Origin of the sequence: Lentzea sp. NPDC059081, assembly GCF_042738015.1 — a bacterium.
Taxonomy (GTDB): Bacteria; Actinomycetota; Actinomycetes; order Mycobacteriales; family Pseudonocardiaceae; genus Lentzea.
The window spans coordinates 1-55954 of sequence record NZ_JBHYGW010000011.1 but is presented as its reverse complement, the minus strand read 5'-3'; the positions used below and the strand labels follow the sequence as shown (position 1 = coordinate 55954).

56 protein-coding genes and 1 pseudogene (1 of these 57 cut by a window edge) are annotated in these 55954 nt (G+C 69.7%); 32 read left to right on the top strand and 25 right to left on the bottom strand.

From position 1 onward, the window contains the following. A protein-coding gene (locus ACFWV3_RS24135) for a TAXI family TRAP transporter solute-binding subunit (RefSeq protein ID WP_382413878.1) crosses the window boundary here: on the bottom strand, positions 1-641 show its 5' portion. The gene continues 274 nt to the left of window position 1, outside the view; the window shows 641 of its 915 coding nt (coding positions 1-641); its start codon is at positions 639-641; the stop codon falls past the left edge of the window. 142 nt (positions 642-783) lie between these two features. On the opposite strand from ACFWV3_RS24135, the gene miaB reads away from it, so the two are divergent. The 3 genes from miaB to ACFWV3_RS24120 all read left to right on the top strand — a co-directional run bounded on the left by miaB (position 784) and on the right by ACFWV3_RS24120 (position 3638). Then, entirely contained in the window at positions 784-2265 is a 1482-nt protein-coding gene (gene miaB / locus ACFWV3_RS24130; protein ID WP_382413877.1) for a tRNA (N6-isopentenyl adenosine(37)-C2)-methylthiotransferase MiaB, read from the top strand. Next, complete coding sequence (locus tag ACFWV3_RS24125) at positions 2262-2732, top strand: hypothetical protein (protein WP_382413875.1); 471 nt, start codon at positions 2262-2264, stop codon at positions 2730-2732. The genes miaB and ACFWV3_RS24125 overlap by 4 nt, the downstream gene beginning before the upstream one ends. A 66-nt stretch (positions 2733-2798) precedes the next feature. Continuing rightward, positions 2799-3638, top strand: a complete 840-nt coding sequence (locus ACFWV3_RS24120; RefSeq protein ID WP_382413873.1) for an RICIN domain-containing protein — start codon at positions 2799-2801, stop codon at positions 3636-3638. A gap of 54 nt (positions 3639-3692) precedes the next feature. Here the strand turns inward: ACFWV3_RS24120 and ACFWV3_RS24115 are convergent, their stop codons facing one another. Then, positions 3693-5039, bottom strand: a complete 1347-nt coding sequence (locus ACFWV3_RS24115) for a DUF349 domain-containing protein (protein WP_382413871.1) — start codon at positions 5037-5039, stop codon at positions 3693-3695. Between the two features lie 171 nt (positions 5040-5210). Here ACFWV3_RS24115 and ACFWV3_RS24110 point away from each other — a divergent pair, with 171 nt between their 5' ends. The 3 genes from ACFWV3_RS24110 to dapF are packed head-to-tail and all read left to right on the top strand — an operon-like array spanning position 5211 to position 7578. After that, positions 5211-5891, top strand: coding sequence for a hypothetical protein (locus tag ACFWV3_RS24110; protein WP_382413869.1), 681 nt, complete (start codon positions 5211-5213; stop codon positions 5889-5891). Further along, positions 5888-6796, top strand: coding sequence for a tRNA (adenosine(37)-N6)-dimethylallyltransferase MiaA (gene miaA / locus ACFWV3_RS24105; RefSeq protein ID WP_382413867.1), 909 nt, complete (start codon positions 5888-5890; stop codon positions 6794-6796). The genes ACFWV3_RS24110 and miaA overlap by 4 nt, the downstream gene beginning before the upstream one ends. Then, positions 6784-7578, top strand: coding sequence for a diaminopimelate epimerase (gene dapF, locus ACFWV3_RS24100; RefSeq protein ID WP_382413865.1), 795 nt, complete (start codon positions 6784-6786; stop codon positions 7576-7578). The genes miaA and dapF overlap by 13 nt, the downstream gene beginning before the upstream one ends. A 162-nt stretch (positions 7579-7740) precedes the next feature. Here dapF and ACFWV3_RS24095 read toward each other — a convergent pair whose 3' ends face one another. Beyond that, the gene (locus tag ACFWV3_RS24095) at positions 7741-8622 is read right to left on the bottom strand and encodes an SMP-30/gluconolactonase/LRE family protein (RefSeq protein ID WP_382413864.1); all 882 of its coding nucleotides are present in this window, start codon (positions 8620-8622) and stop codon (positions 7741-7743) included. Next, complete coding sequence (locus tag ACFWV3_RS24090; protein WP_382413862.1) at positions 8615-9856, bottom strand: MFS transporter; 1242 nt, start codon at positions 9854-9856, stop codon at positions 8615-8617. The genes ACFWV3_RS24095 and ACFWV3_RS24090 overlap by 8 nt, the downstream gene beginning before the upstream one ends. Positions 9857-9910: 54 nt before the next feature. Between ACFWV3_RS24090 and ACFWV3_RS24085 the strand changes: the two genes are divergently transcribed. From ACFWV3_RS24085 to ACFWV3_RS24075, 3 genes are read left to right on the top strand one after another with little or no spacing between them, the layout of a single operon-like run. Next, complete coding sequence (locus tag ACFWV3_RS24085) at positions 9911-10411, top strand: ArsR/SmtB family transcription factor (protein WP_382413860.1); 501 nt, start codon at positions 9911-9913, stop codon at positions 10409-10411. 25 nt (positions 10412-10436) lie between these two features. Continuing rightward, entirely contained in the window at positions 10437-11900 is a 1464-nt protein-coding gene (hflX, locus tag ACFWV3_RS24080; RefSeq protein WP_382413858.1) for a GTPase HflX, read from the top strand. Positions 11901-11938: 38 nt separating this feature from the next. Then, positions 11939-12850, top strand: coding sequence for a hypothetical protein (locus tag ACFWV3_RS24075; protein WP_382413856.1), 912 nt, complete (start codon positions 11939-11941; stop codon positions 12848-12850). Between the two features lie 93 nt (positions 12851-12943). Here ACFWV3_RS24075 and lexA read toward each other — a convergent pair whose 3' ends face one another. Further along, a complete protein-coding gene (lexA, locus tag ACFWV3_RS24070; RefSeq protein ID WP_382414217.1) occupies positions 12944-13615 on the bottom strand; it encodes a transcriptional repressor LexA in 672 nt (223 codons plus the stop codon). A 222-nt stretch (positions 13616-13837) separates the two neighbouring features. On the opposite strand from lexA, the gene ACFWV3_RS24065 reads away from it, so the two are divergent. From ACFWV3_RS24065 to ACFWV3_RS24055, 3 genes are all read left to right on the top strand, one after another. Continuing rightward, positions 13838-14131: a hypothetical protein gene (locus ACFWV3_RS24065; RefSeq protein ID WP_382413855.1), complete on the top strand. Its 294-nt coding sequence runs from the start codon at positions 13838-13840 to the stop codon at positions 14129-14131. Between the two features lie 260 nt (positions 14132-14391). Then, the gene (gene nrdR, locus ACFWV3_RS24060; protein WP_089924179.1) at positions 14392-14862 is read left to right on the top strand and encodes a transcriptional regulator NrdR; all 471 of its coding nucleotides are present in this window, start codon (positions 14392-14394) and stop codon (positions 14860-14862) included. A gap of 66 nt (positions 14863-14928) precedes the next feature. Continuing rightward, the gene (locus ACFWV3_RS24055; protein WP_382413852.1) at positions 14929-17757 is read left to right on the top strand and encodes a vitamin B12-dependent ribonucleotide reductase; all 2829 of its coding nucleotides are present in this window, start codon (positions 14929-14931) and stop codon (positions 17755-17757) included. 58 nt (positions 17758-17815) lie between these two features. Here ACFWV3_RS24055 and ACFWV3_RS24050 read toward each other — a convergent pair whose 3' ends face one another. After that, positions 17816-18337 carry an HNH endonuclease gene (locus ACFWV3_RS24050; protein WP_382413851.1) on the bottom strand — a complete coding sequence of 174 codons (522 nt, stop codon included), beginning with the start codon at positions 18335-18337 and terminating at the stop codon, positions 17816-17818. A 97-nt stretch (positions 18338-18434) separates the two neighbouring features. Here ACFWV3_RS24050 and ACFWV3_RS24045 point away from each other — a divergent pair, with 97 nt between their 5' ends. Beyond that, the gene (locus ACFWV3_RS24045) at positions 18435-18986 is read left to right on the top strand and encodes a hypothetical protein (RefSeq protein WP_382413849.1); all 552 of its coding nucleotides are present in this window, start codon (positions 18435-18437) and stop codon (positions 18984-18986) included. 37 nt (positions 18987-19023) lie between these two features. On the opposite strand, the gene ACFWV3_RS24040 is transcribed toward ACFWV3_RS24045, so the two are convergent. After that, on the bottom strand, positions 19024-19482 hold the full coding sequence (locus ACFWV3_RS24040) for a CGNR zinc finger domain-containing protein (RefSeq protein ID WP_382413848.1): 459 nt from the start codon (positions 19480-19482) through the stop codon (positions 19024-19026). Between the two features lie 45 nt (positions 19483-19527). On the opposite strand from ACFWV3_RS24040, the gene ACFWV3_RS24035 reads away from it, so the two are divergent. From ACFWV3_RS24035 to ACFWV3_RS24025, 3 genes are all read left to right on the top strand, one after another. Continuing rightward, complete coding sequence (locus tag ACFWV3_RS24035; protein ID WP_382413847.1) at positions 19528-20364, top strand: alpha/beta fold hydrolase; 837 nt, start codon at positions 19528-19530, stop codon at positions 20362-20364. A gap of 74 nt (positions 20365-20438) precedes the next feature. Next, positions 20439-22955, top strand: coding sequence for a PEP/pyruvate-binding domain-containing protein (locus tag ACFWV3_RS24030; RefSeq protein ID WP_382413846.1), 2517 nt, complete (start codon positions 20439-20441; stop codon positions 22953-22955). 10 nt (positions 22956-22965) lie between these two features. Next, positions 22966-23646 carry an EcsC family protein gene (locus ACFWV3_RS24025; RefSeq protein WP_382413844.1) on the top strand — a complete coding sequence of 227 codons (681 nt, stop codon included), beginning with the start codon at positions 22966-22968 and terminating at the stop codon, positions 23644-23646. On the opposite strand, the gene ACFWV3_RS24020 is transcribed toward ACFWV3_RS24025, so the two are convergent. Next, complete coding sequence (locus tag ACFWV3_RS24020; RefSeq protein WP_382413843.1) at positions 23643-24401, bottom strand: DUF4239 domain-containing protein; 759 nt, start codon at positions 24399-24401, stop codon at positions 23643-23645. The genes ACFWV3_RS24025 and ACFWV3_RS24020 overlap by 4 nt on opposite strands. An 88-nt stretch (positions 24402-24489) precedes the next feature. Between ACFWV3_RS24020 and ACFWV3_RS24015 the strand changes: the two genes are divergently transcribed. The 4 genes from ACFWV3_RS24015 (at position 24490) to ACFWV3_RS24000 (ending at position 27595) form a co-directional block, all read left to right on the top strand. Next, on the top strand, positions 24490-25704 hold the full coding sequence (locus ACFWV3_RS24015) for a DUF6923 family protein (protein WP_382413841.1): 1215 nt from the start codon (positions 24490-24492) through the stop codon (positions 25702-25704). Between the two features lie 190 nt (positions 25705-25894). Continuing rightward, positions 25895-26053 (top strand): hypothetical protein, encoded by a 159-nt coding sequence (locus ACFWV3_RS24010; protein ID WP_382413839.1) that lies wholly within the window; start codon positions 25895-25897, stop codon positions 26051-26053. 147 nt (positions 26054-26200) lie between these two features. Continuing rightward, complete coding sequence (locus ACFWV3_RS24005; protein ID WP_382413837.1) at positions 26201-26629, top strand: CBS domain-containing protein; 429 nt, start codon at positions 26201-26203, stop codon at positions 26627-26629. Between the two features lie 24 nt (positions 26630-26653). Further along, positions 26654-27595, top strand: coding sequence for an MBL fold metallo-hydrolase (locus ACFWV3_RS24000; protein WP_382413836.1), 942 nt, complete (start codon positions 26654-26656; stop codon positions 27593-27595). A 106-nt stretch (positions 27596-27701) separates the two neighbouring features. Here ACFWV3_RS24000 and ACFWV3_RS23995 read toward each other — a convergent pair whose 3' ends face one another. Both ACFWV3_RS23995 and ACFWV3_RS23990 read right to left on the bottom strand, forming a co-directional pair. Continuing rightward, on the bottom strand, positions 27702-28247 hold the full coding sequence (locus tag ACFWV3_RS23995) for an SRPBCC domain-containing protein (RefSeq protein ID WP_382413834.1): 546 nt from the start codon (positions 28245-28247) through the stop codon (positions 27702-27704). Further along, positions 28231-28578, bottom strand: coding sequence for an ArsR/SmtB family transcription factor (locus ACFWV3_RS23990; protein ID WP_382413832.1), 348 nt, complete (start codon positions 28576-28578; stop codon positions 28231-28233). The genes ACFWV3_RS23995 and ACFWV3_RS23990 overlap by 17 nt, the downstream gene beginning before the upstream one ends. Before the next feature lie 92 nt (positions 28579-28670). On the opposite strand from ACFWV3_RS23990, the gene ACFWV3_RS23985 reads away from it, so the two are divergent. Together ACFWV3_RS23985 and ACFWV3_RS23980 are read left to right on the top strand one after the other, a co-directional pair. After that, positions 28671-29636, top strand: a complete 966-nt coding sequence (locus ACFWV3_RS23985) for a DUF3500 domain-containing protein (protein ID WP_382413831.1) — start codon at positions 28671-28673, stop codon at positions 29634-29636. Continuing rightward, entirely contained in the window at positions 29614-30267 is a 654-nt protein-coding gene (locus ACFWV3_RS23980) for an endonuclease V (protein ID WP_382413829.1), read from the top strand. Before ACFWV3_RS23985 ends, ACFWV3_RS23980 begins: the two co-directional genes overlap by 23 nt. Here ACFWV3_RS23980 and lspA read toward each other — a convergent pair. From lspA to ACFWV3_RS23965, 3 genes are read right to left on the bottom strand one after another with little or no spacing between them, the layout of a single operon-like run. Further along, complete coding sequence (gene lspA, locus ACFWV3_RS23975) at positions 30239-30724, bottom strand: signal peptidase II (protein ID WP_382413827.1); 486 nt, start codon at positions 30722-30724, stop codon at positions 30239-30241. The two genes, ACFWV3_RS23980 and lspA, sit on opposite strands and share 29 nt — an antisense overlap. A gap of 49 nt (positions 30725-30773) precedes the next feature. After that, positions 30774-31241, bottom strand: coding sequence for a YybH family protein (locus ACFWV3_RS23970; protein ID WP_382413825.1), 468 nt, complete (start codon positions 31239-31241; stop codon positions 30774-30776). Positions 31242-31289: 48 nt separating this feature from the next. Beyond that, a complete protein-coding gene (locus ACFWV3_RS23965) occupies positions 31290-32576 on the bottom strand; it encodes a 6-phospho-beta-glucosidase (protein ID WP_382413823.1) in 1287 nt (428 codons plus the stop codon). A 315-nt stretch (positions 32577-32891) separates the two neighbouring features. On the opposite strand from ACFWV3_RS23965, the gene ACFWV3_RS23960 reads away from it, so the two are divergent. Then, entirely contained in the window at positions 32892-34916 is a 2025-nt protein-coding gene (locus ACFWV3_RS23960; protein WP_382413821.1) for a UvrD-helicase domain-containing protein, read from the top strand. Here ACFWV3_RS23960 and cutA read toward each other — a convergent pair. Both cutA and add read right to left on the bottom strand, forming a co-directional pair. Continuing rightward, the gene (gene cutA, locus ACFWV3_RS23955; RefSeq protein WP_382414216.1) at positions 34899-35195 is read right to left on the bottom strand and encodes a divalent-cation tolerance protein CutA; all 297 of its coding nucleotides are present in this window, start codon (positions 35193-35195) and stop codon (positions 34899-34901) included. The two genes, ACFWV3_RS23960 and cutA, sit on opposite strands and share 18 nt — an antisense overlap. Positions 35196-35209: 14 nt before the next feature. Next, positions 35210-36211 (bottom strand): adenosine deaminase, encoded by a 1002-nt coding sequence (gene add / locus ACFWV3_RS23950; protein WP_382413820.1) that lies wholly within the window; start codon positions 36209-36211, stop codon positions 35210-35212. A 108-nt stretch (positions 36212-36319) separates the two neighbouring features. Between add and ACFWV3_RS23945 the strand changes: the two genes are divergently transcribed. Continuing rightward, positions 36320-38119: a Xaa-Pro dipeptidyl-peptidase gene (locus ACFWV3_RS23945; protein ID WP_382413819.1), complete on the top strand. Its 1800-nt coding sequence runs from the start codon at positions 36320-36322 to the stop codon at positions 38117-38119. Between the two features lie 184 nt (positions 38120-38303). Further along, positions 38304-39344, top strand: coding sequence for a DUF4192 domain-containing protein (locus ACFWV3_RS23940; RefSeq protein ID WP_382413818.1), 1041 nt, complete (start codon positions 38304-38306; stop codon positions 39342-39344). Here ACFWV3_RS23940 and ACFWV3_RS23935 read toward each other — a convergent pair. Genes ACFWV3_RS23935 through ACFWV3_RS23920 form a run of 4 tightly spaced genes read right to left on the bottom strand, consistent with a single transcriptional unit; the run spans position 39314 to position 44190 of the window. After that, the gene (locus ACFWV3_RS23935; protein WP_382413817.1) at positions 39314-41317 is read right to left on the bottom strand and encodes a S9 family peptidase; all 2004 of its coding nucleotides are present in this window, start codon (positions 41315-41317) and stop codon (positions 39314-39316) included. The two genes, ACFWV3_RS23940 and ACFWV3_RS23935, sit on opposite strands and share 31 nt — an antisense overlap. A gap of 6 nt (positions 41318-41323) precedes the next feature. Continuing rightward, positions 41324-42286: a UDP-glucose 4-epimerase GalE gene (gene galE / locus ACFWV3_RS23930; RefSeq protein WP_382413816.1), complete on the bottom strand. Its 963-nt coding sequence runs from the start codon at positions 42284-42286 to the stop codon at positions 41324-41326. 36 nt (positions 42287-42322) lie between these two features. Continuing rightward, positions 42323-43498, bottom strand: a complete 1176-nt coding sequence (gene galK, locus ACFWV3_RS23925; protein WP_382413815.1) for a galactokinase — start codon at positions 43496-43498, stop codon at positions 42323-42325. Further along, positions 43495-44190: an iron dependent repressor, metal binding and dimerization domain protein gene (locus tag ACFWV3_RS23920; RefSeq protein WP_382413813.1), complete on the bottom strand. Its 696-nt coding sequence runs from the start codon at positions 44188-44190 to the stop codon at positions 43495-43497. Before ACFWV3_RS23920 ends, galK begins: the two co-directional genes overlap by 4 nt. Before the next feature lie 78 nt (positions 44191-44268). On the opposite strand from ACFWV3_RS23920, the gene ACFWV3_RS23915 reads away from it, so the two are divergent. Further along, on the top strand, positions 44269-45120 hold the full coding sequence (locus tag ACFWV3_RS23915; RefSeq protein WP_382413812.1) for a sulfurtransferase: 852 nt from the start codon (positions 44269-44271) through the stop codon (positions 45118-45120). 198 nt (positions 45121-45318) lie between these two features. Here ACFWV3_RS23915 and ACFWV3_RS23910 read toward each other — a convergent pair whose 3' ends face one another. Further along, a complete protein-coding gene (locus ACFWV3_RS23910) occupies positions 45319-45924 on the bottom strand; it encodes a hypothetical protein (protein ID WP_382413811.1) in 606 nt (201 codons plus the stop codon). A gap of 178 nt (positions 45925-46102) precedes the next feature. On the opposite strand from ACFWV3_RS23910, the gene ACFWV3_RS23905 reads away from it, so the two are divergent. The 5 genes from ACFWV3_RS23905 (at position 46103) to ACFWV3_RS23885 (ending at position 52248) form a co-directional block, all read left to right on the top strand. Beyond that, positions 46103-47275, top strand: coding sequence for an acetoin utilization protein AcuC (locus tag ACFWV3_RS23905; RefSeq protein ID WP_382413810.1), 1173 nt, complete (start codon positions 46103-46105; stop codon positions 47273-47275). Positions 47276-47282: 7 nt separating this feature from the next. Next, positions 47283-49904: a GNAT family N-acetyltransferase gene (locus tag ACFWV3_RS23900; protein ID WP_382413808.1), complete on the top strand. Its 2622-nt coding sequence runs from the start codon at positions 47283-47285 to the stop codon at positions 49902-49904. A 248-nt stretch (positions 49905-50152) separates the two neighbouring features. After that, positions 50153-50896 (top strand): glutamate ABC transporter substrate-binding protein, encoded by a 744-nt coding sequence (locus ACFWV3_RS23895; RefSeq protein WP_382413806.1) that lies wholly within the window; start codon positions 50153-50155, stop codon positions 50894-50896. A 31-nt stretch (positions 50897-50927) separates the two neighbouring features. Continuing rightward, complete coding sequence (locus ACFWV3_RS23890) at positions 50928-51695, top strand: GntR family transcriptional regulator (protein WP_382413804.1); 768 nt, start codon at positions 50928-50930, stop codon at positions 51693-51695. A 211-nt stretch (positions 51696-51906) separates the two neighbouring features. Then, positions 51907-52248 carry a hypothetical protein gene (locus tag ACFWV3_RS23885; RefSeq protein ID WP_382413803.1) on the top strand — a complete coding sequence of 114 codons (342 nt, stop codon included), beginning with the start codon at positions 51907-51909 and terminating at the stop codon, positions 52246-52248. Between the two features lie 67 nt (positions 52249-52315). On the opposite strand, the gene ACFWV3_RS23880 is transcribed toward ACFWV3_RS23885, so the two are convergent. From ACFWV3_RS23880 to ACFWV3_RS23860, 5 genes and pseudogenes are all read right to left on the bottom strand, one after another. Next, positions 52316-52999 carry a hypothetical protein gene (locus ACFWV3_RS23880; protein ID WP_382413801.1) on the bottom strand — a complete coding sequence of 228 codons (684 nt, stop codon included), beginning with the start codon at positions 52997-52999 and terminating at the stop codon, positions 52316-52318. Next, positions 52992-53576: a hypothetical protein gene (locus ACFWV3_RS23875; RefSeq protein WP_382413800.1), complete on the bottom strand. Its 585-nt coding sequence runs from the start codon at positions 53574-53576 to the stop codon at positions 52992-52994. Before ACFWV3_RS23875 ends, ACFWV3_RS23880 begins: the two co-directional genes overlap by 8 nt. A 72-nt stretch (positions 53577-53648) precedes the next feature. After that, positions 53649-54041: pseudogene (locus tag ACFWV3_RS23870) on the bottom strand (RtcB family protein); the annotation flags it as partial. A gap of 124 nt (positions 54042-54165) precedes the next feature. After that, positions 54166-54348: a DUF397 domain-containing protein gene (locus ACFWV3_RS23865; protein WP_382413799.1), complete on the bottom strand. Its 183-nt coding sequence runs from the start codon at positions 54346-54348 to the stop codon at positions 54166-54168. 3 nt (positions 54349-54351) lie between these two features. Beyond that, a complete protein-coding gene (locus ACFWV3_RS23860; protein ID WP_382413797.1) occupies positions 54352-55188 on the bottom strand; it encodes a Scr1 family TA system antitoxin-like transcriptional regulator in 837 nt (278 codons plus the stop codon). Between the two features lie 124 nt (positions 55189-55312). On the opposite strand from ACFWV3_RS23860, the gene ACFWV3_RS23855 reads away from it, so the two are divergent. Continuing rightward, positions 55313-55507, top strand: coding sequence for a hypothetical protein (locus ACFWV3_RS23855; RefSeq protein ID WP_382413796.1), 195 nt, complete (start codon positions 55313-55315; stop codon positions 55505-55507). Positions 55508-55954: the final 447 nt, after the last annotated feature.

Here is a 55954-nt window from a genome sequence, read left to right as displayed (position 1 = left end):
TACTGCTGGCGGAACGCCACCAGGTCGTCGCGCAGGTCGAGCATCCGCACCCGGAGCTCCTTGGTGAGCTGCGTGATGCGTCCCGTCGGCAGGCCGCCCGACCAGAAGAACGCGTCGAGCTTGCCCTCCCGCATCGCCTGCGCCGAGTCGTCCAGACCGAGGTTGACCTCCTGCGGCGTGACGTTCGCGGACTTGAGCAGCCGGCGCGCGATGATCTCGACGCCCGACTCCCGCCCGCCGATCGACACGCGCAGGCCGGACAGCTGGCCGAGCTTCGTCACCGGCAGGTCGGCCCGCACGATCACCTGCAGGTAGTCGTCGTGCATCCGGGCCAGCGCGCGCAGCCTGTCCGCGCCCTCGACCCCGTCGACCGCGTCGGCCTGCGAGAAGCCGACCTGCGCCTGGTCGTTGACCAGCCGCACGACGTTGTCCTTGGACCCGGCGGTCGCGACGACCTGCGGCCGCGCGATGCCCAGGCGCCCGCTCCAGATGTCCGCGAGCCCGTTGCCGAGGGTGTAGTAGACGCCGCCCTCGCTGCCGGTCGCCATCGTGATCTTGACGTTCTCGAGCGTGCTGCCGCAGCCCGTCAGGACCGTTGCGGCGGTCAGCAGGCTCACGGCGACGTGCACTCGTCCCAGCACCTGCGCATCGTGCCACGGGGGCGGCGCGTGGTTGCACCCGACGAAAGGTCCGCATCGCGGGCTCACCCGGTCGTGCCTGGTCAAGGCACCCTTCGCCCACTCCGCCGGAAATGGGCCACTGAGCAGGGGTTATCGTGATGGCGTGAGTACCGCGCAGGTTCCGAAGACCTTCCAAGTCCGCACGTTCGGGTGTCAGATGAACGTGCACGACTCCGAGCGGCTCGCCGGTCTGCTGGAGGACGCCGGCTACGCGCGGGCCGCCGAGGACGAGCAGGCCGACGTCGTCGTCTTCAACACGTGCGCGGTCCGCGAGAACGCCGACAACAAGCTCTACGGCACGCTCGGCCACCTCGCGCCGCGCAAGGCCGAGAACCCCGCCATGCAGATCGCCGTCGGCGGCTGCCTCGCGCAGAAGGACCGCAGCGAGATCGTGCGGCGCGCGCCGTGGGTGGACGTCGTGTTCGGCACGCACAACATCGGCTCGCTGCCGGTGCTGCTCGAACGCGCCCGCCACAACTCCGAGGCGCAGGTCGAGATCCTCGACGCGCTGGAGACGTTCCCGTCGTCGCTGCCGGCCGCCCGCGACTCCGCCTACTCGGGCTGGGTGTCGATCTCGGTGGGCTGCAACAACACCTGCACGTTCTGCATCGTGCCGTCGCTGCGCGGCAAGGAGAAGGACCGCCGCCCCGGCGACGTGCTCGCCGAGGTCCAGACCCTCGTCGACGAGGGCGTGCTGGAGGTGACGCTGCTGGGGCAGAACGTCAACTCCTACGGCGTCGAGTTCGGCGACCGGCTCGCGTTCGGCAAGCTGCTGCGCGCCTGCGGGGAGATCGACGGGCTGGAGCGCGTCCGGTTCACCTCGCCGCACCCCAAGGACTTCACCGACGACGTCATCGCCGCCATGGCCGAGACGCCGAACGTGGCGCACAGCCTGCACATGCCGCTGCAGTCCGGTTCGGACCGGCTGCTCAGGGCGATGCGCCGCTCGTACCGGACCGAGAAGTACCTGGGCATCATCGACAAGGTCCGCGCCGCCATGCCGGACGCCGCGATCACCACCGACATCATCGTCGGCTTCCCCGGTGAGACCGAGGAGGACTTCCAGAGCACGCTCGACGTGGTGCGCCAGGCCCGGTTCTCGTCGGCGTTCACGTTCCAGTACTCGAAGCGCCCCGGCACGCCCGCGGCCGACCTGCCGGACCAGCTGCCCAAGGCCGTGGTCCAGGAGCGGTTCGACCGGCTCGTGGCGCTGCAGAACGAGATGACGCACTCGCTGAACGTCGAGCAGGTCGGCCGCACGGTCGAGGTGCTGGTGGCCACCGGCGAGGGCAAGCGCGACGCCGAGACACATCGGATGAGCGGTCGTGCGCGCGACGGTCGTCTCGTGCACTTCACGCCCGGCAGCACCGCGCCGCGTCCCGGTGACGTCGTCGAGACCGTCGTGACGTACGGCGCGCCGCACTACCTCGTCGCCGACGGCGAGCCGTTGACGTGGCGCCGCACCAAGGCGGGCGACCGGTCCGAGGCGGGCATCAAGCCCAAGACCGCGGGCATCGGCCTCGGCCTGCCGTCGTTCGGTGCCCCGGCTCCGCTGCCCGCCGTGTCCGGGTGCGCCGCGCAGTGAGCGATCACGACGAGTTCCTGCGCAAGGAGATCGACTCGGTGGAGCAGCAGGCCGCCAAGCGCATCGACCCGGGCACCGGCGCGTTGACGATGTCGATCGCGGTGCTGGCGATCCTGGTGTCGCTCGTGCTGCCGTGGGTGGGGGAGGAGACCGGTCTGAGCGTGGTGCTCGGCGAGTCGGCGAGCTTCCTGCCGCGGGTGTTCTCGTTCTTCGCGCTCGGCATCGGCGTGCTCGGGTCCGGACTCACGCTCGCGGTGCGGCGCTGGGGTCTCGCGTGGGTGTGCTCGCTCGGCCTGTTCGCGGGCTCGGTGACCGGTGTGCTGTCGATCTGGACGCAGCAGACGACCACGAGCAACAAGACCATCGGCCCCGGTCCGGGCATCGGGCTGATCATCGCGGTGCTCGCGGTGATCGTGCTGCTGGTGAAGTGGGTGAAGATCGCGGCTTCGCGGCCGCCCCAGCTGTAATGAATCCCGGCGCCTCCTCGATTCCTTTTGCGTCAAACGGTGAACGCGAGTCGAGGTGCGCTGGGCATGACGGACGCGGCGGACAGCAGCAACACCGCGCATGGTGACAACAGCGGCTACTTCGTCCAGGCCGGTCAGGTCCGCGACATCAACGTGGGCGGCGTCCCGCTCGTGGTCAGGGTGGCGGCGGTCGTCGCGGCGCTGGCGGTGCTCGCCGTGCTCGGTGTCATCGTGTTCCGCCAGGACGACCCGCAGCAGGCCGCGGTGACGACGTCGTCCTCGGCGACCACCGCGCCACCGTCGTCCTCGACCACGACGGCACCCGGATCGTCCTCCGCACCCGCCGACGTCGTCGTCCAGGGCACGGGCACGCTTCAGACCGCCGGTCCCCGGCCACCCACGCAGCGGCAGCAGACGACCCAGCCGACCGTCGCGCCTCCGGTTCCGGCACCGGCGACAGGGCCGGTGAAGCCCGCCACGGACGGCCCCGGCTACCTGGTGCCCCTGAGCACCGACCAGCGGGCCGCGGACTTCTACCAGAACGAGTGGAACGACGTCGTCATGTGGGAGCGGCACCAGCCGGGCGACCAGACCAGCTTCCAGCCGTTCTGGGCGCGCGAGTTCTCCGACGCGAACCCGGAGGTCTTCCGCCTGCGCAACCAGCGGGGCAACCTCTGCATGGAACCGGTGTTCCAGGACGGCTTCGGTGAGCACATCAAGGCGAACGCGTGCTCGTGGGGCAACAACGCCCAGCTGTGGCAGACGCTGAGCACGAACCAGTTCGCGCACGTGTCTTCGTCCAAGTGCCTGGGGACGGCGAGCGACGGCTCCTACGCCAACGGCACCTGGCTGATCGTGTCGCTGTGCTCCGGTAGCGCCGACCAGAAGTGGCGCATTGCCCGCTGAGAACGCCCGAGGGCCCCTCTCCGCGCGGGAGAGGGGCCCTCGGACCGTTCAGGACTAGCGGGTCGCCAGCGCCTGCTCAGCGGCGGCGAGCCACTCGCGCCACTGGGCGGCCTGCGCCTCGGCCTGCTCGGTGCGCCGCTTGTCGCCCGCGGCACGGGCCTTCGCGGCCTGCGCCTCGAACTGCTCCACGCGCTCGCGGAACTGCGCCACGCGGGCCTCGGCCTCGGGGTCGGAGCGACGCCACTGCGCGTCGACCGCGCCGCGGACCTTCTCCTCGATGGTGCGGAGCTTGCCCTCGAGCTCGCGGATGCGCTCGCGCGGCACCTTGCCGATCGCGTCCCAGCGCTCCTGGATCTTGTAGAGGGCCGCGCGCGCCGCCTCGAGGTCGGTCGACGGGTCGATGCCCTCGGCCTCGGCGAGCAGTTCCTCCTTCAGCTTCGCGTTGGCGCCGAACTCGGCGTCACGCTCGCTGAACGCCTCGGAGCGCTTCTGGAAGAACGCGTCCTGAGCGGCGCGGAAGCGCTGCCACAGGGCGTCGTCGGCCTCCTTGGGCGCACGCCCGGCGGCCTTCCACTCGACCATCAGCTCCTTGTAGCGACCGGCCGTGGGGCCCCAGTCGTCGGAGTCGACGAGCTTCTCGGCCTCCTCGACCAGCGCCTGCTTGGAGGACTTCGCCACCGAGCGCTGGCGGTCGAGGTCCGCGAAGTGCGAGCCACGACGGCGGTTGAACGCGTCACGGGCCTTCGAGAACCGGCGCCACAGCTGCTCGTCGGTCTTGCGGTCGACGCCGCGGATGGTCTTCCACTCGTCGAGGATCTGGCGCAGCCGGTCGCCCGCGACCTTCCACTGCGTCGACTCGTTCGCGATCGACTCCGCCTCGTCGACGAGCGCCTGCTTGCGCTGCACGGACTGGGCTCGGGCGGCCTCCTTGGCCTCCTTCGCCTTCTCCATGCCGGCCTCGGCCCGCTCCAGCACGTGCTCGACGCGGGCGGCCAGCGCCTTGAGGTCGCCGACGACGGCGGCCTCGGCGAGCTGCTCCTTGACGTGCTTCGCGCTGGTCAGGGCGTGCTTGGGGTCCCCGGCGCCGGTCTTGAGCCGCGACACGAGCAGCTCGACCTCGGTGCGCAGGTCGTCGAACCGGCGCGCGAAGTGCGCGAGGCCCTCGACCGGCTCGCCCGCCTGCCACGACCCGACGGCGCGCTCGCCGTCCTCGGTCTTGACGTAGACGGTGCCGTCGGCGTCCACGCGCCCCCAGCGGTCAGGGTGGTCCGACGCCACGGGGACGGCCGGAGGCGTCGCCTGCGCGGTCTCCTTCGGCGTTTCCTCGACCACACCCTCGGCTGCGACCTCCACCGGAGTGGTCTCGGCCACGGCCTCCGGTGTGCTGTCCTGCTCCGACATCGCCGGTTCCTCCCATCTGACGCCCGTGCCTGCCACGGGCGCCCCGCCAGCCGGCGGGGCCGATGCAATACGGGCGCTGGAGGGTCTCCCGTCCCCAGTTCCCCGCGCGCATTCAAACAGGTCAGAGCTCGACTCGGTACTGGGAGTCCACGATAGGTAGCCTGGTTCGTCGTGATCACCCGTGCCGCGGTGGTGCCGCACCCACCTCTTCTGGTGCCAGAACTGGTCGCGGGAGCCGCCGCCGAGACCGAGCCCGTGCGGGCCGCAACCCTTGCCGCAGCAGGAAAACTGCCCGGTCCGTGGGTGGTGGTCGCGACCGACGCGGCGGGCCCGGCGACGTTCGTGCCGCCGATGTCGGGAACTTTCCTCGGTTATGGGGTCGATGTGCCGGTGTCACTCGGCGGTGACCTGCCGCCGGACGCCCGGATTCCGTTGCCCGTGCTGGTCGCGGCGTGGCTGCGGGAACGCTGTGCGACCGAGGTGTCACGCGTCGAACTCGTCGCGCCCGACCTGCCCATGGCGGACTGTGTCTCGTTTGGACGACGACTGGCGGCGGAGGACTGCGGCCTGCTCGTCCTCGGTGACGGGTCGACCAGGCACGGACCCCGTTCGCCGGGGTCGGACGACGTGCGGTCCGGTCCTTTCGATTCATCGGTTCACACCTTGCTGTCCGCGGCCGACGCGGACGGCCTGCTCGACCTCGACGTCGGACTCGCCCGTGAGCTGGGCGCGCAGGGCAGGGCGGCGTGGCAGGTCCTCGCCGGCGTGCCCGGACCGTGGCGCTGCTCCGGCGCCGAGTTCTTCGCACCGTTCGGCGTGGGCTACCACGTCGCCGTCTGGGAGCGCCCTTGATCACGCCCATCGCCGTCGTCGGACCCACCGCGACCGGCAAGTCCGACCTGGCCCTGGCGCTCGCGGAGCGGTTCGGGGGAGAGGTCGTCAACGCCGACGCCATGCAGCTCTACCGCGGCATGGACATCGGCACGGCCAAGATGCCCGTGGACGAACGGCGGGGCGTGCCCCACCACCTGTTCGACGTCCTGTCCGTCACCGAGACCGCGTCCGTGGCCGCCTACCAGCGCGAGACGCGCGCCGTCGTCGAGGACCTGCTCGCCGCCGGCCGCACACCGGTCCTCGTCGGCGGCTCGGGGCTGTACGTGCAGGCCGTGCTCGACGACCTGAAGTTCCCCGGCACCGACGACGCCGTGCGGGAGCGCTACGAGGCCGAGCTGGCGTCGGTGGGCCCGGAGGCGTTGCACCGGCGCCTGCGGGAGCTCGACCCGGCCGCCGCGATCGCGATCCTGCCGTCCAACGGACGCCGCATCGTGCGCGCGCTGGAGGTCATCGAGCTGACCGGCGAGCCCTTCTCCGCGAACCTGCCCAAGCCCGGCCCCGCGCGGTACGGCACCGTCCAGATCGGCGTCGACCGCGAGGTGTCCGAACTGGACGAGCGCGTCGACCGGCGGGTGGACGTGATGTTCGAGTCCGGGCTGGAGGACGAGGTCCGCAGGCTGGTGCGGATCGGTCTGCGCGAGGGCAGGACCGCCTCGCGCGCGCTGGGCTACCAGCAGGTCCTGTCCGCTATGGACGGAGCGTGCACGATCGACTTCGCCGCCGAGGAGACCAAGCGGGCCACCCGCCGGTTCGTGCGCCGGCAGCGGTCCTGGTTCCGGCGTGACCAGCGCATCACCTGGCTCGACGGCGCACGGCCCGATCTCCTGGCGGCCGCCGGTAATCTTGTGCCGTGGAGTTCGTGAAGGGGCACGGCACGGAGAACGACTTCGTCATCCTGCCCGACCTCGATGACCAGCTGGACCTGACGGTGGCGCGCGTCCAGGCGCTGTGCGACCGGCAGCGCGGCCTCGGCGCCGACGGCGTGCTGCGCGTCGTGCGGTCCGGCGGCAGGTGGTTCATGGACTACCGCAACGCCGACGGCTCCATCGCCGAGATGTGCGGCAACGGCCTGCGCGTCTTCGCCCGCTACCTGGTCGACGCCGGCCACCAGCCGCAGGGCGAGTTCGTCGTCGGCACCCGCGCCGGCGACCGCACCGTGGTCACGCACCCCGACGGCTCCGTCACGAATGACATGGGCCCGGCGCGCGTCACCGGCACCTCCATCGCCGCGGTCGAGGGCCAGGGCATCGGCGGCTTCGCGGTCGACGTCGGCAACCCGCACCTGGCGTGCGTCACCGAGGACCCGGTCGAGGACTTCGACCTGACCGCGCCCCCCGGCTTCGACCCCGTGATGTTCCCGCACGGCGTGAACGTCGAGCTCGTCAACGTCATCGGCCAGGACGCCCTGCGCATGCGCGTCTACGAACGCGGCGTCGGCGAGACCCGCTCGTGCGGCACCGGCACCGTCGCGTCCGTCGCCTCGTGGCTCGCGGGCCAGGGCAGGACGACGGGCGCGGCGACCGTCGACGTCCTCGGCGGCCAGGTGCGCGTGACGATCGACCCGACGACGTCGACGCTCACCGGACCTGCCGTGCTCGTCGCGCGCGGCGAGCTCGACAAGTCCTGGTGGGATGCCCTCGCTTAACTGATATATCGGATATCGGCGCACGCGCGGTCCGGCTCGATCAAGCACACGAGCTTGGCGGGGTCGCGGTCGTCGAGCACGTCGCCGTCGTCGACAACCACGTCGCCGTCGTCGCGACCTCGCGGTCGTCTCGCCGACCTCGCGCATCCGATATATCGGATATCAGCCCAGGTCGTAGACCTCGATCTTCCCGAGCCGGCTCGGCTTGACCACCGACGGGTGCGAGTCCGGCGCGGTCAGACAGACGAGCTTGTCGTCGACGACGGCGACGGCGAAGCACGTCTGCGTCGTCTCGACCTTCTGCGTGACCTTGCCGCCCTCGGCGATCCGGAACACGGCGGGCTGCAACGCCGGCGCCACCCACACGCCGTCGCCGTCGCCCGCGATCCCGTCCGGCGCGATGCCGAGCTCCTTCACGTCGGCCCACACCCGGCGGTCGCTCAGCGACCCGTCGCGGCCGACCGAGAACGCGGAGAGCCGGAAGCCGGCGGTCTCGGCGACGACGAAGACGGTCCCGCTCTCGGACGCACCCGTCGGGTCCGGCAGCAGCGCCATGCCGTTCGGGAACTTGAGGTCCTCCGCGACGACGGCGACGGTGCCGTCGGGCTGCACGAGCGCCAGCTTCGCGCCCAGCGGGTCGAAGTCGGGTTCGAGCAGGTGCCCGATGCCCACCTCGTCGATCAGGCCGTGCAGGTCGAAGCCGAAGTTGCCGACGTACGCGCGGCCCTCGGCGTCGACGAGCATGTCGTTCGCGTGGAACGTCGCGATATCCGATATATCGGCGTGGACGACGAGGTCGTCGCCGACGAGCTTGCGGACCGTGCGGTCGAGCATCGACACGACCAGCAGGCTTCCGTCGGGCAGCCAGCCGAGACCGGAGGGCTGGCCGTCGAAGGCGACGACGAGCTCGTCGTCCCCCGTCGCGAGGTCGAGGGCGTGGACCTCGCCCGCGTAGAAGTCGGAGTAGTAGAGCCGCCCGTCGGGACCGCGCCGCGGCCCCTCGCCGAAGTGGAGACCGTCCCGCAGCACCGAGGTATCAGCCATGTGCCTGGACGCTAGACGTGGTCGGCAGGTCCCGCATAGACCGCAGTGGCGACAGCAGCACCCACACCACCCCGCCCACCGAACCGACGAGCGACACCCACAACGTCGGCACGATCCCGACCCACGAACCCAGCCCGCCGCCCAGCAGCGCGCCCAGCGGGGTCGAGCCCCACACGACCCAGCGGATCGAGGCGTTCATCCGCCCCAGCAGGTGGTCCGGGCAGATCGCCTGCCGGAAGCTCACCTGGCCGACGTTGTAGACGACGATCCCGAACGTCGCCACCGCCAGGCAGGCCATCGGCAGCACCAGCCCCCAGCCGTCCGACACGAACGGCAGCGCCAGGGTGAACGGCCAGGTCAGCACCGGGACGAGCCAGATCATCCTGGCCTGTCCGACGAGCAGCCCGATCCGGTGCGCGAACGCCGCGCCGAGCACCCCGCCGACGCCGCCCGCGCTGAGCACCAGACCGGCCGTGCCCTCGCTCAGGCCCACCGTCTGCAGCAGGAAGAGGACCATCACGGCGTTCTGGATGCCGTGGAAGAAGTTCGACGTGCCGGTGCAGGCGACGATCATCCGCAGGGTGGTGTTGCCGAAGACGAACCGCAGCCCCTCCATCACCTCGCGGCGCAGGTGCGGGTCGGGGTGGCGTTCCGGCGCCGGCTCCACCGCCTTGATCCTGACCAGGAAGAACGCCGAGCTCAGGTAGCCCAGCCCGGTCGCCAGGACGCTGGTGGCCGCGCCGAGGAACTGGGCCGCGTAGCCGCCGATCGCGGGTCCGGAGACCTCCGCGACCGACAGGCTGGCCTGCAGCTTCGAGTTGCCCTCGACGAGCTGGCCGCGCCCGACCAGCGACGGCAGGTACGACTGGTAGGCGACGTCGAAGAACACCGTGCACACGCCCACCGCGAGGCTGACGACGATCAGCTGCGGCAGGCCGAGCACGCCCAGCCACCACGCGACGGGCACGCTCAGCATCAGCGCCGCTCGGGTGACGTCCATCGCGATCATCAACGGCTTGCGGCGCGTCCGGTCGACCCACACGCCCGCGGGCAGGCCGATCACCAGGAACGCCATCGTGCTCGCCGCGGCGAGCAGTCCCATCTCGAACGGTGTCGCGCGCAGCACGCCCGCCGCGAGCAGCGGGACGACCGTCATGCCCACCGTCGCGCCGAACTGGCTGATGGTGTCGCCCATCCACAGCCGGCGGAAGTCCGGGTGCCCCCACAGTGCCATGCCGAGAAGTCTGCGCGCAGTGATTGGAAACTGTCAATCACTTACACTGGCGGGGTGCCCCCCACCCGCAAGCGCAGGCCCGCGACGAGCGACGAGGCCGCGGCTCTCAGCTCCGACCTGAGGCTGCGGATGATCCGCATGACGTTCGACCGCCCGCTCACCAACAAGGAGCTGGCCGAACGCCTGGGCAAGGACCCGGCCACGACGCTGCACCACGTGCGGAAACTCGTGGCCGCGGGATTTCTCGAAGCCATGCCGCCGCGTGCGGGCAACCGGGGTGCGAAAGAGATTCCTTATCGGTCGACAGGGCTGTCGTGGCAGCTCGACAACAGCGAAAATGCGGTCGCCGTCGGTGAGGCGATGTTGCACGCTTTCCTCGGCGAGGTTGCCGACATCGGGCTCAGTGACGTGGATCAGAGCCGTCTGGTCGTCACAGTCGACCCCGAGGAACTAAAGCAGCGGCTCGCGTCGTTGATGGATGAGCTGGCCGCGCAACCGGTCAAGCCGGATGTTCCCCGTGTGGCGATCTACCTCGCGGTGTATCCGGGGGACTGAAGGTCCGTGGGACGATGAAGGGCAAATGACGGAAAACATCCAGAGCACAGAGTTCGACCCGGAGTTCGACGCCACCTGGGACGAGGAGGACGACTTCTCGACCGGTGACTACGAACGCGTCGAGCGCGCGGCACTGCGCCGCGTCGCCGGGCTGTCCACCGAGCTCGAGGACATCACCGAGGTCGAGTACCGCCAGCTTCGCCTGGAGCGGGTCGTGCTCGTCGGGGTGTGGACCGAGGGCATCGCGGCCGACTCCGACGCCTCGATGGCCGAGCTCGCGCGCCTCGCCGAGACCGCGGGGTCCGAGGTCCTCGAAGGCGTCGTGCAGCGGCGCGACAAGCCGGACGCCGCGACGTACATCGGCTCCGGCAAGGTCTCCGAGCTGCGCGACGTCGTGCAGTCGACGGGCGCCGACACGGTGATCTGCGACGGTGAGCTCTCTCCCGGCCAGCTGCGTCAGCTGGAGGAGAAGCTCAAGGTCAAGGTCATCGACCGCACCGCGCTCATCCTGGACATCTTCGCGCAGCACGCGCGGTCCAAGGAGGGCAAGGCGCAGGTCGAGCTGGCCCAGCTGCAGTACCTGATGCCGCGCCTGCGCGGCTGGGGTGAGACGTTGTCGCGGCAGGCCGGTGGTCGTGCCGGTGGCGGCAACGGCGGTGTGGGTCTGCGCGGTCCCGGTGAGACGAAGATCGAGACCGACCGGCGCCGGATCCGCGCGCGCATCGCCAAGCTGCGCCGCGAGATCGCCGCGATCGGCGTCATCCGCGAGACGAAGCGGGGCCGCCGCACGGCGAACGAGATCCCGAGCGTCGCCATCGCGGGCTACACCAACGCGGGCAAGTCGTCGCTGCTCAACGCGCTGACGGGCGCCGGTGTCCTGGTGGAGGACGCGCTGTTCGCCACCCTCGACCCGACGACGCGCCGCGCGCTGACGCCGGAAGGCCTGCCGTACACGCTGACGGACACGGTCGGCTTCGTCCGGCACCTGCCGCACCAGCTGGTCGAGGCGTTCCGCTCCACCCTCGAGGAGGTCGGCCAGTCCGACCTGCTCGTGCACGTGGTCGACGGGTCCGACGCCATGCCGGAGATGCAGGTCAAGGCCGTGCGCGAGGTCCTCGCCGAGATCAACGAGAAGGCCGACGCGCCGATGCCGCGCGAGCTGCTCGTCGTGAACAAGATCGACGCGGTGGGCGACCTGGGCATGGCGCGGCTGCGGCACCTGTTCCCGGACGCGTCGTTCGTGTCGGCGCACTCGGGCACCGGCATCGAGGAGCTGCGCGTCCGCATCTCCGAGCTGATGCCACGTCCCGAGGTCGTGGTGGAGGCCCTCGTGCCGTACGCGCGCGGCGAGGTCGTCGCCCGCGTGCACCGCGACGGCGAGGTGCTGTCCGAGAAGCACACGGAGTCGGGCACGCTGCTCAGCGCCCGCGTGCGCCCGGACCTCGCCGGCGTGCTCGAGGAGTTCGCGACGAACGGGACGCCTGCTTGATCCTCCCGCCTCCACCCGTGGACGTGTGCCCGGTAGAAATGCAGGAGCTCTCCGGGCTCACGTCCGACGGCAAGCAGTTCTTCGCCGTCAGCGACAGCGACAACGGCACGCTGCGCATCCAGGTCATGGGCCGCGACTGCGTGGTGACCCGCACGATCACCGCGCCCGTCGACCCCTTCGACGTCGAGGACCTGGCGATGACGCCGGACGGCACCCTGTGGGCGTCCGACACCGGCGACAACAACAAGTCCCGCCCCACGGTCGCCCTGCACAAGGTCACGCAGTCGGGCGAGGTGGAGCGGTTCCGCCTCACCTATCCCGACGGCAAGCACGACGCCGAGGCGTTGATCATCGACAAGACCGGGACGCCGTACATCATCACCAAGGAACCGCTCGGTTCCGCGCTGGTGTACCGGCCGACGGGGCCGCTCCGAACTGATATATCGGTGCCGATGGAGCAGGTCGGGCGCGTGTCGCTGACGACGACGGACACCCCTGGCGGCCCGCTGGAGGGCACGCTCGACTCCAAGCTGGTGACCGGCGCAGCCTCGACGGCCGACGGCAGCGTCATCGCCCTGCGCACCTACACCGACGCCTACCTCTACCCGGTCCCCGATGGCGACGTCGTCAAGGCGTTGGCCGGCGACCCGGTCCGCATTCCCCTGCCGAACGAGCCCCAGGGCGAGGCCATCGCCTTCGACCCGAACGGCACCCTGCTGTCGGCCTCGGAGGGCGCGGGCACCCCGATCCGCGCCGTCGCGGGCGCGGCTGCCCTGGCCCAGCCCGCGGTGCCGGCGACGACCACGACCCCGCCACCGGCGGAAGACCGGTCGCAGGCCGCACCGCCGTCGAGCTCGTCGTGGCAGAACTGGCCGCTCGCGCTGAGCCTGGGCGGCCTCGTCCTGGTCGCCGCCCTGGTCATCGGCCTCCGGATGCGCCGCCACGCCTGATATCCGATATATCAGTTGCGTCCGCGGAGAAACGCCAGCGGGCACCGCACTGGACGTGGGTGCCCGCTGGGAGAACTGTCGAGATGACCGGCGCTAGGGGAGACGCCGGAGCACGGTGACGACCTTGCCGAGGATGGTGGCCTCGTCGCCGTTGATCGGCTGGTAGGCCGGGTTGTGCGGCATCAGCCACACGTGACCGTCCTTGCGCTTGAACGTCTTCACCGTGGCCTCGCCGTCGATCATCGCGGCGACGATCTCGCCCTGGTCGGCGGTCGGCTGCTTGCGGATCACGACCCAGTCGCCGTCCGTGATCGCGGCGTCGATCATCGAGTCACCGACGACGCGCAGCAGGAACAGCTCACCCTCACCGACGATCTCGCGCGGCAGCGGGAACACGTCCTCGATCGACTCCTCCGCCAGGATCGGGCCACCGGCGGCGATGCGGCCGACCATCGGCACGTACGCGGGCGTCGGCTTGGACATCGGGTCGAGACCGGGGTCGATCTCGGTGGGCAGCATGCCGACCGCGCGCGGGCGGTTCGGGTCGCGGCGCAGGAAGCCCTTCCGCTCCAGCGCGCGCAGCTGGTAGGCGACCGACGAGGTCGACGTGAGACCCACGGCCTCGCCGATCTCGCGCACGCTCGGCGGATAACCGAAGCGGTCGACCCAGTCGCGGATCACGTCGAGCACCTTGCGCTGACGCAGGGTCAGGCCGGCGTTTCCCGCGATCTCGCTCACCTCTGCGAGAGCGGGGTCCGGGTCGATCGTCTTGCCTGCCACGGTCGCTGTCCTCCTCGCCGCCCCCAGTTCGAATGGGATTCCGGCCTCCGTCGATCTTCGTGGTCGACGGTAGTCGTGTTTGCTGCACAGATCAAACACCTGTTCGAGGTATTTCGGCGCGTGTTGTGGCGTTCGAGGATCGACCGTGGTAGAAATTCGCACGGACGTTCGATCGAACCCCTGTTCGATCATGGTGGTTGACCTGCGATGGAGGTCGTCATGGCGGTGGTCGTCGAGAAGCGGTTGCCGGGTGTCGAGGGCAGTGACGGTGCTGCCGTCGCAGCGGGTCGTCCACTCCGTTCGGGTCCTCGCGTCATGCCGCGCCGTCCCGCGACGAGGCCGCACCAGGTTGTCGTGCCCGCGCGGCGCGAGTCGAGCTCGTGCGAGGTCCGGCCGAAGCGCGAGTCGATGCTCGAGCTCGTCGCGGTCGGCGTGCTGAGCGCACTGACGGTGGTCGCGCTCGGCGTGCTCTACCTCCAGCAGGTGGGGGTCACCCCGTAGGCCTGCCCCTACATCTTGTGTTGCCGCGCCCGCGATGACGTGAACTCTCCGTCATGGCGGGCATCTTTGTGTAATCGCCGCAGATCGGCGCGACGTTCCTCCGAACGAGTGGTGTGTCGAGTTGCGTCGGCGTCGGTTGCGATCTAGGTTCTACCCCTACATCTAGTGGTTGCACCGTTGTAAGTAGTCCACAGGTTGTGGGTAACCCGACCAGTGCGGCTGCTGCGATGGGTGCTGCGCGGGGGAAGGGGTGAGGTGGCGTGCGGTGTCCGTTCTGCCGCCATTCGGACTCGCGGGTGGTCGACTCCCGCGAGGTCGACGAGGGTCAGGTGATCCGCCGTCGGCGCTCCTGCAACAGCTGCAGCCGAAGGTTCACCACGGTCGAAGAAGCGGTTCTCGCCGTGGTCAAGCGCTCCGGTGTGACGGAGCCTTTCAGCCGCGACAAGGTGGTCGTCGGCGTGCGCAGGGCGTGCCAGGGCCGCCCGGTCGACGAGGACGCGTTCCAGGTTCTGGCCCAGCAGGTGGAAGAGTCGATCCGGTCGACGGGGTGCGCGGAAATCGCGAGCCACGAGGTGGGACTCGCGATTCTCGGCCCTCTGCGCGAGCTCGACGAGGTCGCTTATCTGCGCTTCGCGAGCGTTTACAGGTCCTTCTCGTCCGTCGAGGACTTCGAGAAGGAAATCCTCGATCTTCGCACCGCTCGTGCCGAGGAAGCACCGGCCGAGCAGTGATCCACGCGCGCCACAGCGCGTGAGGCAACCATCTTTTTCCAAGCACCGCACTTAGGGAGATCCACCGTGACCGAGACCGTCGGCGGCTCAGCCAAGAAGACAGCCGCACGGGCGGCTGCCAAGCCTGCCGCGCTGAAGGTCCAGCGCGTCTACACCACCGAGGGCCGCCACCCCTACGACGAGGTCACCTGGGAGCGCCGCGACGTCGTCATGACGAACTGGCGCGACGGCTCGGTGAACTTCGAGCAGCGCGGTGTCGAGTTCCCCGAGTCGTGGTCGGTGAACGCCACCAACATCGTCACCAGCAAGTACTTCCGCGGTGCCGTCGGCAGCGAGAAGCGCGAGCAGTCGCTGCGCCAGCTGATCGACCGCGTGGTGAAGACCTACGTCGGCGCCGGCAGGGAGCACGGCTACTTCACCGGCGAGCAGGACGCCGAGATCTTCGAGCACGAGCTCACCTACATGCTGCTGCACCAGGTGTTCAGCTTCAACTCGCCGGTGTGGTTCAACGTCGGCACCAGCTCGCCGCAGCAGGTCAGCGCGTGCTTCATCCTCGCGGTCGACGACACGATGGAGTCGATCCTCAACTGGTACCGCGAGGAAGGCCTGATCTTCAAGGGCGGCTCCGGTGCCGGCCTGAACCTCTCGCGCATCCGTTCCTCCAAGGAGCTGCTGTCCTCCGGCGGCACCGCGTCCGGCCCGGTGTCGTTCATGCGCGGCGCCGACGCGTCCGCGGGCACCATCAAGTCCGGTGGCGCCACGCGCCGCGCGGCGAAGATGGTCGTCCTCGACGTCGACCACCCGGACGTCGTCGAGTTCATCGAGACCAAGGCACGCGAAGAGGACAAGATCCGCGCGCTGCGCGACGCCGGGTTCGACATGGACCTCGGCGGCGCGGACATCGTGTCGGTGCAGTACCAGAACGCGAACAACTCGATCCGCGTGTCGGACGAGTTCATGCACGCCTACGAGTCCGGCGGCGACTTCGGCCTGCGCGGCCGTCAGACCGGCGAGGTCATCGAGCGCGTCGACGCCAAGGAGCTGTTCGGCAAGCTCGCCAAGGCCGCGTGGGAGTGCGCCGACCCCGGCATCCAGTACGACGACACGATCAACGACTGGCACACCTGCCCCGAGTCGGGCCGCATCACCGCGTCCAACCCGTGCTCCGAGTACATGCACCTCGACAACTCGAGCTGCAACCTCGCGTCGCTGAACCTGATGAAGTTCCTCGGCGACGACGGCCGCTTCGACGCCGTCACGTTCGCCAAGGCCGTCGAGCTGATCATCACCGCGATGGACATCTCGATCTGCTTCGCGGACTTCCCGACCGAGCCGATCGCGGACACCACCCGCAAGTTCCGCCAGCTCGGCATCGGCTACGCCAACCTCGGCGCGTTGCTGATGGCGACCGGCCACGCGTACGACTCCGAGGGTGGCCGCGCGCTCGCCGCGACCATCACCTCGCTGATGACCGGTGTCTCGTACCGCCGTTCCGCGGAGCTCGCGGGCATCGTCGGCGCCTACGACGGCTACAAGCGCAACGCCACGGCGCACCAGCGCGTCATGCGCAAGCACGCCGCCGCCAACGACCTGATCCGCACCTACCACGCGAACGACGCCGCGGTGCACAAGGTGTCGACCGAGGCGTGGCAGCAGGCGCTGGAGATCGGCGCGAAGAACGGCTGGCGCAACGCCCAGGCGTCCGTGCTGGCCCCCACCGGCACCATCGGCCTGATGATGGACTGCGACACCACCGGTATCGAGCCGGACCTGGCCCTGGTCAAGTTCAAGAAGCTCGTCGGCGGCGGCTCGATGCAGATCGTCAACCAGACGGTGCCGCGCGCCCTCAAGGCCCTGGGCTACCTGGACGAGCAGGTCGAGGCGATCGTCGAGTTCATCGGCGAGCACGGCCACGTCGTCGACGCGCCGGGCCTGCGCCGCGAGCACTACGAGGTCTTCGACTGCGCCATGGGCGAGCGCTCCATCGCGCCCATGGGCCACGTGCGGATGATGGCGGCCACGCAGCCGTTCCTGTCCGGCGCGATCTCGAAGACGGTCAACATGCCGGAGACGGCGACCGTCGAGGAGGTCGAGGAGATCTACTACCAGGGCTGGAAGCTCGGCCTGAAGGCGCTCGCGATCTACCGCGACAACTGCAAGGTCGGCCAGCCGCTGTCCGCGGGCAAGGGCGCCAAGGCGACCGAGGAGAAGAAGGCCGCGACGGAGACGGTCGTCGAGTACCGCCCGGTCCGCAAGCGCCTGCCGAAGAAGCGCCCGTCGCAGACCGTGTCGTTCACGGTCGGCGGCGCCGAGGGCTACCTGACCGCCGGCTCCTACCCGGACAACGGTCTCGGCGAGGTGTTCGTCAAGCTCGGCAAGCAGGGCTCCACGCTGTCCGGCGTGATGGACGCGTTCTCGATGTCCATCTCGGTGGGTCTGCAGTACGGCATCCCGCTGGAGTTCTACGTCTCGAAGTTCCAGAACCTGCGCTTCGAGCCGGCGGGCATGACCGACGACCCGGACGTCCGCATCGCGACCTCGGTGCTGGACTACCTGTTCCGCCGCCTGGCGCTCGACTACCTGCCGTACGACAAGCGCGCGCAGCTCGGCATCTTCACCGCCGACGAGCGCTCGGCACAGGTCGCGGGCGAGTACGGCGCGCCCGTGTCGTCCGAAGTGGACCTGGAGGGCCTGCGCGGCTCGGTCGAGGCGGCCCCGTCCGTCGAGGTCGAGGCAGCGGCGCCGAAGCAGGTCGGCAGCTCGACCGAGCTGCTGGAGCTGCACCTGGGCAAGGCGGCCGACGCGCCGCTGTGCATGACCTGCGGCACGAAGATGCGTCCCGCCGGTTCCTGCTACCTGTGCGAGGGCTGCGGCAGCACGTCGGGCTGCAGCTGATCTGACCGGTGACCGCCGGGGTCCGGGGAACCACTTCCCCGACCCCGGCGGTCCGCCGTCACGGCACCGCGATCCCCAGCCGGTCGGCCAGCTTCTTCTCGATCTCCGCGATCACGCACGCGATCGTCGAGGGGTTGAGCCGCCCCTCCCCGAAGTGCACGACGGTCTTCGCGAACTCGTCCGCCGCCAGCGCCCGGCACTCGGCGTTCAACGACCGGTGGTCGACCCCGGCCTCCCGCAGGAACTCGAGCGGCTTGCGGCCGAAGATGACCTCGAACTCCTCCCAGCCCCGCATCGTCCAGTACGTGTCGGGGGACGAGACGCCCGTCGCGCGCAGCCACCGCCACATGTACTGCGGGTCCTGGTGGCTCGGCGCCTCGCGACGGCAGCGCGCGCACAGCAGGACCAGGTTGTCCGCCTCGTCGCTGCCGCCCAGCGAGACCGGCACGATGTGGCACTTCTCGAGTCTCGTCTTGTAGCCGCACCGCCAGCAGCGTTCGTGCGCCGTGCTCCAGTCGACGGACATCTCGACCTCGTGCTCGACCCAGTACGCCACTATCCGCGTGGTGCTAGCCGCCATCTGTTTCCTCCCCAGTCGTCGCCATATCTGTCGCTGATGAAGGCGATTCCGTTTCACGTACGGGCAACTGGTAGAACAACGTGACCAAGGGGGAGAGATGCGCTCTTTCGACGACTTACGCGGCCACCTGGTCGGCCAGCTCAACGCGGCTGTCCGGCGTCCCGGCATGTACGGCGGCGAGGCGGTGATCCTCACCCTGCTCGACGCGCTCGCGTACGCCGACGACCGCACGGACCGGTGGCAGAGCGAGCTCGACGCACTGGTGAAGCGGGGTGCGGCGAACGCGGCGATGGTCAGCGGCGCGGTGCACGAGGTCCTCGGCCACCGCAGCGAGGACGTCATGGCGTCGGTGTACGCGGACCTCGCGCACCGGCAGGGCTGGCTGTCGCTCGACGCCGAAAGCCGCGTCACCGGAGTCCTTGGCGAGAGCGACTGCCTGCTCGACGACGTGATCGCGGAGCACGGCGAGCCGCCGTTGTGGCTGGGCGGCACGAACCCCAAGTACTCGAAGACGCTCGGCTACCCGGACCGATCCGGTTCGCTGGTCTTCTTCCACTTCATGCCGGAGCTGCGGCTGATGGCGACGCGGCGGGGCGACGGCGGATTCCGCGACAGCTTCGTCTTCACCCCGGCCGGGCTGGCGAGGTAGCGGCGAAACCCGGCAAGCCGCCGGACCGGGTGAGCCGCTAGTCCTTGTGCCGCTGGTAGTACCGCGCCACCCGCACCCGGTTCCCGCACGTGGCGGGATCGCACCACCGGCGCCGCGGGTGCGCGGGCACGAACAGCAGCCGGCACCCCGGCCCCTCGCACGTCTTCACCTTCCGCACGGCCGGTGACGCCAGCAGGTCCGCCGCCGCCTCCGCGAGCACCGCAAGCGTTCGCGCGACCTCGTCACCCTCACGTCCCCGCGACACCACGGCGCCGTCGGCCCAGGACAACACCTCGAACGACGGGGCACCGCGCAACGCCGCGTTCAACGGCGCCAGGTCCGGCTCCCGGCCGTCCCGCGCGGCGAGCACCGCCGCCTCCACCTGGCCGCGCAACGTCACCACGGCCTCCGACCAGGGCAAACCCCGCGACGACAACCACTCCTCCAAGCGGTCGTCCTCGGACGTCAGCGTGTTGACGAAATCGATCGCGAGCACGACCTAACTGTACAACACGCTAGGTACCCATTAGTCTAATGCGTCATGACGACCAAGACCCATGTGACCAGGTATCGGAAGCAGGACGTCGACGGCATCACCGTCTTCTACCGGGAGGCGGGCGACCCGGCGAAGCCCAAGCTCTTGCTGCTGCACGGGTTCCCGTCGGCGTCGCACCAGTACGCGAGGCTCATCGAGGAGCTGAAGGACGACTTCCACATCGTCGCGCCGGACCACCCCGGCTCCGGCCACAGCGACGCCCCCGACCGCCCGTACACGTTCGACTTCCTCGCCGACACCGTCGAGAAGTTCCTGCGCGCCATCGGCTTCACCGGCTTCACGATGTACGTCTTCGACTTCGGTGCCCCCGTCGGCTTCCGCGTCGCCACCCGCAACCCCGAGTGGGTCAAGGGCCTCATCGTCCAGAACGGCAACGCCTACGAGGACGGCCTGTCCGACCTCGCGTGGGGCTTCATCCGCAACCGCGACCCGCGGGCCGCCCGCGACCTGCTCGCGCTGGAGTACACGAAGTTCGGCTATCTCGAAGGCACCCGCGACCCCGAGACGATCTCGCCCGACACCTGGACGCTCGACCAGCACCACCTCGACCTGCGCCCGCAGCCCCAGGTCGACCTCTTCCTCGACTACCACTCCAACGTCGCCCAGTACCCGCGGTGGCAGGCCTACCTGCGCGAGCACCGGCCGCCGACGCTGATCACGTGGGGCAAGGGCGACCCGTTCTTCCTCGAGCCCGGCGCCAAGGCCTACCTGCGCGACCTGCCGGACGCCCAGCTCCACCTGCTCGACACCGGCCACTTCGCGCTCGAGGAGGACCTCGCGGTGATCGCGCCGCTGATCAGGGAGTTCGTGCCGAAGGCGTGATTTATTCATCACGTGTTGAGTTTTTGGCAGAACGCTCGTAACCTCCTCTCCAAGCAGAACCGGGAGGGGCAGCCATGGCGCTCACCATCGACTTCAGCGGTGTCGACGGCACGATGCTCGCCGTCGTGGGCGGCAAGGCCGCGAACCTGGGAGAGCTCACCAGGGCCGGCTTCCCGGTGCCGCCGGGCTTCTGCGTCACCACGGACGCCTACCGCGCCGTCGCCGAAGCCGGCGAACTGGCGAGCACCACACCGGAGAACGCCCGTCGGACGTTGCTGGAAACCCCTGTGCCGCAGGAGATCCGCGACGCGATCGGCACGGCGTACCGCGCGCTCGGCGACAACGTGCCCGTCGCGGTGCGGTCCAGTGCGACGGCGGAGGACCTGCCGTTCGCGAGCTTCGCGGGCCAGCAGGACACGTTCCTCAACGTCGTCGGCGAGGACGCGGTGGTCGACGCCGTCCGCCGGTGCTGGGCCTCGTTGTGGACCGATCGCGCGGTCAGCTACCGCGAGACCAACGGCATCGACCACACCACGACCTACCTTGCCGTTGTGGTACAGCAGATGGTGCAGTCCGCGATCTCCGGCGTGATGTTCACGGCGAACCCGGTCACCGGCAAGCGCGACCAGGTCGTCATCGACGCCAGCTCCGGCCTCGGCGAAGCCGTCGTGTCCGGCGCCGTCAACCCCGACCACTTCGTCGTCGACGGCAGTGACATCGTCGAGAAACGGCTGGGGGACAAGAGGTTCCTCATCCGCTCACTGCCCGGTGGCGGCACCGAGCACGTCGAGGTCGGCGAGAACGGGGACCCATGCCTCACCGACGGGCAGATCCACGCTCTCGCCGTCCTCGGCCGCAAGGTGCAGCAGCACTACGGCGCGCCGCAGGACACCGAGTGGGCCATCGACGCCGACGGCGACCTGCACCTCACCCAAGCGCGGCCGATCACGACGCTGTTCCCGTTGCCGGACAACGCGGACGGCGACGTGCACGTCTACTTCTGCTTCAGCCTCGCCCAGGGCCTCGAGCGGCCGATCACGCCGATGGGCCGCGCGGTGTTCCGCGAGATCGCCAAGTCCGCGCTCGAGATCGTGATCGGCGACCCGGCGAGCAAGTCCTATGTGGAGGCCGGTGACCGGATCTTCCTCGACGTCACGAAGGTCTTGCGCAGCAAGGTGGGTCGCGAGTTCGTGACGCGTCTGCTCGGCGTGATGGAGGCGCGTTCGGCCGAGGTGCTGCGCGGCCTGTTCGACGACCCGAGGTTCGCGATCACGACCTCCTCGCCGGCACCCGCGGTGAAACGCGTGCTGCGCCTCGCCCGCCGGTTCCACGTGCCCGTGACGGCGGTGAAAGCGCTGGCGAACCCGGAGAAGGCCGTGCGGACCGCGTTGCTGATGGAACGCGAGGTCCTGGAGAAGTCCGCGAGCCTCTCGATCGAACAGGCGCTGCGGCAGTGCGTAGTGCCGATGCTCCCGAAGCTCGCGCCCACCGCGTTGATCGGGTTCGCGATGCTCGGCCTCGTGGGCAAGGTCGTGCGGACGAAGCCGGGGGAGCTGCAGACCGTGCTGCGCGGCCTGCCCAACAACATCACCACCGAGATGGACATGGCGATGTGGGACGTCGCCCAGCAGATTCGCCGCGATCCCGCCGCACTGGAGCGGTTCCGCGCCGGCGGCCGTCCCGCCGTGCTGGAGGACTTCCTGGCGAGGTGGGGACACCGCGCCGTGGCCGAGATCGACCTGGGCCTGCCCCGGTGGTCCGACGACCCGGCGCACGTCGCCGGCGTGGTGCGGAACTTCCTGCTGCTGGACGGGGACCAGGCGCATCCGGACGTGGTGTTCGCGCGCGGTGCCGCCGAAGCCGAGGCGATGATCGAGACCCTCGCCCGGCGGGCCAGGGGACGTGGCTGGCTCGTGCGCTTCGCCTTGCGCCGCACCAGAATGCTCGCCGGCCTGCGCGAGTATCCGAAGTACCTGGTCATCACGCTGTTCGGGACCCTGCGCAAGAGGATCGCCGAGATCGGTGCCCAGCTCGCCGCGGACGGCCGCCTCGACGCCGGGGACGACGTGTTCTTCCTGGACTTCGAGGAAATGCGCTCCGCACGAGGAGACCTGCGCGAGATCGTGGCGGCGCGGCGGGAGGTCTACGACCGCGAGCTGCGGCGCAGGCACATCCCGCGTGTGCTGCTGTCGGACGGGACGGAACCCGAGGCGGTGCACCACGGCGTCCCCGCGGACGGCGACCTGGTCGGCACGCCGGCGTCGGCGGGCACGGTCACCGGCGTCGCGCGGGTCGTCATGGACCCGGTCGGCGCCCACCTCGAACCCGGCGAGATCCTCGTGGCCCCGTCGACGGATCCCGGGTGGACTCCGCTGTTCCTGACCGCGGGCGGCCTGGTGATGGAGATGGGCGGCGCGAACTCGCACGGCGCCGTCGTCGCGCGGGAGTACGGGATCCCGGCGGTCGTGGGCGTGCGCGAGGCCGTGACGAGGATCAAGACCGGCGAGCGGATCACCGTCGACGGCAGCACGGGCGCGGTGATCGCCGCCGACTCGCCCGTCCGAGTCTCGCAGGACCTGCTGGACGCGTAATCTCGGAGGCGTGGCTGAGTCCAACAAGGGTGAGCTGACCAAGGCCCAGCAGGGCATCGCCGACTACCTGCTGCGCGCGGGCGTGGACGGCTTCGGGCCGTTCAAGAGCGCCCGCGAGGCCGCGTCCGACGCGCTCGCCAAGAAGGGCGACGAGGTCGCCGCGATCAGGCACCTGATCCGCACGCACGTGGCGCTCGCCGGAGCCCAGGGCTTCATCACGAACCTCGGCGGGCTGATCACCCTGCCCGTCTCGCTGCCGTCCAACGTCGCGGCCACCTACGTGATCCAGACGCACCTCATCGCGTCGATCGCGTCGCTGCGCGGCCACGACGTCGACAGCGAGGAGGTGCAGACGGCCATCCTGCTGTGCCTGCTCGGCAACGCCGGAACCGAACTGTTCAAAAAGGTCGGCATCAAGCAGTTCACCAAGAAGGCCGCCTCGGCCCTCATCACGAGATACGGCACGAAAAAGCTCGGCAGCCTCGCCGCGAAGGGCGTTCCGGTGCTCGGCGGCGTCATCGGCGGTGGTGTCGACGCCGCCTCGACCCGTGCGGTCGGCGCATTCGCGAATCGCTACTTCACCCAGTCGGAACTGCTGCCGCCGGAGCCGGACCAGGAGCCGAAGGTCATCGACGGCGAAGTGCTGCACGTCGAGATCGAAGAAGCGGACGGAACGACCGACTCGCGCTAGCTCAGCCGGTCGCGCGCCGCGCTGAACGCGTCGGACGGAATGAGCACACCCCCGCTGAACGGGTTCTGCAGCTGGTAGATCGCGAACAGCAGCAGCACCAGCGTCGAGGCCAGCGTGATCGTGATCAGCAGCTGCGAGACCAGGTTCGGCCCGCCGAACAGGAACGGGAAGAGCAGCGACAGCAGCGTGCCGATCACCAGCGCCAGCCACACGACCGGGTTGACGCCGTTGCCCGCCGCCTCCAGCCGCTCCTGCCGGGCCTGGTAGACCTCCCAGAGCTGGTTCGCGGCCTCGGCCTTGCGGTCCTCCTGCCAGTCGCCGTCCGGTGCCGTGGTCGCGATCGTCTCCTTGAGCCGGTTCAACGTGACCCAGCCCCGGTCGTCGACGTCCTCGCCGTCGCGCATGCGCGGCCACTCGTCGTTCACGACGGTCGAGACGTAGTCGCGGCTGAGCTCGTCCACCTTGGACTTCGCCGGCTCGGGCAGCGACGAGGCCGACCAGTTGACCGCGACGAGCGCGTTGGCCTCCTTCTGCACCTGCTCCTCCGCGCTGTTGGCGGCGTCGAACAGCGAGATCAGGATGAACGCGACCAGCACGGCGTGCAGGCCGGCGACGATGCTGAACACCGAGCCGCCGGCGCCGAGGTTCTTCTCGCTCACCTCGTCCGAGCCGAACCGGCGGGTGATGACGACGAGGACGGCGGAGATGACCGCGGCACCCAGAACCCAGAGCGTGCCGCTGAGGTAAATGCTCAATTCGGCTCCTTTCTTGGAGTGGGATTAGACCACGGTCTACTGTGGCCGGTACAGCGCGGTCCGGTTCACGAGTAATGGTCAGGTGGAAATGCACGGCAACAGCACGAATACCCGGTTGTCGTATTGGGCTGCTCCATCCCGGTGGCGTCGCGATTTGCTCGCGTTGAGTGCCGCGTCGACTCTCGTGGTGCTTTCCGCGCCGTTCACCAGCGCTGTTGCGCAGGCTGCTCCGCCGAGTTGTGACGCTTATCAAGTGCGTTCACTCAATCGGGGAAACTTTTCGACTTTCTCGAAACTCGACGTGTCATCCGGTGGGGTGACGGAAGTAGCTCGGCTGGACTACGCGGTGAATGCGCTGGGGTACTCGCCCGCACTGGGACGTCTCGTCGGCCTCACGTCGAAAGGCCACCAGTGGTGGAAGAACCCGTCGCACGTCGTCCTGATCGACACCAAGGGCGCGGTCAACGACCTCGGACCCGTTGACGCGCCGTGGTTCCACACCGACGACGTGTCCGCGGGCGCCGTCGTCGGCACCACGTTCTACGTGCGCGACTACGCGCGGCTGCACGCGATCGACATCGACCCGGCCAGTCCGTCGTACCTGAAGGTCGTGCGGACCGTGGTGCTCGGCTGGCCCGCGCTGGCGCTCGACGACTTCACGCCGAACCCGGTGACCGGGAAGCTCACCGGCGTCTCGGCGGGCGGCCACGGGCCGGGCGAGGTCGTCACGTTCGACCCGGTGACCGGCCGGGTGGTGAGCACGACCGAGATCGCCGGCCTGCCGGGCAGGTCCACCTACGGCGCCGTCGTGGTCGACGCGGCGGGCACGGTGTACGCCGTCAACAACGGCTACCAGGGCCGCAGCCGCGTCTACCGGATCACCGGAACGTCCGCGGCGGAGCTGTCGACGGGCGAGCAGATGGGCATGATCGACGCGGCGGGCTGCCTGCCGGCGCCGATGCCGCCCCGCGTCGAGCCTCCGGCGCCCCGCCCCGAGGTGCCGCAGCCTCCCGCCCCCACTTCGGCACCGTCACCGGTACCGTCACCGGCGCCCGCTCCCGTTCCGGCACCGGTGCCCGTCGTCGCGCCGGTCGTGCGGACGCCTCCGGTGGTGACGAGCCCACCATCCGTTCCGCCGCAACCGGTTCCGGTGCGCGCGGCGCGGCAGAAGACCGAGCCGCGCGCGGACCTCGCGCTGGATCCAGAGTCGACGCCGCTGACCAAGTCGCGCAAGTGGGCGATGGTGACGATCGTCCTCGTGATGCTGGGTGCCGGCGCGGCGGCGGCCCGAGCCCGCGGTTAATTCGGTTGGCGTGATTCGGTGCCGTCGCTAGCGTTGCGGCCATGTACTTCAGCTGATGAAGCCCCGCAGCGCTCTCGACGCTTGCTCCGCGACCTCGTTCGTCGCGCGTGGTGACCCTTCCGCGGGTCCTTCTCTCACGGCTGTTCTGTCGCCGTGCCCTTGCACGCCCTCTTCGTGAGGAGGCTTTCGCATGCCTGACACCACCCCGCCCGAGCCGGGCAACCGCGCCGCACGCCGTGCGCGCAAACGAGGCCAGGACCAGAACACGCACTTCACGCTGCCGCAGCAGCGGGTGCCGGTGGTCCAGCCGCGCCAGTTCGCGACCCGTCGCCGCGGAGGAACCGCGTAGCCGACGCGCGACCAGGCGCGACACCGCGGGGGACGCGTTCGTTCGATCGAGCGCGTCCCCTGCTCCCTTGGGGGCACTGTCTCCCGTTCTGTCCGGATCCGATCTAGCCTGAGTTGCCTACCGGACCGACAGGATCGGAGGCGCCAGATGAGGATTGCTGACGTTGTGCGGGCCAAGGGATCGGCGGTCGCGACGATCGCTCCCGACTTACCGGTGTCCGAGCTGCTCAGAACCCTGGCCGACCACAACGTCGGCGCGATCGTCGTCGTCGGCCCGTCGGGCGTGGTGGGCATCGTGTCCGAACGCGACGTCGTCCGCCGCCTGCACGAGGTGGGCGCCGACCTGCTGTCCGCCCCGGTCTCGTCGATCATGACCGTCGACGTCTACACGTGCTCGCCCTCGGACACGGTCGACGGCCTCACGGTCGTGATGACCGAACGGCGCTTCCGGCACGTGCCCGTGGTGTCCGACGGGGAGCTGGTCGGGATCGTCAGCATCGGCGACGTCGTGAAGAGCCGGATCGGCCAGCTCGAACAGTCGCAGGACCAGCTGCAGGCCTACATCGCCCAGGGCTGACCCGACGTCACTACGCTCGTTCGGGTGAATCGTTCCTCGGATGGACCCGACCTCGCGCCGGAGCTGGTGCAGGTCGCGCCCGGAGCCCACGCCTACGTCCAGCCCGACGGGTCCTGGATGATCAACAACACCGGCGTGGTCCTCGGTACCGACGACACGCTGCTGCTCGTCGACACGACGTCCACCGAGGCGCGCAACCGCGCGTTGCTCGCCTCGGTGGCGTCCGTGACCGCCGCCGACCCCCGGTACGTGGTCAACACCCACCACCACGGCGACCACACCTACGGCAACTGGCTGCTCCCGCCGTCGACCACGATCATCGGCCACGACGCCTGCCGCGAGGAGGTCGTCTCGGCCGGCCTGATCGCGTCCCAGGTGCTGGCCGGCCCGGACTACGGCCACCTCGAGGTCCGGCCGCCGTCGCTGACCTACACGACGTCGTTGACGCTGCACCTCGGCACGCGCGTAGTCGAGCTGCACCACCCCGGCCCCGCGCACACCCGTGGCGACACCGTCGTGTGGCTCCCGGCCGACCGCGTCCTGTACACCGGCGACCTCGTCTTCGCGGGCGGCCAGCCGTTCCTCGCCGAGGGCAGCATCCAGGGCTACCTGTCCGCGCTCGAGTTCCTGCGCGCGTTCGACGCCGACGTCGTCGTCCCCGGCCACGGCCCGCTGTTGCGCGGCGACGACATCACCCGCGTGCTCGACGACCTCGTCGCGTACACGACCTACCTCTACGACCTCGCCACGGCAGGCCACGCGGCCGGCAAGACCCCGATGGAGGTCGCCCGCGAGGCAGGGGAGTCGCGGTACTCGTCGTGGCAGGAGCCCGAGCGCCTCGTCGGCAACCTCCACCGCGCCTACCACGAGCTGGACGGCAAGCCCCTCTCCGAACGCGTCGAGCTCGTTCCCGTCTGGATGGACATGATGGAGCTCCACGGCGGCCCCATCGCCTGCCACGCCTGACTGATATATCGGTTCGCCGACGACGTCGTCGGCGAACTGCTGGTCGGCAGCGAGGTCTTCTGGACATCGTCCACATCAGACCTCGCCGCCGACCGGAAGGCGTGCGTCAGCCGGCGCGACCGACCTCGGGCGGCGTCGGCACGTTCTCGGCCTTGGTGCCGGCCGGCATCGCCCACATGAAAGCGCGCATCATCGCGTACTGGAGCTTCAGCCCGACGCCGACGTCGCCGGACTCGACGACCTGCTTGAGCGCGGCGAGGATGCCCTTCCAGGTGCCGTCGACCTTGTCGAGCCGCTCGACGCCCTCGGGCCAGCCGGAGTTGCGCACCGTGACGCGCGTTCCGCCGTCGACCTCCTCGAGCTCCCAAGAGACGACGGTCCACGGGTCGTCGCGCATCGTGAGCCGTTGCGTGTGGGAGAGCAGCCGCGGCGGGTCGACCTCGACGACGCGACCGACGACGAACACACGCTTCCCATCGGTCGACCGGTAGTACAGCGGCGCACCCGGCTTGAGCGTCGAGTCGAGCACGGCGTCCATCATGGCGCGTTGCCTGCCGTCGAGTTTGGTGATCTCCGCCCACACCTTCTCGATGGGAGCGGCGATCACGATGCTGTGCACCAGTTCGGCACCGGGGTCAGCCAACGTCCTCATCCTCCTGTCCGGCGCCCTCGACCGCGTGCTTCAGGCCGACCAGCGCCGCTGCCCAGTTCTCCTCGTACTGCGTGACCCACCGCCGGTGGATCTGCTGGATGGGCACGGGGTTCAGGTGGTTGACCCGCTTCCGGCCCCGCGGCTCCACGAGGACCAGATCGGCCTCGCGCAGCACACCGAGGTGCTGCATGACGACGTGCCGGCTCGTCTCCAACGCCTCCACCAGCTCACTCGTCGTACGAGGGCCGGTGCGCAGGACATCGAGGATCGCGCGCCGCAGCGGGTTCGCCAGGGCACGCCAGACGGCGTCGTCATCATGTGGCAACTTCATTACGTAATATTTCTAACACCTGATCCGCCCCAAGTCGAGACGAGCGCGGTTCGTCGCCTGTGCTGAACGCCCAAGGCCTATAAGTTCGAGAGATGCTGCACGACGTCGCCGACGCCACGCGCCGATATATCGGTTTGCTCGACGCCGACCAGCGTGACCACGCGATCCGCGCGGTCACCGACGACGACGTCCGGCACCGCTGGGCGTACACACCCGGCACCCGACCCGGCCTGGTGCTCGGCGACCTCCGCCGCGACCAGCGCAAAGCCGTCCACGGCATGTTGGCCACCGTCCTCAGCCCCCACTCGTACGCGCAAGCCGCGGCGGTGATGGCACTCGAAGACGTCCTCGACCACCGCGAGGGCGGCACCCGCGACCGCCACAGCGGCGACTACTGGACCATCCTCTTCGGCACCCCGGCCGGCGACGAACCGTGGGGATGGCGCGTCGAAGGCCACCACCTGTCGGTGAACGTCGTCGTCGCCGACGGCCGCGTCTCGGCGACGCCGTTCTTCCTGGGAGCGAACCCGGCCCGCGTCACCTACCGAGGCCGCGTGGTCGGCCAGCCGTTGCGACTGGAGGAGGAGCTCGCCCGCCAGCTCCTCGACCGCATGGGACCGACCGCCCGCGGCCTCGCCGTCGTGTCGGACACCGCGCCCCACGACATCCGCACCGGCAACGCCCCGCGCGTCACCCCGTCCGACCCGGTCGGCGTGACGCCGGCCCAGCTCGGCAAACCCGCGGGGGAGCTGCTCGTCGACATCGTCCGCCTCTACCTCGACCGCCTCGCGTTCGAGCTGGCTGACGACGAGTTCGCGCAGCTCGACTTCGACCGCCTGCACTTCGCGTGGGAGGGCTCACTACGCCGCGGCGAGGGCCACTACTACCGGGTCCAAGGCCCGGAACTGCTCATCGAGTACGACAACACGGCCAACGAGGCCAACCACGTCCACACGGTGTGGCGTCGCCATTCACGTGACTTCGGCGACGACCTCATCGCCGCCCACTACGACACGTCACGGCACACTGTCGCCCGTGGAGTGGCCCAGAACGGTTGACGACGCCGTCGCGATGCAAGAACGCCTGCGCACCCAGGTGATCACCACCAGCGCGCCGGACCTGCGCGTGGACACCGTCGCGGGCCTTGACGTCGGCTATCGCGGCGATGACACCGTCACGGGCGTGTGCGTGGTGTTCGACGCGAAGACGCTGACCGTCCTCGACGAGGTCGTCGTCGAGGACAAGACGGACTTCCCCTACATCCCCGGCCTGTTCGCGTTCCGCGAGATGCCGGTCCTGCTCACCGCTCTCGGCCGGCTCACCGTCGCCCCGGACCTGCTGGTCGCGGACGGCCAGGGCCTCGCCCATCCGCGCCGCTTCGGCCTGGCGTGCCACCTCGGCGTGCAGACCGGCATCCCGAGCATCGGCGTCGCCAAGAACGCGATGGGCACCTTCGACCAGCCCGGCCCCGAGCGCGGGTCGGCGAGCGACCTCGTCATGGACGACGAGGTCGTCGGCAGGGCACTGCGCACGCAGGACGGCGTCAAGCCGGTCTTCGTGTCGGTCGGCCACAAGATCGACCTGGACCGCGCCTGCGCCGAGGTGCTGCGCCTCGCCCCGCGCTACCGGCTGCCCGAGACGACCCGCCGCGCCGACACCCTCACGCGGCAGGCTGCTTCGTCGGGGTGAAGCTCAGCAGCACGAGCAGGATCGCACCGCAGACCAGCGCGATGTCCGCGACGTTGCCGACGAACCAGCTGTTGTAGTCGATGAAGTCGACGACGTGCCCGCGCGCGAAACCCGGCGGCCGGAACAGCCGGTCGAGCAGGTGCGTGGTCGCGCCACCCAGCATCAACGCGAGGGCCGACGCCCGCAGCTTCGTCTGCGGCTGCAGCCCGTACCGCGCGAGCAGCACGACGGCGACGGCCGCGACGATGGTGAAGATCCACGTCGACCCCGCGCCGATCGAGAACGCGGCACCGGGGTTGTAGAGCAGCCTGAGCTGCAGGAACTCCCCGAGCACGGGGATGGGCGCGCGGCCCGTCAGCGCGCTCTCGGCCCAGAACTTCGTGGCCTGGTCCAGCAGCAGCACGAGCACGGCGATGCCGACGACGAGCGGCACGCGGCGAGAGGTGGTGGTGTCCATTTGCGGACGAGCGTAGTTAAGAACACCACCACTCGGCACTAGACCCTGGTCACGCGTCGAACGCGCCGACGTCGTCGACGTCGACAGCGGCGAGAAAGTTCGCCTCCAGCGAGTCCGATCGTTCGTCGGTGTCGTAGTCGACGCAGATGCGCCATCGCCCGTCGACACGGCGCGCATAGGTGTGGAAGCGACCGTAGAACGTGCGCTGGTCACCATCCGCCCGCGTCGCCACCATCCGGAAGATGCCACGCTCGCTCGCGAGGTCGCCGTCCGCGATGCGCTCGACGAACCGGAACGAGATGTCCACCGAGCTGCCCCGATCGGCGAGGTCGGCGAACCACTGCTCGATCTGGGCCGAGTAGCCCGCGAAACCGAGCACCTGCTTCGCGGGCCCGCCGGCACGGATCAGCTCCGGCGAGTGCAGCGCGAGGAACGCCGGCGCGTCCAGCCGCGAGTAGGACAGTCGGAACGGATGCCAGATGTCGTCGTTGAGCTGCCTCGCCACGTCGGAGTCCACGACCCCGGAAGCTAGCGCCGACCCCGCCCGCGCTCACCCGAATTTCGGCTACCGGTACCCGAACAGGAACGGATGGGTGTCGACGATCTTGCGAGCGACGGCGACGGAGTCGACCAACGGGTGCAACGCGAGAGCTTTCACCGCATGCGCGCGCTCGCCACTGACAGCCGCCTTGATGGTGGCGCGCTCGACGGTCTTCAACGACGTGACGAGCCCGACGCCCTCGTCGGGCACCTGGCTGACCGCGACGGGACGTGCGCCGTTGGCATCGACGAGGCTCGGCACCTCGACGACGGCGTCGGCGTCCAGACACGACAACGTGGTGCCGTTCGGCACGTTGAGAATCAATGTCGCCCGCTTGTCGGACGCGATGGCGTGCATCAGTTCCAGTGCGACCTGGTCGTAGCCGCCACCGTCGAGGTCGTCGGCGTCGCGTTCCTCATCGCGCGTCTCGGCCATGTAGGTCTGTTCGCGTTCAAGACGCGTCTCTTCCCAGCTCTCCAACGACGGCGCCGCGTAGAACCGTCGCTGCTGTTCCAACAAGAACGCCCCACGCGACGCACCAGCCTCCACGGCTTCGCGCGTGAAGTAGTAGTAGTGCAGGTACTCGTTCGGGATGGCACCCAGCGTCCGCAGCCACTCGGCACCGAAGAGCTTGCCCTCCTCGAACGACTCCAGCCGCTCGGCATCGGCGAGCAGCCCCGGCAGCACGTCGTGCCCGCGCACGTGCACACCGCGCAACCAGCCGAGGTGGTTGAGCCCGGCGTAGTCGAGCCACGCGTCGTCGAGGCTCACCCCGGCCGCCCGCGCGACCCGCTTGCCGAGCCCGACGGGGGAGTCGCAGATCCCGATGACCCGGTTGCCGAGATGCGCCGACATCGCCTCGGTGACCATGCCGGCCGGGTTGGTGAAGTTGATGACCCACGCGTCCGGCGCGTGCACCGATATACGACGCGCGATGTCGAGCGCGACGGGAACGGTGCGCAGACCGTAGGCGATCCCACCCGCCCCGACCGTCTCCTGCCCGAGCACCCCGCAGCCGGCCGCGACGCTCTCGTCGGCCGCACGCCCGTCGAGCCCGCCGACGCGGATCGCCGAGAACACGAAGTCCGCTCCCCGCACCGCCTCGTCGAGGTCCGTCGACGCCGCCACGGCGGGCGCGTCCGGGATGCCGTCCGCGAGCTCGGCGAGGACGCCGCCGACAGCCGCGAGGCGCGACGCGTCGAGGTCGTGCAGTACGACCTCGGTGACCCGGCCGGGCGAGTTGTCGCGGAGCAGCGCGCGATACACCAGCGGCACGCGGAAACCGCCGCCGCCCAGGATGACCAGCTTCATGCTTCGACCACGTCCATTCCGGCGTCTTCCCGCAGTGCGCCCAGCACGGTCGATCTTACATTTCAGCTGCGGCGCGCGACGAATTACCGGAGAGCGTTCCTTGCTGCGACGAGATCGCTGTCCGGAACACCATCGGCCGACTTCGTGACTCTGCACGTCAGGCTGTCGCGCCGCCGTATTGTCCCAGCTCAGGCGTAGCCCGGGCGATCCGCTCACGGGGTTCCGCGCACGACGAGAACGTGATAGAAAGAATGGCTTTGTGTTTTCGGAATGAATTTTCCGGGAAGACGGATTTATTGTATCACAGGGGGCAAGGTGTTGGCGAGCGAACAGGCACGGATCACCGCTCTGTATGAAAAGCTCGATCAGGAACGGAACAAAGCGGCCGCGGACCTCGCGGCGGCGCTGAAGGACACCACCACTCAGAGGCTCGACCGGGAAGCCGCCGTCGAGCTGCTGACCAGGCAGGTCGTCAAGTACCGCGCGGCGGAGGACGGCCTCTGCTTCGGCCGCATCGACTCGGAGAAGGGCGAGTGCGCCTACATCGGTCGCGTCGGACTGTTCGACGACGACTTCGAACCACTTCTGCTCGACTGGCGGGCACCGGCGGCGCGCCCGTTCTACACGGCGACCGCCGCGAACCCGGAAGGCGTCGTCCTGCGCCGGCACTTCCGCGTGCGCGACCGGGAGCTGCGCGACTTCCACGACGACGAGCTGCTGACCGACGCGACCGCACTCCTCGACGCCCTCGACGCACCCCGCACGGCGACGATGCGCGACATCGTGTCGACGATCCAGGCCGAGCAGGACGAGATCATCCGCTACTCGGGCTCCGGCGTGCTGGTCATCGAAGGCGGCCCCGGCACCGGCAAGACCGCCGTGGCCCTGCACCGAGTGGCCTACCTGCTGTACACGCGCCGTGAACGCCTGTCGCGGCACGGCGTGCTCATCGTCGGCCCGAACACCGGCTTCCTGCGCTACGTCGGCGACGTCCTGCCGTCGCTGGGGGAGACCGACGTCGTGTTCGCGACACCCGGCGAGCTCTACCCCGGCGTCGTCACCGACGTCGAGGACAGCCCGTCACTGCAACGCCTCAAGGGCCAGCTGTCGGTCCTGGACCTGCTGGCCGTCGCCGTCGCCGACCGGCAGGAGCTCCCCGACCAGCCGATCGACATCGAGCTGGAGGACGTCGTCGTCCCCCTCGACGCCCACGTCGCCGCCGTCGCCCGCGAGAAGACCCGCTACTACGACCTCCCGCACAACGCCGCCCGCAAGTACTTCTTCCTCGCGCTGGCCGAGGAGCTCGTCGCGCCGGCGATGCGGTTGATCGGTGTCGACTGGCCCGAGATCGAGGAGGACGTCCGCCACGAGCTCCGCCACAGCTCCGAGCTGCGCGCCGCCGTCGACAGGCTCTGGCCGCAGCTCACTCCCGAACAACTGCTCGCCGAGCTCTACGAGGGCCGCTGCTTCCGGATCGGCGTGCCGGAACTGTTCCGGGAGGACGGCGCCGCGTGGACGGTGTCCGACGTCCCTCTGCTCGACGAGCTCGCCGACCTCCTGGGCTCCGACGGCACCGCGGAGCGCAAAGCCATGCGTGAGGAGGAGGAACAACTCGAGTACGCCCGTGGCGTGATGGACGTCCTGTCCATCGACAAGCGCGCCGACTCCGAGGAGTACATCGTCACCGACTTCGTCAACGCCGAGATGCTGGCCATCCGCCACGAGGTGCGCGACCACCGCTCTCTCGCCGAGCGCGCCGCCGAAGACCGCACGTGGACGTACGGACACGTCGTCGTCGACGAGGCGCAGGAACTGTCTGCAATGGACTGGCGCGTGCTGCTGCGTCGGTGCCCCAACAAGTCCATGACCGTCGTCGGCGACCTGGCCCAGCGACAGGCCGCTGGTGGGGTCAAGAGCTGGGGCTCGGTGTTCGAACGGTTCGCCTACCGCCGGCTCGAGGTCAACTACCGCACGCCCGGCGAGATCATGGCGGTCGCGACCCCGGTCCTGAAGCTCGTCGACCCCGACGCGTCGGCGCCGGTGTCGGTTCGAGACACCGGCGTACGTCCGTGGGCCCGTCGCGTCACAGACATGCCGTCTGCCGTGCGCGACGAACTCGACGCCCACGCCGCCCGACGCGACGGCCGCACGATCGCTGTCATCGGCGAAGGCTGGATGCCGCCGCGCGCGTCGAAAGGACTGGAGTTCGACGTCGTCCTCGTCGTCGAACCGCAACGCATGTCACCGAGCGAGCTGTACGTGGCGTTGACGAGGGCGACGCAACGGCTCGGCGTACTGCACACCGAACCGTTGCCCCGTCACCTACGAGGTCTCCTCTGAGACCCACGCGAGGTAGTCGTCGTTGCCGCCGACCACGGTGGTGACGACGACCTCGGGCACGTCATAGGTGTGATGCGCCTTGATGTGCGCGACGAGTTCGTCGGCGCGGATGGCGGACGTCTTCACGACGCACTGCCATTCCGCGTCGACGTGCACTTCACCCTCCCACCGGTACACGCTGCGAATCGGCACGATCTGCACACACGCGCCGAGACGCGCCTCGACGATGTTCTTCGCCAACGACTCCGCAGCCTCGGCGGAGTCGACAGTCGTCGTCACCACGCACACACCACTCACAGCGCGTCGATCTCCTTCAGCAACTGGTCCTTCACCTCAGCAGGCGCGTACGACGCGCGCACGGCGGACCGTGCGAGATCGGCGAGTTCGTCACGCCCGAACCCGAACTGCTCATGGCACACCAGGTACTCGCGATCGAGATCGGTGTGGAACATGCCGGGGTCGTCGGTGCTGATCGTCACCGGCACACCCGCCTCCACGAGCTTCGGCAACGGGTGGTCGTCCCAAGACTTCACCGCGCCCGTGCGGATGTTCGATGTCGGGCAGACCTCGACGACGACACCCTCGGCGGCGAGATGCCGCACCAACTCCGGATCCTGCACGGCGCTCACACCGTGCCCGATGCGTTCCGCCCGCAGATCGCGCACGGCCGCCCAGATCTCGCTCGGCGGCGTCGTTTCACCAGCGTGCGGCACCATGTGCAACCCGGCATCGCGCGCCATCGCGAACGCCTCGCGGAACCTCGCCCGCGGCGAGTCCGACTCGAACCCGCCCAGCCCGAACCCGACGAGGCCCTCCGGCCGGTGCTCGGCCGCGAACCGCGCGCTCGTCAAGCCCCAGTCGCGATCCCACACACCGGGCACGTCGAAGATCCACTGCAGGGCCACGCCGTGCACCGCGAGCGCTTCCTCCCGCCCCGCCGCCAACGCCTCGACCAGCTCGTCGGGCGCGATGCCGGCCCGCAGGTGACTCGTCGCGCTGATCGTCAGCTCCGCATACCGGACGTTGGTGCGCGCGGCGTCACGGGCGTACCCGGTGATCAGCGTGCGGACGTCCTCGCCGGTGGTGACCAGGTCGTTGACGACTCCGTAGACGTTGATGAAGTGCCGGAAGTCCGTGAACTCGTAGAACTTCCGCAACGCCTCCGCGTCGGTCGGCACGGGCCCGCCGGGGTGGTTGCGGGCGAGCGCGAGGACGGTGTCGACGGAAGCCGCGCCCACGAGGTGGACGTGCAGCTCGGCCTTCGGCAGGGAGTGGACGAAGTCGGAAATGTGCACGGTCCATGCTCTCAGGTCAAGGGCCGTTCGACGGGTGACATGTCTTGCAGTCAAAGGAGAGGGTGCAGGGCGAATCCCTGTCTCTGGCTTCCGCATTGGGGGTGCCTCGTGAGGGGCGCACGAAGAGTCGCACTGCTGACGGCGGTGCTGGTACTGCCATTCCTGCCCGCGACGGCCCAGGCCGCAGAAGGACCGGTGTTCCAGGACGGCGAGGCGCAACCCGTCTTCGACCCGAAGGACGTGGTGAAGGAGAGCCTCTGGGTCCGCGCGCCGGTCGACAGCGACCGCGACGGCAAGGACGACGAGGTCTACACCGAGGTGGTCCGGCCGCGCGCCACCGAACGCGGCCTCAAGGTCCCGGTCGTCTACATGGTCAGCCCGTACTTCTCGGGCGGCAACGACGTCGCCAACCACAACGTCGACGTCGAGCTGTACGTGCCGGACAAGCGCAACGGCCGTCTGCTCAAGTCCTCCTCCGACGAACGCATCACCGCCGCTCTCGGACCGAACCCGATCACGTCGGGTCGTTACGAGGCCTACTTCATCTCCCGCGGCTACGCGGTCGTCTACGCCGAGTCGCTCGGCACGGGCAAGTCGACGGGCTGCCCCACGACGGGTGACGTCAACGAGACGATCGGCGCGCGCGTCGTCGTCGACTGGCTCAACGGCCGTGCGTCCGCGCGCACCGCGACGGGCGAGGCCATCAAGGCCACCTGGTCGACCGGCAAGACCGGCATGATGGGCGTCTCCTACAACGGAACGCTGCCCAACGCCGTTGCCTCCACAGGCGTGCGCGGCCTAGAAGCCATCGTGCCGATCGCCGCGATCTCCAGCTGGTACGACTACTACCGCGCGGACGGCGCCGTCGTCGCGCCCGGCACGTTCCAGGGCGAGGACGCCGACGTGCTCGCCGAGTACGTCTACACCCGTGCCGACCGGGAGATCTGCAAGCCGGTCATCGCGGAGATCGCGCGCGACCAGGACCGGATCACCGGCGACTACACCAGGTTCTGGGACAAGCGGAACTACCTCAACGACGTCGGCAAGGTCCGCGCCGCCGTCCTCGCGGTCCACGGGCTCAACGACACGAACGTCAAGATGACGCACGTCGAGCAGTGGTACTCGGCGTTGAAGAAGGTCGGTGTGCCGCACAAGATCTGGCTGCACCAGTCCGGCCACACGGACCCCGACACGCTGCGCTCGGCCGAGTGGCGCCGCACGCTGAACCGCTGGTTCACCCAGTACCTCTGGGGTCACCGCAACGGCGTCGACAAGGAGCCGAAGGCGACGGTGCAGCGCGAGGACAAGACGTGGGTCGACGAGAAGGACTGGCCGGCTCCCGGCACGTCCGGCGTGCGGCTGCGCCTGTCCCCTGGCGGATCGGCCAAGGGCGGTCTCGGCGTCCTGCCCGGCCGCGGTGTGGAGAAGCTGACCGACGACGCGACGAAGACGGCCGAGTCGTTGATCGACCAGGCGACGTCGCCGAACCGGCTCTCCTACGCGACCGAGCCGGCGCGGAAGCCGGTGCGCCTGTCCGGCAAGACGACGGCACACCTGCGGCTCGCGTTCGACCGGCCCGCCGCCAACGTGACGACGCTCCTGGTCGACCGGGCCGCCGACGGCACGTCGTACGTCATCACGCGGGGCTCGACCGACCCGCAGAACAGGGAGCGGCCGGACAGGACGTCGCCGATCAAGCCCGGCAAGTTCTACGACGTGGACGTGCCGATCGTGCCCGACGACTACCTCCTGCAGGCCGGGCACCGGCTCGAGTTCGTGCTGATCTCCAGCGACTACGACTACACCCTGCGCCCGCAGCCGGGTGCGGGCCTGTCGCTGGACCTCGCCCGGACATCGGTGGAGCTGCCCGTCGTCGGCGGCTGGCGCGCCGTGCTCCAAGGGTTCTGATGTGACGCCGCGCTTCGGTCCCCGTCCGTTCCGAAAGGACCGAAGCGCGGCACCCTAACACCCACCCCCGACAAAACCCCCGCTCCAAGCCGCTCAAGATCTCGACCTGTCCACAACCGCGAAGTTGTCCACAGCTTCCCGCTCACCCCACCACCACCCCCGTCCCGTCCACCACTGTGGGTCCATGCCCACCACCCTCCCGAAACCGATCCGGGTGCACGACGCCGGCGACCTCTACGCCGCGATCCCGCACCTGATGGGGTTCCACCCGGCGGACTCGCTCGTCGTGCTGGTGCTGAGAGAAGGCATGGTCAGCATGACCATGCGCGTCGACCTGCCCCGCCCACGACATAGGGGCTTCCTCGCCGCCCAGCTGCAGACCCCGCTGCTCGAGCAAGGCGCCGCCGACGTGATCCTCGTGGTCGTGTGCGCGCCGTCCGAGCACATGCCGGAGGAGCTGCCGCACGAACCGCTCGTCACCGCACTCAGAAACACGTTGGGCGGGGTGGGTATCGACGTCGTCGATGCCGTGTGGCTGCCGGCGTGCGAGAAGGACGCGCGCTGGCTCTGTTACCTGGATGTCGACTGCCACGGGACGTTGCCCGATCCCCGTCTGTCCGCCGTGGCGGCCGCGACAGCACACGACGGCAACGTGACCTTCGAGTCACGTGCCGCGCTGGCCGCGATCGCCGCGCTCGACCCACCGGAAGCGCTGGAACGCCGGTCCGCGTTGCTCGACGAGCTCATCACGAGCTCGGGCGAGCCCGACCCCGGCGTGGAACTGCACCGGGTGCGCGACGCGATCGACGCCGTCGAGGACCGCAAGGGACAGTTGCCGGACGCGGAGATCGTCGCGCTGGCAAGGGCCTTGGCGGTACCGGACGTGCGGGACGCGAGCATGGGGTTCGCGGCACTGCCCAAGTCCAGGCAGGCCGAGCGGCTGTGGCTCGAGCTCACCAGGACGTGCCCGGCGCCCGAACGCGCAGAACCCGCGTGCCTGCTGGCTTTCTACGCCTACCAGCGCGGCGACGGAGGTCTCGCGTCCATCGCGATCGACGCGGCCGAGGACGCCTGCCCGGGCCACACCCTGACCAAGCTCCTCCGTGCCGCCCTGAGCGCGGCGTTCCCGCCGGAAGAGATGAGGGCGATGTCCAGGAAGTACCTGGACAGCGCCCGTCGGTTGCTCAGGACCGCTCAGAGCAGCTCCGGCCGCTCCCACTCCTGATCCAGGACGTGCTCGGCCAGGAACGCCCACACCGTCTCGTACCAGACCCGAGAGTTGCCAGGGGTGAGGATCCAATGGTTTTCGGTGGGGAAGTAGAGGTACTTCGCGGTGACGCCGTGGCGGACGAGGTCGAAGTACAGCCGGTGTCCCTCGCCGATCGGGACCCGGTAGTCCTTGTCGCCGTGGATGACGAGCATCGGGGTCTTGATGTCCGCGACCCGCAGGTGCGGGGAGTTGGCCTGGATCCGCTCCGGCCGGGTGAGGGGGTCGCCCATCTCCCGCATCCAGAAGTACGAGGCGTCCGTGCCGCCGGAGAACGCGTCGAGGTGCCAGAGGGACGCGTGGGTGACGATCGCGCGGAAGCGGTCCGTCTGGGTGGCGATCCAGTTGGCCATGTAACCGCCGAACGAGCCGCCCATCGCCGCGGTCCGGGAGGCGTCGATGTCGTCCCGCTCGACCGCGACGTCCGTGATGGCCATGAGGTCGGTGTAGGGCTCTGCACCCCAGCGACCCCAGCCGGCCTTGATGAAGTCGGGCCCGTACCCGGTGGACAGCGCGGGGTCGGGCAGCAGGATGGCGTAGCCGCGGGCGGCCATCAGCCACGGGTTCCAGCGCCAGGTCCAGCCGTTCCAGCTCATCACCGGGCCACCGTGCACCCACAGGACGAGCGGGGCTGGGGAGTCGGCGGAGGCGCCTTCGGGCAGCACCAGCCAGGAGCGGACGGTCCGGCCGTCGGCGACGACGGTGGAGATCTCCGTGAGGGTGCCGGGCACCGAGGCGAGGGCGCCGGGGGCACGCAGCCGCTCGGGGTCCTGGTCGGCGCCGGAGGAGGCGAACCGCACTGGCTGTGGAGGGTGGTCCACCGAGTTGCGCAGTGCGTACAGCGTCTGGCCGTCCGGGCTCACCAGCAGGTCGCTGTAATAGCCGGAGACCGTCAGCTTCGTGATCTCGCCGCTGCCGAGGTCGAGACGCCAGACCGGCTGGTGACCGAGGTGGCTCGCGGTGAAGAAGACCGCCGATCCGTCCGGGCTCACCACCGGGTGATCCGGTTCCTCCTGGAAGCCGGGCGCCAGTGGTGTGACCGAGCCGTCGGACACCTCGACGCGCACCAGGTCCCGCCGGTGGGGGGAGTCCGGAGTGGACTCGCGGAACCGGATCGCGATCACGGCGGTCGAGTCCGGCGTGAACGCGGCGCCGCCGAACGAGTACCCGTCCTCGGAGGCGATGGTCCGCGACGCACCTCCGCCGGTGGCCACGACCCTGAGCTCGGTCCTGCGGCCGTAGGAGGCGCTGACGTCGACGTCGTGGCCGAAGACGGCCCACTTCCCGTCCGGGCTGAGGGCGATGTCCTCGTCGCTGAGCCTGCTCTCGGCGTCCTCGCTCAGCGCCGTGACGGTCTCCGCGGTGACGTCCCCGAGCGGGGCGGAGAACAGGCGCGGGTAGGCGGGGCCGAGGTCCGCGTCCCAGTACCGGATCGGGTACGACTCGTGCAGGATCGCCGTGACGCCGGCGTCCTCGCGGTCCTTGCGCTTGGCGTCGTCCTCGTCACCGAACTCCGTGAAGCGGTACGCCGACGACGTGAAGAGCACCGTCTCGCCCGCCGCGCGCAGCTGACCGACTCCGCCTCCTGGCCGGAGCACCTCGGCGGCCTCACCGCTGGCCGGAAGCCGCCACAGCGCCTTCTTGTCCTTGCCCTCGCCCGGCTTCGCGAGCGGGTCCGGGCGCGCGGACAGGAACAGCAGCGACCCGTCCGGGGCGAACACGGGGGAGGAGTCCCCCTTGGCGGACCGGGTGAGCCGCACGGCGTCCCGCTCGCCGAAGGGGTCGACCTCCCAGAGGGCGCCCTGCCAGGTCTTGCCGTCCGGGGCGAGCGAGGAGACGACTGTGACGAGCCGCGTGCCGTCCGGGGACAGCGCGAGCGAGCCGAGGCGCGGGGTGGCGTTGTAGCTCTCGAAGGAGGCGAAGTCGGTCATCCCGGATCAGGCTCCGTGCCGGGCGCGGGTGAACTCCCACGCGTCGCTGACGATGCCCGCGAGGTCGGCGCGCTCGGGCTTCCAGCCGAGGTCGGTGCGTGCCCGCTCGGCCGACGCGACCAGGACGGCCGGATCGCCGGCACGCCTCTCGGCGACGACGGCGGGGATCGGGTGACCCGTGACCTCGCGGCAGGTCTCGATGACCTGCTTGACGGAGAAGCCGGTGCCGTTGCCGAGGTTGTAGATCCGGTGCTCGCCGGTGGTGGCGTGGTCGAGCGCGAGGAGGTGGGCGTCCGCGAGGTCCACGACGTGGATGTAGTCGCGGATGCAGGTGCCGTCCTCGGTGGGCCAGTCCTCGCCGTAGATCGAGATGTGCTCGCGCTGCCCGAGAGCGACCTGCAGCACCAGCGGGATGAGGTGGGTCTCGGTCGCGTGCCGCTCGCCGATGCTGCCGTAGGCGCCGGCGACGTTGAAGTACCGCAGGCTCATCGCCGCCAGGCCGTGCGCCGCCGCGTACGACGTGATCGCGTGGTCGATGGCCAGCTTGGTGGCGCCGTAGGTGTTGGTCGGCGCGGTGGGAGCCGTCTCGGGGATCGGCACCTCCCGCGGCTCGCCGTACGTCGCGGCAGTCGAGGAGAAGACGAGCTTCGGCGTGCCGTGCTCCTTCATGGCGTCGAGCAGGCGAATCGCCGTCAGGACGTTACCCGTCCAGTACTTGCCGGGGTCCTGCATGGACTCGCCGACGAGCGACTTCGCCGCGAAGTGCAGGACGCCGTCGAACCCTTCTGCGAGGACATCGCCGATGACCTCGGCGATGTCACCCCGGATGAAGCGCGCTCCCGCGGGGACGGCGTCCTCGTGCCCGGTCGAGAGGTCGTCGAGGACGACCACCTCGTGTCCGGCTTCGAGCAGCCTGGCAGCGCACACGCTGCCGACGTATCCGGCCCCGCCCGTGACGAGCAGCTTCACCACAGTCCTCGCATTCCTGGTCAAGATCGTCGTTCGCTACCGGTCCCTGCCCGCGCCCGCGGACGGAACCGCCGTGAAGAGCCTCGGCCGCGTGAGCGAGCGCGAGGCGAAGGCGGCGAGCACGGACCGCTCGACCTCGTCGTGCCGCTCGACGGGCACGAGGGCGATGGCCGAGCCGCCGAAGCCGCCGCCGGTCATCCTGGCGCCGAGAGCACCGGCCGCCATCGCGGAGTCGACGGCGACGTCGAGCTCGAGGCAGGAGACCCGGTAGTCGTCCCGCAGGCTCGCGTGCGAGCCGGACAGGAGCGGGCCGACGCCGGCGAGGTCGCCCGCGCGGAGCAGCTCGACGGCGCGCAGGACCCGGTCGTTCTCGGTCACGACGTGCCGCACCAGCGGACGCAGCTCTTCGGGCAGCCGGACGAGCGTCTGGTCGAGCTCGGCGATGTCGACGTCCCGCAGCGCGGGGATGCCGAGGATCTCGGCGGCGCGCTCGCAGCCGGCCCGCCGGGCGCCGTAGCCGCCGTCGACGTGGGAGTGGCTGGCACGGGTGTCGATGACGAGCACCTCGAGCCCGCTGGCAGCCGCGTCGAACGCGACCTGCTCCGCCTTGCCGGCGCGCACGTCGTAGAACAGCGCGTGCGCTTCGACGCAGCACAGCGATGCGGTCTGGTCCAGGATGCCGGTCGGCGCGCCCACGAAGTCGTTCTCGGACCGCTGCACCCAGCGCGCGATGTCCGGCAGTTCGGCGTCGACGCCGGCGAGACCGAGCAGGGCGAGCGCGATGGCGCACTCGAGCGCGTGCGAGGAGGAGAGGCCGGCGCCCGCGGGCACGTCGCCCGCGATGACGAGGTCGACCCCGCCGGTCACGGCGATGCCCTGCTCGCGCAGGGCCCAGGCGACGCCGCTGGGGTACGCGGCCCACCCCTTGACGGTCTTGGGGACTAGGTCGGCCACCACGGCGGGGTCCGCGGTCTGCACCCCGCCGTCGTCGCCGGTCGTGCTGACGGTCAGCACGCCATCGGTGCGGGCCGAGGCCGCCACCGCGATGCGGTGCGGCAGGGCGAACGGCAGCACGAAGCCGTCGTTGTAGTCGGTGTGCTCACCGATGAGGTTGACGCGGCCAGGAGCCGACCAGACCCCTTCGGGGGCGCGTTCGTGCAGGCGCTGGAACGCCTCGGCCGCCTTCGCAGCCGGTGTCGTCGACTGGGTCACCGGGCGAGCACCAGGACGGCGTGGGCGACCGCGGGGTCGAGCTCCGCCGTGTTGCCTTCGCTGCCGCGCACCTGGACGACCTTCGCGCCACCCAGCGCCCCGACCTCCACGATGCCGCCCGGCACGACCCCGGCGTCCTTCAGGTCGGCCATCAGGTCCGGGTCGAGCTGGACGTGCTCGGCGATGCGGCGGATCTCGACGCGGCCACCGCCGCGGCGGGCCACCTCGTCGACGCGCACCAGGTCCGCCTCGGCGGGCGGGGCCGGCTCGCCGTCGCCCAGCTTGTCGAGGCCGGGGATCGGGTTGCCGTAGGGCGAGGTGGTGGGGTTGCCGAGCAGCTTGACGAGCTTGCGTTCGACCGCCTCGCTCATCACGTGCTCCCAGCGGCACGCCTCGCTGTGCACGTGCTCCCACTCGAGACCGATGATGTCCACGAGGAGGCGCTCGGCGAGCCGGTGCTTGCGCATGACGGCGATCGCGAGGTTGCGGCCCTGCTCGGTGAGTTCGAGGTGGCGGTCCTCCGCCACGACCACCAGGCCGTCGCGCTCCATGCGGCCGACGGTCTGGCTCACCGTCGGTCCACTTTGGCCGAGGCGCTCGGCGATGCGGGCGCGCAGTGGCACCACGCCCTCTTCTTCGAGCTCGTAGATCGTGCGGAGATACATCTCCGTGGTGTCGATGAGGTCGTTCACACCCGCTCCCCTTCGTGTGGTGTCAATGGTAGTCGTGCCGGGGGACACAGGTGTCCGCGCGGGTGCAGGATGTGAGCCGTGCATCCCTTGATCACTCCTGAGGCCCTCGCCGATGCGCTGAGTGCACGTCCGGCCACCGTCGTGCTGGACGTCCGGTGGCGTCTCGGCGGACCACCCGGACGCCAAGACTACGAGGTCAGCCACATTCCTGGCGCGGTGTACGTGGATCTGGACACGGAGCTGTCGGCCCCGCCCGGTGCCGGCGGCAGGCATCCGCTGCCGGAGCCCGAGCGGTTGCAGGAGGTGCTGCGCCGCGCGGGCGTGCGCGAGGGCGGTCGGGTCGTGGCGTACGACACGGCGGACGGCTCGGTCGCCGCGCGGGTGTGGTGGCTGCTGCGGTGGGCCGGGTACGGCGAGGTCGCTGTGCTGGACGGCGGGTTCGCCGCGTGGGAGGCGGCCGGGCTGCCCGTCACCGCGGACGTGCCGGTGGTGCTGGAGGGCGAGGCCGCCGGTGACGTGGTCGTGCGGCCGGGCCAGATGCCCGTGCTGGACGCGGACGAGGCGGCGGCGCTCGCCCAGGAAGGCGTGCTGCTCGACGCGCGGGCGGCGCCGCGGTACCGCGGCGACACCGAGCCGGTCGACCCCAAGGCGGGGCACATCCCCGGCGCGCTCAACGCGCCGACGACCGGGCACGTCGGCGCGGACGGGCGTTGGCTCGGCGCGGCCGAGTTGGCCGAGCGGTTCGCCGGCCTCGGTGTGTCGGGCGATGCCGCGGTGGGGGCCTACTGCGGGTCGGGCGTGACGGCCTCGTCCGTGGTGCTTGCGCTGGAGGTCGCGGGGATCACGTCGGCCGAGAAGCCGGCCGCCCTGTACGCCGGGTCGTGGTCCAACTGGTGCGCGCTCGATCGCGAGGTCGCCACCGGCGGCTGACGACGGCGACATCGTCGCGGTCGGCATCGCTGCGGCCGGCACTGCTACCGCTGCGACCGGCAACGAGGCGGCGGCACCGAAGCGGGTGATGCTGACGTCGGTCGGCGATCGACGTGGTTGGCGGCCGAGCTGCTCGGCCGCTGAGGTGGCTGGCCGTCGGCGCGGGCGGCCTACCACGGTGGCGGGCGGCGGGGGTTGTCAGGCGTTCGGGATGCGGTCGAAGCCCTGCTTGGCGAGCTTCAGGGCGATGGCGCAGGTGTCGATCTCGTCGATCGCCAGCACGCTCACCGAGAAGGCCTGGGTGATGACGTCCGGGTCGTCGGTCAGCATGACGGTGACCTGGCAGTCCTCGTCGGACGCGGTGACCTGCCACGCGGTGTTGCCGCCGATGTCGATCTGCTTCTTCTCGCCGTCCTCGTCCACCGCCTCGGGGACCGTGACCAGCTGGGTGATGACGGTCGAGGGGCTCGTGGTGGTGACGATGCAGCCGCCGTCCGCCGAGGCCTTGCCGCCGGTTGCGGCCTCGATGTCGGCCGCCTTGAGCACGCCGCAGGTGTCCAGGCCGGTGGACTTCTTCTTCGTGCCGATCTTCACGTCCCCCGCCTTCTGCGTGGTGGGGCTAGTGGGCTTCGTGGCCGAGGTGCTGGTCGGCGCCTTTCGCGAGGTCGGGGTCGGCGCGGTCGGCTTGGTGGTGGTCGCGTTGGTGTCGGCGATGGCCGAGCCCTTGACCTGTTCGCTGCAGCCCGTGACGGCGGCGAGTGTCAGGCCCAGTGCGAGGAGGATGGCCGCTGGTCGCAGTTGCATGTCGCCTCTGACCCCTGTTCGGTGAGATCGGTTCCGGTTCGGGGCCCGGAGGCGTGCCGAGGTGCGTCACTGTAAGCGGTGGCCGGGGCCTGGGCACGCGTGTCGGGGTGGTGGCGGCCGAAGTGTGATCCCGGCGCTCTGACCACCGGGTGAGCGGATCGGTGGGTAGGTTCTGGGCATGGGTAAGCCGGCCGCTGTTGTCTGGGACAGGTCCTTCCTCGGGTACGACCTCGGTGGCGACCATCCGCTCAACCCCGTCCGGCTCGACCTGACGGTGCGGCTCGCCACGGCGCTCGGGGTGCTCGACGGCGTTGAGCTGCTGGTGCCGGAGGCGGCCAGTGACGAGGAGATCGAGCTCGTCCACAAGCCCGGTTACCTGAGCGCGGTGCAGGCGGCGCCGACGGCCGGGTGGGACGTCGGGCATGGCCTCGGCACGGCGGACAACCCCGTGTTCGAGCGGATGCACGAGGCGTCGGCGCTGGTGGTGGGCGGGTCGCTGGCGGCGGCTCGTGCCATCGCGTCGGGGGAGGCGGACCGGGCGGTCAACATCGCCGGTGGGCTGCACCACGCCATGCCGGACAGCGCGGCCGGGTTCTGCGTCTACAACGACTGCGCGGTGGCCATCGAGTGGTTGTTGCGCAGCGGGGTCGAGCGCATCGCATACGTCGATGTCGACGTGCACCACGGCGACGGGGTGCAGACGGCGTTCTGGGACGACCCGCGGGTGTTGACGATCTCGTTGCACCAGCATCCGATGAGCCTGTGGCCGGGCACCGGGTGGGCCGGCGAGATCGGTGGCGCCGGGGCCGAGGGGAGTGCGGTCAACGTGCCGTTGCCCGCAGGGACGCGGGACGGCGGGTGGTTCCGGGCGTTCCACGCGACGGTGCCGGCGCTGCTGAAGGCGTTCCGGCCGCAGGTGCTGGTCACGCAGTGCGGTGTCGACACGCACAAGGAGGACCCGCTCGCGGACCTGTCGCTCAGCGTCGACGGGCATCGGGCGATCTACCGGGCGTTCCGGGACATCGTGAACGAGCACGGGTACAAGTGGCTCGCGCTCGGCGGTGGCGGATACGAGCTGCTCAGGGTGGTGCCACGGTCGTGGACGCACCTGCTGGCGACCTTGCTCGACCGCGACGTCGACCCCGAGCGGCCGCTGCCGGCGGACTGGGTGGCGCACGCGACACGCGTCGCGCCCGGCTGGCCGTTGCCCGCCTCGATGACCGATGGGTGCGACCCTGGGTACCAGCCGTGGGGCGGCGACACGGAGGAGCCGGTCGACAAGGCGGTCCGCGACACGCGTCGCGCGGTGTTCCCGCTGCACGGACTCGACCCGGACGACCCCAGGGACTGAAACCGCGATGGGTGCCAGAGATCCGTTCGACTTCCCCCGGCAGTGGGAGGCGGACGTCGTCCTCAGTGACGGCGGCACCGTCCACCTGCGGCCGATCACGCCCGACGACGCCGAGAAGCTGCGCGAGTTCCACGGCCGGCTGTCCGAGCGGACGCGGTACTTCCGCTACTTCGGGCCCTACCCGCGCATCCCGCAGCGCGACCTCGAGCGGTTCAGCACCGTCGACCACCACGACCGGGTGGCGATCATCGCGCTGCTCGGCGACGACATCGTCGCCGTCGGCCGGTTCGACCGGCTGCACCACGGGCAGAGCGCCGAGGTCGCCTTCGTCGTCCAGGACGGCCACCAGGGGCGCGGGCTGGGCAGCATCCTGCTCGAGCACCTCGCCGCCGCGGCCAGGGAGGTCGGGCTCACCCGGTTCGAGGCCGAGGTGCTCGCCGAGAACGGGCAGATGGTCCGGGTGTTCCGCGACGCCGGCTACCAGGTCAGCAGGGCGTTCGAGGAGGGCGTGCTGCACCTGGAGTTCGCGATCGACCCCACCGACGCCTCCGTCGCCGTCGCCAGGGCCCGCGAGCAGGCCGCCGAGGCCCGCAGCGTGCACAACCTGCTGCACCCGCGCAGCGTCGCCGTCATCGGCGCCTCCACCGATCCCACCAAGATCGGGCACGCCGTCCTCAAGAACCTCCTCGAGGCCGACTTCAACGGTCCCGTCTACCCCGTCAACGCTGAGCACCGCGCCGTCCGGGGCGTGCGGGCCTACCCGACGGTGCTGGACATCCCCGACGACGTCGACCTCGCCGTCGTCGCCGTGCCCGCCGCCAGCGTCGACGAGGTCATGGACGGCTGCCTCGCCAAAGGGGTGAAGGCGCTCGTCGTCGTCAGCTCCGGCTACGGCGAGACGGGGCCGGACGGGTTGTCGGCCGAACGCAGGCTGGCCGCCGAGGCGAGAGCGCACGGCATGCGCGTCGTCGGCCCGAACGCGCTCGGCGTGCTCAACCTCGACCCCAAGGTCCGCCTCAACGCGAGCCTCGCCCCGCACCTGCCGGCACGGGGCCGCGCGGGCTTCTTCTGCCAGTCCGGCGCCCTCGGCACGGCCATCCTCGCCAACGCCGCGGGGTGGGGGCTGGGCTTGTCCACGTTCGTTTCCGCCGGCAACCGCGCCGACGTCTCCGGCAACGACCTGTTGCAGTACTGGGAGACCGACCCGTCGACCGACGTCGTGCTGCTCTACCTGGAGTCGTTCGGCAACCCGCGCAAGTTCGCCCGGCTCGCGCGCCGGCTCGGCCGCACCAAGCCCATCGTCGCGGTGAAGTCCGGCCGCCACGCCGTCGTGCCCGGCCTCGCCGCCACCGCCGCGAAGGTCGACGAGGCGAGCGTCCAGGCGCTGTTCGAACAGGCCGGCGTCATCCGGGTCGACTCGCTGGCCCAGCTGTTCGACACGGCGCTCCTGCTCGCTCACCAGCCGTTGCCCGCGGGCAAGCGCGTCGCCGTCGTCGGCAACTCCACGGCGATCGGCCTGCTCGCCGCCGACACGCTGCTCGCCCAGGACCTCGACCTCGCGGGCGACCCCGTCGACGTCGGCGCCCAGGCCACCCCCGAGGAGTTCGCGAAAGCGGTCAAGGAAGCCCTCGACCGCCCCGACACCGACGCGCTCGTCGTCGTGTTCGTGCCGCCGATCGCGGTTCCCGGTACGGCGTACGCGCGCGCCATCAAAGAATCCGCACACCGAACGAAACCGATCGTCTCGACGTTCCTCGCGGTCGAGGGCATTCCGGACGAGCTGAAAATGCCGGGCAAGGGCTCGATTCCCAGCTATGCCAGTCCGGAACGCGCCGTGCTCGCATTGGCGCGAGCCATCCGTTATGCGCGGTGGCGTGCGGCTCCCCAGGGCAACTTCATCCGGCCGGACGGCATCGACACCGAACGCGCGCGTTCCTTTGTGGACGACGTCGTGACCGAACGCAGGATGGACGACCACGCGGCCGTCGAACTCCTGAAGTGCTATGGCATCGACGTCGTGCCATTCCGAATCGCGACCAGCGCCGAGGAAGCGGTTCAGGCGGCGACCGAACTCGGATTCCCCGTCGCGATGAAAGCCACCAGCGAACGCCTGCGCCACCGCACCGACCTCGTCGGCGTCCGGCTCGACGTCGCGCAGCAGGAGTCGGTCAGGGCCGCCTACCACGACCTCGCGGAGCTCTCGGGCAAACCGGACGTGTACGTGCAACGCATGGCGCCCAAGGGAGTCAGCTGCGTCCTCGGCCTGCAGGACGACCCGAGCTTCGGCACGCTGGTCTGGTTCGGACTGTCGGGCCTCGTCAGCGACCTGCTCGGCGACCGCGCCTACCGGGCGGTACCCCTCACCGACACCGACGCGGCGGAACTGGTTGCGGCACCGAAAGCAGCGCCTCTGCTCACCGGTTATCGAGGTGACGAACCGGCGGATCTGAAAGCACTTCAGGAATTGGTACTCCGTTTGGCTGCCCTGGCCGAGGACCTTCCGGAGGTGCGTTCGTTGAAACTCGAACCTGTACTTGCTTCTGCCGCAGGCGCTTTCGTGAGCAGTGCCCGCGTAGTTGTCGGTCCACCACCATCTCTGCACGACGCCGGACCTCGTCGCCTGCGCTGATGCGGTTACGGCAACGATTCCGTACGTTTCATTCGCGCTGAGGTATGGACATGCGTCGCAGCGCCGCTTAGGTTTCCCGCATCGCCGGCCGAGCACCACCCTCATGCGCCGGCGCATGTCCGTGGACGAACCCGTGGGTCGACGCTGCAGAGGGACGAATGACACCGAGAGCGCTTCTCCGCCTGGTTGCGACAACTTGCGCCGCCGTTCTTCTTCTGGCTTCGTGCGGCGGCGGTGACGAGTCCACCATGGCTGGAAAGGTCAGCTCCAACGACAAGATGACGATCGCGGTGTCGTTTGACCAGCCGGGTCTGTCGGTGCGCAGGCTCGACGGCAGCTACCGCGGGTTCGACGTCGACGTCGCCAAGTACATCGCGAACGAGCTCGGCGTCAGCGAGGACGGCATCACCTGGCGGGAGGCGCAGCCCGGCAACCGGGAGACGCTCCTGACCAGCGGTCAGGCGGACCTCGTCGTCTCCACCTACTCGATCACGGACAAGCGCAAGCAGATCGTCGACTTCGTCGGCCCGTACTTCGTCGCGGGCCAGGACCTGCTGGTGCGCTACAACGAGAAGCGGATCAGCGGCCCGAAGTCGCTCAACTCCAGCCTGCGCCTGTGCTCCACGGCCGGCTCCACGTCCGCCGCGTACGTCAAGGAGCAGTTCGCCAAGGACGTGAACCTGGTCGAGTACGCGAAGTTCAGCGACTGCGTCACCGCGCTGCTGGCCAACAACGTCGACGCCGTCACCACCGACGACGTGCTGCTCGCCGGGTACGCCGCCCAGAACCCCGAGCTGCTGCGCGTGGTCGGCGACCCGTTCAGCAAGGAGGAGTACGGCGTCGGCCTGCACCGCAACGACCCCGGCAGCAAGGCGAAGGTCCAGGCCGCGCTGCAGAAGATGATCGACAGCGGTGCCTGGAAGAAGTCGCTGGAGGCCAACATCGGATCTTCCGGCTACAAGATCCCCGACCCGCCGAAGCTCGCGAGCTGATCAGACGGCCTGTGACGTAGGCTCACGCCACGTGAACCGCGTCCCGCCGCACCGCGCTGATCGACCCGTTCGCGCGGGCATCCCAGAACACGGCCGTGTCCCGCGCTACTACGCGGTCAAGGCAGAGCTGTTCGACCTCGTCGAGACCCTCGGTGAGGGCACCGTCCTGCCCTCCGAGCGGGAGCTCGCCGAAAGGTTCTCCGTCTCGCGCGTCACGCTCCGCCAGGCCGTCAGCGAACTGGTCCTCGAAGGCAAGCTCATCCGCCGCCAGGGCAGCGGCACGTTCGTCGCGCCGCCGAAGCTCGTGCAGCCGTTGTCGCTGGTCAGCTACACCGAGGGGATGCGCCGTCAGGGCGTCGAGCCGAACCGCACCGTCATCACGGTCGAGGAGCTCGGCGCCGACGAGGGCCTCGCGCGCGACCTGATGGTCGAACCCGGTGACCCGGTCGTGCACCTCGAACGCGTGCTGCTCGCCGACGACGAACGCATCGGGCTCGAGTCCACGTACCTGAGCCTCGGCCGTTTTCCGGATCTGCTGGACAAGCTCGACCCCGCCGGATCGCTCTACGCGTGCCTCACCGAACGCCTCGGCGTGCGGTTCGCGGAGGCGGAGGAACGGGTCGAGACGGTGCTCGCGACACCCCGCGAGGCGTTGCTGATCGGCACCAACCCGGCGTTGCCGATGCTGTTGCTGCACCGGGTGTCCTACGACGTCGACGGTCACCCGATCGAACGCGCCCGGTCGCTGTACCGGGGTGACCGCTTCAGCTTCGTCGCGAGGCTGCACGCGGACCGCTGAAAGGGGGAGCGGGAACGTCGTCCACTGTGGACCGCGATTCCTTTCGGGCCCCAACGAATGCATTTCTCCGGTGACTGCGGGTCACCGGATCCCGTGCGGGCACAGGAAGAGACCGCCCGTTCGCACTCGTTTCCCGTTCCGGCCGCGGATGTACTGTTGACGGCACGATCTCAGGATTTCCGCAATGATGCGGGAGGAGCGGGGGTGTGCCGTGTCATTCAAGGCGGAGTTCCTCGCTGAGCTCGAGGACTGCCTGCGCGGCTATGGCGCGGTCCCGGTGAGCAAACCCGGCGCCCTCGCACTGTTCATCGAGTTCGTGCGAGCTCTTCCGGAGAGCGATCAGAGACTGCGCTGTCTCGAAGGCGTCGACCAGGGTTCCGGCTCGTTCTGGAACAACCCGGCGGTGTGGTGGGAGCAGGTGCCGCGGTTCGGCGCGGGAGTGGCGCGGTGCGGGTCGGCGGAGTGCCGCAAGCTGCTCGACGACATGCTCGACGAGGCCATCAGCGACGAGATCGACGTGCTGGAGATGGAGATCCGCGAGCTCCCCAGCTAGCGAACGGGTCCGGACATGCCTGCCGGCGCCGTCGCCTGTTACGGCCACGACGCCGGGGCTTCCACACCTATTTCACGGCGACGAGCGACTTGAAGAGTTCCCGATAGCGGTGGAGAGCCAGTCGCAGGTCCTCGGTCTGTGGATCACCGTTTCCCTTGAGCTGCTCGGTCAGGGACCGGTGCCGGCTGGTCAGCTCCTCGAGCGCCCGGGCCACGAGCTCGTCGGCCTTGCGGACGGCCGCCTTCGGGTCGTCCACGAAGTCGTACTGCACCGCCTGCCACTCGTCCTCGAGCTTGCTGGACGAACGCTGCGCGGTGGTGTCCTGCGTGCGGTGCGCCGCCTGCTCCGACGTGGGCCGGGACGGCACCTGCTGGGACTGGGTGTGCTGGGACGAGCTGTGCTGGGACTGGGTGTGCTGCGGCGACTGCTGCCGGTGCGTCTGCTCCGCGGTGCGGTCGGCCTGCTCCGCGGTGCGATCGGTGTGCTGGGTGCGCTCCGCGTTCCGCTCGGCGTCGTGCCGGTCGGCCTGCTGAGCGCGTTCGGCCTGCTGGGTCCTTTCGGACTGCTGCGCCCGTTCGGACTGCTGGGCGCGTTCAGCCTGCTGCGCACGTTCGGACTGCTGCGCCCGCTCCGACTGCTCTGCCCGCTCGGCCTGCGTCGCACGGTCGGTCTGCAAAGACCCCTCGGCGTGCTGCTGCTGCGGCCGCGCCGGGGTGGGCGTGGGAACCGCGTGGGTGGGGGTCTCAGACATCGGACTTCTCCTTCCGCACGGCTTCGGTTTCCTTGCGCGGCGCGGTGCCGTGCTCGAGCAGGTCGGTGAACAGCTCGCGGTAGTGCACCATCGCGGTGCGCAGGTCCTCGGTGCTCGCCTCGCCGATCTCCTGGCGCTCCGAGATGTCGTGCGCCTTGCGGTAGTGCTCGAGGGTGCGGGCGTGCTCGACGGACAGCACGCTCAGCTGGGCCTCGTACCCCTCGGTGGGGTACCCGCGCTCGGCCATCAGGTCGGTCACCAACCGGTCGGCGTCCGCGATCGCGCTCTCCGGCGAGTCGACGAACTTCGTCTGCACGGTCGCCCAGTGCCGGCGGTAACTCTCCTGCGCCGACGGGGAAAGCGGCTTCAGGTCGAACTCGCTGTGGCGGTGCTCCCGCTCGGCGAGCTCCTTCTCCGCGGCGGATCTGCTGTCGCTCTGCGAGACCGCGCGGTCGTATTCGGGGCCGAAGCGGTCGCGCAGCTTCTTGCGCTGCATGGCGGGCCTCAGCACGATCCAGAGGATCACTGCTGCCGCCACGATCGCGACCACAACGCCGATGATGGCGCCCGTTGACATGGAAAAACCTCCAAGACAGGCAAACTCTCTGGCTGTCCGGGAGGCTTTCCAGTTCACCCACACGGGAAACATTCAACCCTTGATACAAACCACCTGCTTGAGCTTCGCGACCACTTCGACCAGGTCGGACTGGTTCGCCATGACGGTGTCGATGTCCTTGTAGGCACCGGGAATCTCGTCGACGACGCCCGAGTCCTTGCGGCACTCGACCCCACTTGTCTGGTCGGCGAGATCCTGCGCGGTGAACGTCTTGCGGGCCTTGTTCCTGGACATCCTCCGGCCGGCGCCGTGCGACGCCGACTCGAACGAGTCCGGGTTCCCGAGCCCGCGCACGATGTACGAGCCGGTGCCCATCGAGCCCGGGATGATGCCCAGCTCGCCCCGCCCCGCCCGGATCGCTCCCTTGCGCGTCACCAGGACGTCCTCACCGAAGTGGTTCTCCTCGGCGACGTAGTTGTGGTCGCAGAGCAAACTATTGGACCTGCATCAACATCGGGTGGCGTGGGACAAACGTGGGACGAGATAGCTTGGCACGATGCACGGAGGCCCGCGCCCAATGAGTCTGGGCGCGGGCCTCCGTGTCCCTCAATCAGCGGCCGAACTCGTCGGCCTTCGCGGCTTCGATGAACATCGACAAGGCCAAGGGCCCGAACCCCAGTACCTGCGTCGGATTCTTCGAGTCGCGCACCGCGACGAGGTCGCCTGCCAACTCGATGCAGTCCTGACCGGTACTGCTGTATGAACTCTTGCGCCAGCGCCGATCCTCTGCCATCGGCTATCTCCATTTACTGTTGAGGATTTCGGCGATGAGAGCTGCCGTGTCTTCAGCGCTCATCGCCACCTCGCGGACCTCCTGGGCCGCGATTCTGTAGGCGTCAACATCCGCCGCGCCGTAGAGGAAGACGCCCGTCCTGTGGTGTTCAAGGTGGACGGTCGACGGCTCGCCCTCCTCGAACTGGTAGACGATGAACGGCCCGATGAGCCCAGGATGAAAGTCGTTAGCGTCGGACACCGCATGCAAACTGACAGACGGCAGTTCCGTCATCTTCAGAAGGTGTTCGAGTTGCTCGGGCATTACGGACTGCCCGCCGATGTGCTGCCGTAACGCAGCCTCGTGAATCACAGCCGTCAGCTCGATCGGGTCAGGACGAGTAAGGGCATCGCGGCGCCCCATCCTCATGGTTACTCGCGCCTCTACCTCGGTGCCGCCACCGCCGAAGATTGCGCGGGCATACCGACTCGTTTGCAACATGCCGGGAATCAGGAGCGGCGACCAGTCGAAGATCTTTCGCGCGCGACGCTCGTTATCGAGAACGGCGGCAAGCCGTTCCGATACGCCCGGCAATCCAGTCGTGAGATAGCTTGACTCCGCTGCCGCTCGCGCAAGCACGATGATCCGCTCGCGGTCCTCCTCGGAGAGTCCGAGCTTCTCCAGCACCGTCGTGACGACCTCCACGGACGGGATGCGCTTCAAGTTGACCCACTGCGAAATCATGCTGTGGGCCACGCCAGTGAGTCGCGCCGTCGGGCGGACTCCACCGCTTCGCTGGACGAGCTCGTTCAGAGCGGCCGCCAGGTTGCGCGCACTCGGTTTCGATGCGGGATCGGTCACGAACCACACAGTACGACGTACCACCCTCTCGTGAGATGTAGCCCGATCGGTGCATTGCGGGGTGGTTCGTGACCACCCAGGATGGTCACGAACCACCGTGACCGTTCTGCCGAGGAGGCTTGCTGTGTCCGACGGCCGTATCGAGATTCCCTGCCATGACGCCACCGGCCGGCCGAGAGCGCTCGCGGTTTCTGTCATCGACGGCGCGGTGTGCCTCGCGATCCCTACCCCGGCGGCGTGCCTGAGGTGGCATGAGCTCGACCAGCTGCAGCGCGCGCTCGCCGAGATGCGGACGCAGATGCCCGGAACTCCCGCGTGACTTCGCGGTCCCGCGACCGCCAACCGTGTCGGTGGTCGCACATGCGCGACGGGCGGCGGTGCGCGCTTGCGGCAGCTGCGCCCGCACCCGTCGCGCCTACGAACCTGGCGCAGACCCCCGAACGCAGGCCGCCACATGGGCTGCTGGCGACAACCTGCTGCTGCGTCAGTGAGGCGCGGCACCTCGGCCCTCCTCTCCGAGGTCGAGGTGCCGCGCCACCCGAAAAGCCTGCCGCCCGGTTTGTGGGAACACGGGCGGCCGCGGCGCCGGATCGGGTCCGGCCGGCGCCGCCTCATGCGCGGCGTTCGGGCGGCGTGCGCGCCTCAGCAGCGGTCGGCGCTGCACCTGCTACCGCCGCGCGAGTGGACAGTTTGTGGACAACTTGCCGACTCGCGTAACGCCTCGTTCCTGTTGCCCGACTACCCGACCGACCCGCCCAGTCCAGGA

Excerpts from the sequence above, each read along its gene's own strand:
- ACFWV3_RS24095 (WP_382413864.1), bottom strand. The coding sequence starts at position 8,622 with ATGGCTGATACCTCGGTGCTGCGGGACGGTCTCCACTTCGGCGAGGGG.
- ACFWV3_RS23935 (WP_382413817.1), bottom strand. The coding sequence starts at position 41,317 with ATGACCGACTTCGCCTCCTTCGAGAGCTACAACGCCACCCCGCGCCTC.
- ACFWV3_RS24015 (WP_382413841.1), top strand. The coding sequence starts at position 24,490 with ATGCACGGCAACAGCACGAATACCCGGTTGTCGTATTGGGCTGCTCCA.
- ACFWV3_RS23910 (WP_382413811.1), bottom strand. The coding sequence starts at position 45,924 with ATGCAACTGCGACCAGCGGCCATCCTCCTCGCACTGGGCCTGACACTC.
- ACFWV3_RS23965 (WP_382413823.1), bottom strand. The coding sequence starts at position 32,576 with ATGAAGCTGGTCATCCTGGGCGGCGGCGGTTTCCGCGTGCCGCTGGTG.
- ACFWV3_RS24115 (WP_382413871.1), bottom strand. The coding sequence starts at position 5,039 with ATGTCGGAGCAGGACAGCACACCGGAGGCCGTGGCCGAGACCACTCCG.
- ACFWV3_RS24045 (WP_382413849.1), top strand. The coding sequence starts at position 18,435 with ATGCGCTCTTTCGACGACTTACGCGGCCACCTGGTCGGCCAGCTCAAC.
- ACFWV3_RS24005 (WP_382413837.1), top strand. The coding sequence starts at position 26,201 with ATGAGGATTGCTGACGTTGTGCGGGCCAAGGGATCGGCGGTCGCGACG.
- ACFWV3_RS24035 (WP_382413847.1), top strand. The coding sequence starts at position 19,528 with ATGACGACCAAGACCCATGTGACCAGGTATCGGAAGCAGGACGTCGAC.
- ACFWV3_RS23905 (WP_382413810.1), top strand. The coding sequence starts at position 46,103 with ATGGGTAAGCCGGCCGCTGTTGTCTGGGACAGGTCCTTCCTCGGGTAC.
- ACFWV3_RS23985 (WP_382413831.1), top strand. The coding sequence starts at position 28,671 with ATGCTGCACGACGTCGCCGACGCCACGCGCCGATATATCGGTTTGCTC.
- lspA (WP_382413827.1), bottom strand. The coding sequence starts at position 30,724 with ATGGACACCACCACCTCTCGCCGCGTGCCGCTCGTCGTCGGCATCGCC.
- ACFWV3_RS24010 (WP_382413839.1), top strand. The coding sequence starts at position 25,895 with ATGCCTGACACCACCCCGCCCGAGCCGGGCAACCGCGCCGCACGCCGT.
- ACFWV3_RS23990 (WP_382413832.1), bottom strand. The coding sequence starts at position 28,578 with ATGAAGTTGCCACATGATGACGACGCCGTCTGGCGTGCCCTGGCGAAC.
- hflX (WP_382413858.1), top strand. The coding sequence starts at position 10,437 with ATGACGGAAAACATCCAGAGCACAGAGTTCGACCCGGAGTTCGACGCC.
- ACFWV3_RS24075 (WP_382413856.1), top strand. The coding sequence starts at position 11,939 with ATGCAGGAGCTCTCCGGGCTCACGTCCGACGGCAAGCAGTTCTTCGCC.
- ACFWV3_RS24050 (WP_382413851.1), bottom strand. The coding sequence starts at position 18,337 with ATGGCGGCTAGCACCACGCGGATAGTGGCGTACTGGGTCGAGCACGAG.
- ACFWV3_RS24120 (WP_382413873.1), top strand. The coding sequence starts at position 2,799 with ATGACGGACGCGGCGGACAGCAGCAACACCGCGCATGGTGACAACAGC.
- ACFWV3_RS23900 (WP_382413808.1), top strand. The coding sequence starts at position 47,283 with ATGGGTGCCAGAGATCCGTTCGACTTCCCCCGGCAGTGGGAGGCGGAC.
- ACFWV3_RS24090 (WP_382413862.1), bottom strand. The coding sequence starts at position 9,856 with ATGGCACTGTGGGGGCACCCGGACTTCCGCCGGCTGTGGATGGGCGAC.
- ACFWV3_RS23895 (WP_382413806.1), top strand. The coding sequence starts at position 50,153 with ATGGCTGGAAAGGTCAGCTCCAACGACAAGATGACGATCGCGGTGTCG.
- ACFWV3_RS24030 (WP_382413846.1), top strand. The coding sequence starts at position 20,439 with ATGGCGCTCACCATCGACTTCAGCGGTGTCGACGGCACGATGCTCGCC.
- ACFWV3_RS23940 (WP_382413818.1), top strand. The coding sequence starts at position 38,304 with ATGCCCACCACCCTCCCGAAACCGATCCGGGTGCACGACGCCGGCGAC.
- ACFWV3_RS23875 (WP_382413800.1), bottom strand. The coding sequence starts at position 53,576 with ATGTCAACGGGCGCCATCATCGGCGTTGTGGTCGCGATCGTGGCGGCA.
- ACFWV3_RS24065 (WP_382413855.1), top strand. The coding sequence starts at position 13,838 with ATGGAGGTCGTCATGGCGGTGGTCGTCGAGAAGCGGTTGCCGGGTGTC.
- ACFWV3_RS23865 (WP_382413799.1), bottom strand. The coding sequence starts at position 54,348 with ATGGCAGAGGATCGGCGCTGGCGCAAGAGTTCATACAGCAGTACCGGT.
- ACFWV3_RS23995 (WP_382413834.1), bottom strand. The coding sequence starts at position 28,247 with ATGAGGACGTTGGCTGACCCCGGTGCCGAACTGGTGCACAGCATCGTG.
- ACFWV3_RS23880 (WP_382413801.1), bottom strand. The coding sequence starts at position 52,999 with ATGTCTGAGACCCCCACCCACGCGGTTCCCACGCCCACCCCGGCGCGG.